The organism is Pseudomonas sp. LSJ-87 (genome assembly GCF_032971465.1).
Lineage (GTDB): Bacteria > Pseudomonadota > Gammaproteobacteria > Pseudomonadales > Pseudomonadaceae > Aquipseudomonas > Aquipseudomonas putida_Z.
Genome location: NZ_JAWJYQ010000049.1, coordinates 1 through 48299 on the forward strand (window position 1 = coordinate 1; position 48299 = coordinate 48299).

Sequence of the window (48299 nt, forward strand, 5' to 3'; positions counted from 1 at the left end):
CAACTTTTCGGGGGCAGTCCAACCTGTGGGAGCAACTGTCTTGTCCAAATTCCAAAAGTTGGCGCGATTCCCTGTGGGAGCGGCCTTGTGTCGCGAAAGGGCTGCAAAGCAGCCCCAGCAATTTCAACTATTGCGCATCAATCCTGGGGCCGCGTTGCGGCCCTTTCGCGACACAAGGCCGCTCCCACAGGTACAGCGACAACCTCGAGATCAACGCTGCACCCGTGGGCTTGCCGGCGATGGGCTGCAACGCAGCCCCTGGAAAACTCAGAAACCCCAGGATTGCTAATAGCCAGTCATCTCCAGATACCCACGCCCACCCGCACTCCCGGTCAAGCGCACTGGCCCCTCCCAATACGGGAACCGCGTCTCCATCCAGGCCTGCGACTCCACAGCTTCGACCTGCACATCCACGCCATGCCCCGGCACCTGCACCCGCCATCGCGTCGGCACCTGCTTGCCGTTCTTCTGCCGGGCCCAGGCCAGCGCCTGCAGCTGGATCTGCGCGCCCTGCAGTGCCACCACCTCACCTTGCGGGCCGACCCAGGTCCCGGCGCGATACGCCTCCCCCTGCACCTCGCGCACCTGGAACAGCATCAGCCTGGCGCCACTGTCCAGGTGCAGGGAAAACCAGTCCCAACCCGTCTGCCCGGCAGCCAGCGGCTGGCTGCTCCATTCCCGGTCCAGCCAGGCCTGGCCGGTAACAGCAATGCACTGGCCGTCACGCTGCACTTCCCCACTCACCCGATAGAAAGGCTGACTGTAATAGTACGAAGCCTGCCCCTTGCCGGACTTCTCGCTGTAGCCCTGGTCCCCGTGCAGCACCAAGGGCTGATCGCTGTGCAGTTGCAGGTCGTAGCGAAAGCCGTCACCACCGGCGACCATTTGCAGATGCTCGATGCCACTGTTGCCCTGCAACGACCAGTCATTGATCCACGCCTGGAACGGCTGGGCCTGCACGCCAGCCTGGCCGATACCCCCACGCGCCAAGGTTTCGCCAGACTGATGACCACCGGGACCGGTCAACGCCGCGTGCCCCAACCACAGGTTCGGGCTGTTCCAGCCAGCAGTCTCGGGGCCTGGCCGCAGGGCCGAGCGAAACAGCGTCCACTGCGCACCCCAGTCCCGCCCCTGGAGGTCCTGGAGGTTGGCGGTGACATACCACCATTCGATGCGGAAGCCATCATGTACCCCGTGGTCACGCGGAAATTCCAGGCGATGCAGAAGTTGCGCAGGGAACACGTAGAGCGGCAAACGCCAGCCGAATGCCTGCACGTTCACCACCGCGACCAGGCACCAGGCCAGCAGGATGCCCAGCGGAATCGCCAGCAGCACGGTAAGGCTGCTCAGCAGCAATGTCTGCCCAAGGCTCAGCCACACCAGGTGCGTGCGCCGCACACCCAGAGCCCACAGCGGCGCCAACTGGCCCAGGCGGGTCTGGCCCAGGGTCAGCAGGTTGATGAACAGCGCCACGCCTGCCACGCCAAGGGTAAGGCTGTTGAGCGCGGCGGTGGCGGCGAAGGTGCGGTTGAACACGTCGGTCGACCAGCGTTTGAGCCGCGTCTGCTCGACCACGCGGCTGTCGTCCAGGGCGAAGCGCTGTTGCAATGCAGCCTCGAGCGCCGACACCTGTGCGCCCACCAGATCGACACTCAACCCGGTCAGGGTTGCCTGTGGCCAATGCCCGCGCAGCCAGCCGGCATTGACCAGCATGTGCCCTTTGGGGTTGCCGTAATCGGCATAGATGCCCACAACGCTCAGGGCTGGCGAAGTGTCCGCGAGCAGCCTCAGGCGATCACCCAGCTGCAGCTTCAGTCGCCTGGCCAGCTGTTCACTGAGCATCACGGCCTGCCCAGCGGCCAGTTGTTGCCAGGCCTGCTTTTGCTGCGCCAGCAATGGCCAGCGTGTGCGATAGACGGGATGATCGACGATGCCCTGGACCTGCACCGGCCAGCCCTGCAGCTGTGTTTCCACACGCCAGCCGGGCAATACCACCTCCACCGAAGGTTGCTGCCCGAGCCACTCGGCTATCTGCAAGCCCTGGGCGGTGTCCCTTGGGGTGACATACAAGTCGGCGGACAGGCGCAGGTCAAGCCAGCTGACAAAGGTCTTGCGAAAGCCCTCGGTCATGCTGCCCACCCCGACACTGGCCGCCAGCGCCAGCAACAGAGCCATCAACGCCAGGCTCAGGGCCGGCAATTGCTGGCGGCTGTCGGCGACGAACCATTGCGCCAAAGGCCGCCGGCAATGGCGCGCCAGCCAGGCCAGCACCCGGTCGAGCAAGGCCGGCAGCAGCAGCGCCGCCGCCAGCAGCAAGCCTGCCAGCAGGCCGAACGCGCTGGGCAGGCTGTCGCCCAGCACGCCACAGCCCAGGGCCAGCAAAAGCAACAGGCCGGCCACCAGGGCCTGGCGCCGCAACCAAGGCCCCTGGGCCAACCGCCATGCCTGAGGTTGCGCCAGCGCCAGCAATGGCAACCGCGCCGCACGCAACACACTGCCCAAACCTGCCAGCAGCGCCCCCAGCACGCTCACCAGCACGCCCATCAGCCACCACCCGGCGGGCAGGCTCAGCGCCCCGGCGACCTGGGCGCCATACAGGCCGCGCAAGCTGGCGGCCACATCGGGCAGCAACCACGCGGCCAGCCCGTAACCACTGGCCACGCCGGCCAGGCCGCCCAGCACCGCGAACAGCCCCAGCTCCAGCACCAAGGCGCACAGCAAGGTTTGCAGGCTGATGCCACAGGCGCGCAGGTTGCGAATCAGGCCGCGCCGCTGTTCCAGTGCCAAACCGATTGCGGCATGGGCAATGAACAGGCCGACGACGAACGCCAGCAGGCCAAGGGCGGTCAGGTTGAGGTGGAAACTGTCGGTCAGCCGCTGTAAGCCGCCATCGTCCTGCCGGGGTTGCAGCTCAAGGTAAGGCGAGATATCCGCCGGCAGCGGCCCCGGCGTGGCAGCCACCAGCAAGCGCGACAACTGACCGGGTGCATGCAGCAACGCTTGGGCGTGGCCGATATCGACCACGATCACCCCTGGGGCCAGCGCTGGCTGTAGAACCAACGGCGGCAGCAGCTGCCCTTCGCTGTCGCGTGCTGAGGCCCCGGGGCCGGCATGCAGCTGGCGCAAGGTGTCCGGCCCGACCCAGGCTTGCCCGGGCTTGCCGACAAAGGCCTGCAGATCGAACGTTCCGGGCTGCACACCGGCGATGCTGCTGGCCGGCGGCAGGCTCAACGGCTCGATGCCGATCAACCGCACGCTGCGCGCCGGCTCACCAGCAAAGCGCAAGCGCCCTTCCAGTACCGGCGTCACCGCCCAGCCCAGCCTGCGCAACTGCACGTACAGTGCCTGGTCGAAGCGCTCGCCACGGCGCGGCACCAGTTGCGCCTGCAACGGCCCGGCCAGCACCGCGCTGGCGCGGGCATAGTCGCTGCGTGCCTGGCTGTTCAGCGCCTGCACGCCGGTCCACAGCGCCGTTGCCAGCCACAGGCCGGTGAAGATGCTGAAAAACTGCACGCGATGGCGCCGCCAGTGGCTGAGCAGCGCCAGCAGGGCCAGCGATAGAAGCCTCATCCGCCCTGCTCGGGCCGCACGCGGCCGGCCTGCAGGTAACAACGCTGCTGCAAGCGCGCCGCCAGCCGCGGGCTATGGGTCACCATCAGCACCCCACTGCCAGCCTCGGCGACCAGTTGCAACAACAGGCTCAACACCTCATCGCTGCTGGTTTCATCGAGGCTGCCGGTGGGTTCGTCGGCCAGCAACCAGGCCGGGCGCCCGGCCAGGGCGCGGCCGATGGCAACCCGCTGTTGCTGGCCGCCAGACAATTGCTCCGGGTAACGCGCCAGCAAATCCGCCAAACCCAGGCGCTGCGCCAGGTAGGCCAGCCAATCGGGATCATGCCGACCGGCCAGCCGCGCCTGGAACGCAAGATTGGCCCCCACGTCCAGGCTGCTGATCAGGTTGTACTGCTGGAACACCAGGCCAATGCCCTCCCGCCGCCACAACGCCAGCGACGCATCGGACCGGCTGTCGAGCGGGGTATCGTCGATCAGGATGCGGCCACTGTCGGCACGGTCCAGGCCGGCCACCAGGTGCAGCAAGGTGCTCTTGCCGCTGCCCGACTCGCCCATCAGCGCCAGGCTGCTGCCGCGCGCCAGGCGCAGGTCGACACCCTGCAGCACGGGGAGCGGGCCCTGGGGGGTGGGGAATGATTTGTGCAGTTGCTCGATGACCAGCATCGATGGGCCTTGGTGGGTTCAGGGGTCTTCTTAGGAATAGCAGGTTCATCGCGGCGTGAACGAACACTCGTCGTATTCCTCGATAAAGCAATTCCCGGCTCTATTCGATAAGCGGCTTCCAACTTCAACCCTCGATGAACTTATTAATTCCGCGACTCTGAAAGCCTTACCGAAAAGTCAACATAAACAGCCCCGCACCAATAAAAAAAGACACTTCCTACAGAAAGTTCTTTTTATTGGTCGATATCCACTTTCAGACGAGAAAACAATGACCTGAATCAGAAACCATCGACTACGATCAGCATTCACTTCGCACCAGTTACGGCAAGAGACTCAACCATGGAAAAACCAGTAGTTCTGCACGCCGCTGGCCAGGTCGATATCGCTTTGGAAAGCGCCCACCAGTACGCCTATTTCCAGCTACTGGAATTGCTGTATCACGTACACGACGACGATCTGGAACAACGCCCACTTGCTCGAGAGACGCGACGCCGATTACGGCTGGAAGTGTCGCCCAGCCTGTCTTTCCCTGTTGCCGACGTGTTGCGCGCCGATCGCTTGAAGGACGACCGCTACCGCATCCAGGCAAGTTTTCTGGGCCTGCATGGCACAGACTCGCCACTGCCCACTTACTACCTTGACGAAATCGCCTATGCCCACTCTCCCCGGCAGGGCCCGGCCAGGTCATGCCGATCGGCTCCTTGCCCCGGTCCGCAAACGCATGCAGCTGCCCATCCAGGTCGAAGACACTGCCGCGCAAGCCACCGCTGATCGCCAGAGGCTCCAGGCCGAAGCTCACGTTCAGCTCCCCGCGATTGTCGAAAAACGCGTTGCGTATGGCTTCAGCCTGCTTGAGCTGCACCATGACTTCGGGGCGGACCAGGTAACCTTCATCCGCACGGGAGTACAGCGCATCGAGGTTGTCTTCGAGAAACACCGCAAGGTACTGGTCCTGGAAGCGCTTGAGCTGGCCTTGCGGGCCAAAGAAGGCTTCAAAATCCTTGAGCGACACATCCGGCCCGGCCGGGTCGATGGGATAGCGTGAGGCCAGTCGCTCCTGGTAGACGCTGTAAACCTCGGCATCCCAACGCTGCTCCAGCTCCCGTAACGCCATGACCATCAACACCTGCGAAGTCTGCTCCGCCAGCTGGCGAACATGCCGATTGAGGGGTTCCGGCAGGCCCGTGGCAATGCGCTGAAGGTTGCGAATGGGGTCGGGCGCCGTTTCCGAAAAACGGCTCAACACTAGCGCCAGGGCGGCCTTGCCCCGGTCAGGGCTGTCCTGCACCGCCTTCAGGTAGTCGTGTACAGCGCTGATCGCCTGGAGTGTTTCGTCATGGTAGGACGGTTTGTCACCCCGCACGTCGAGCATCCCCGAAAGCCCCGCGAAAGACCGATAGATGCCCATGGCCTGCATGCGAACCTGCGGATCGGCGTTCGATTCCTTCTCGCTGTCCGCGGCCTGCGGATAGATCAGCGTATTGCTGCGCACGGTTTCCAGCAGCCGGCGTATCGGCGCTGCCGGGCCGCTGACTTGTTCCAGAACACCCAAGGCATGCGCAAGATCGCTGAACTCGGCAACCGAAAACTGGTTCAGCACACGCCGCCAACTGTCGATGTAGTCGGCGCTGTACAGGGCTCGCAGACGCTCCGCCAGGGCCTGGCGGTCCATGTCGGAGTAGTCGAGGCTACGCCGCTCCCCTAGCACCCACTGATCGACCAGGGCGAGGTCGGCCACGTTCTGGCTATGCTGGTCGAAATAGTCGCGAAAGCCCGTCGCCGTCAGTAAAGGTGGCAGGGACAAATTGGCGTCGACGGCCGCCTGGTGATCGCGCTCGGCCAGTGGCCTGTAGACGATATCGAACGCTGGGCCGATCTCGTTGCGCAAATCCAGCTCACCGTGCAATTGCTCCCGAGCCTGCTGCCTCAAGCCGATGTAGACACGCTCGGCCAGCGGTAGCTTGCGCAACTGCTGCTGCGCTTGGGCAACGACCTTCCGATACTCCGGCAGCTCGACATCTGCGTAGGCCAAAGCGTACCTGAGGTGGCGCATCAGCGCGGCCTGCAGCTGGCCCTGGCCCGGATACGCCCTTTGCCACTCGCGAGCCATCCATTGCTCGACCATCTCCGCCCGACGATTACCGCGATCCTCGATCATGCGATACACGCGCAATGCCGCCAACTGCTCGTCGCTACCGGGGGCAGCTTGCTTGACAGACGCTGCCACGCCGCCCGCAATCACCGGTAGAAAGCGCTGGGCCAGGGCATTCAGGTACGCCTGGTCCACTTGCGGGCCAATGGCTTTGCCCTGGTACAGCCCCATATCCGTGAACACACTCCAACCAGAGCGATAATCGCCGTACAGGCTCACGGCATCACGGATCTCATTCAACGGCAGCAGCAGGCCGCGCCCGGTCAAATCATCCTTGGCGTCCGTGCTGGTGTTGCTGAACGCAAGGCTTTTCTCCAGTACCTGCTCCGCCTTGTCACGGTTGACGCTGTAGAAGTACGCCCAACCACCGGCCATGGCCAACCCGCACACACTCGCCGCCACGGCGCCGCCCTTCAACAGGCGGCCCTTGCGCCGGGCGACCTTGCGGTTGTCGCCCGCCAGGCCGGCCTCGGGGTAGACCACGCGTTGCAACAGCCGCTGCGCGAAATACACCACGGAGGTGCCTTGCGGCTTGGTCGACAACGCCGGGGTAGCGAAGGCAAAGGCGCGGGCAGAAGCATCCGCGAGCAGGTTGCGCACTTCGCCTCGCTGGTAGACCGAGGAAAAGTACAGGCCACGCACCAGGGGTGGGGTGCTGTAGCGGTCACTGACCAGTACATCTCCAAGGAAATTCAGCAACATCTCCTGCGCCCCGCTCAGCTCCCGAAGCAGCGAGCAGGCGCTCTTGCCCGTGGTGCCAGGCGCGCCCACGGTAGCGCTCATCAGTTGCCTGCCGAGGCGCCCCAGGAAGCCCTGATAGGCTCCCTCCAGCTCCTGCAGCCAGGCATCGAAGTCCTTTACCGAACCCAACGTGAAGGTAAAGCCCTGCACCTCTTCCCGCTCACGGGCCGGGAGCGCGGCGAACAGTTCCTCGAAACCGTCCAGCAAGTCGAACTTGCTCATCACCACGTACAGCGGCAAACGCGTACCCAACTCACCGCCCAGCTCCGTCAGGCGCGCGCGCAGCATCAAGGCCAGGTCACGTCGCGCCTTCGCCGGTCGCCCGAACAGGTTGACCATATCCACCAGCAAGACCACGCCATTGAGTGGCCGTCGGCTGCGGTTCTGGGCAAGCCAGCCAATCATGTGCCGCCACAGGCGTCGCTCGACGCCCGCCGGCAGGCCTGTGGGCTCGGCCGGTGCTCTCGCCGTCAGTGCCGCCTCCTGCACTGCTGGCAGCGTGTTGTTATCGCCCCCCTCCTCCTTGATGGGCTTAACCACACGCGCCGGGCGCTCAGGCTGGCTGATGAACTCGCCCGGCGGATCGATCAGCACCGCGTCGTCACCTACCCACCAGTCGATGCCAAAAGCCAGGTCCGGATCCGTGCAGGCCCGCTGGGTGGCGCCATCGGTGGGGGCGAGTGCAAAACGCTGATCCGAACGGCTGACGAAGCTCGACTTGCCCGCATTCTGTTCGCCAAGGATGAGGTACCACGGCACATCGTAACGGTGCCCGCGGCCACCTTGGCTGTCGCGCAAGCGGGCCAGGCTGCTGTCGAGGGAGCGCTGCTGGGCCTGCAGATGCACCAGGCACGGGTCTTCCACCTCGCGCCGCTGCCGTTGCTGTTCGCGTACGATCGAGCGGTTGCGCCGATGCACCCACGCGCTCCATGCCAGCAATGGCAGCATCACCAGCAGCACGGTTGCCGCAATCCGCACCGGCAGGTCAACCAACGGTTGCTGCTCACGCCAACGCCATTCAGGCCCCAACCACCATAGCCAGACCACTGCGGCAGCAACGCCGAGCAGTACCACACCAACAACTACCGGCATTGCCTGACGCTGCACCAGCAATACACCGCGCAGCAGACTGTCCTTGTTCACTTTCATAGCGGCAAACCTTACCGACTGCATATCCGAATGATTTAAGGCACCTCACAGTGCACACTGGCAAAAACAGTAGCAGCATTGAAAAACACTATTCAATGATATCAAGCAAGAAATACCAGCTAACACTTTTCTTGCAGACGCCGGTGACTTTCCTGAATTATGAAATAAAAAGAACTTGCCTCAGGAAAGTTAACAACCCAGCAACTTGTGGGAACTTTCCTACAAATACGCCATGCGCACTTTTCATCAACCCCGGCACATGCCACCAGATAGAGCGCCCAACGCGATAAACATGAAGTTCAAAGACTGGTTCATGCAGGAGCAGCAGACCCTACGGGAATTGGGTGACGACTTTGTCGAGGACGACCCGCGTCTGGCGCCTGTCCTTGGTCGCACCGCCTCGGACCCGGCCAGCGAGTACCTGATGGAACACTTCGCCTTCCTGACCGCTCGCCTGGGCTGGTACCAGTGCGACCATCTTGGCACTCCGACGGAAATTACCGGGTGCAGTAAAAAAATAATTTGGGAAGCCATTTATAGCACTCTGGGTAGAGAGGGCACGAATGCCGAAAAAGATAAAATAGAGGCGGCTAACCTACAGATCGCCAGTCAAATACGTTTCCAAGGTCAATATTTTGACATAGAAACCAAACTTCATTACAACAGATATCGCTACTACGACCCCAATGTAGGCCGCTTCATTGGGAAGGATCCGATAGGCTTCTCTGGAGGCCTAAACATTTACAACTACGGCCCTAATCCCACCGAATGGGTAGACCCGCTGGGACTATGGGGCGAAAATCCAAAATTTAGGTATCGCCAAAATGATAACGGCACTTTACGGAGCGTAGTTGCCCAGATAAGAGACAAAGACCTTGATACTGGAACAAATATCAATCGAAGCTCTCGCAGATACGCCCAAGAAATTGGTTGTAGTGGTGACCATGCTGGCCATGCAATCGCCAACCGCCTAGGCGGTCTAGGCGGAAAGGGAAATGTCTTCCCCCAAAACAGCAATGTAAATACAGGAACATTCAGAGTCTTTGAAGAGAACATTTACAACCAAGCCAAAAACCCAAACACCACCGTAGTCGTTCGGATAACCCCAAAATATGAAGCAGGAGAAACAAGACCACACAGTGTTTTATATCAAGCAAGAGTAAATGGCGTCACGCAAAGACAAGAATTCCCTAACCCTTGCGGCTGCCCATGCCGATGAACTCATAGGAAAAACATGACTCCTACTGAAAAATTACAGCAATTTATAACATCCATGCTCGAATGGGAGACCACACTAGACAAGCTAAAAAAAACCAAAGAATACAATGACGACCCAGAAGTGCGCAACAACATACTGCAATCCAAAAGAAGCGAGCTATTTGAAATATTCACTAACTCCCTGACTTCGCGCGCCTTTAAAAACATTGCAAAAGGTCGACTAGACATATTGGCCACAGCACGCCCCCCGGAGTACGCTCAAGAAATACTAGAGAACACATTAGAAACTGATGATCGTACAACTCTAATTTGCACGCACAATAAGAAATCTATCCTACCCTATCGACGATACACACTAATAACAAAAAATGAGGACACAAGGATCGACAAGGTCGAAGGACGGATCAGCGCAAACGAAGAATGGCATAACGTCAAGAGTATATAGCCAAAGTCATGCCGAGCGAATTCCAACGTAAGGATTATTCATATGCAGCTAATCGTTAGACTTGGAGACACAACCGACCATGGTGGAATAGTCATGGAATCTATCCCACACACAAACCTCAACGGCACGCCTATGGCCGGTAAAGGCAACATGGTTTTCTGTCCTTTATGCAAAGGAGAATTCCCAATCATCGAGGGCAGTGATACCTACCGCGTCAACGGAGTTCCTGTCGCACTCGATGGTATGAAAACCGCGTGCGGCGCCAGCTTGATCGCCAGCGCATCACGCGGCAGCGTGCATCGCTGAGTCACCCAGGCCAAGTGGAGCTGGCGAACAAGAGACATCCCAGAAGTATGTCTGTTGCCGCCGCTCCCGACCTAGAATTGAGAGCTGATACCTACAACAGCGACAACCTGCCTATCGCCATCACCGACGCCAACGGCGGTGAGAAGAAGTGGCCTATAACCCTGATGGCGAGCGGATCTTGGCAGGGTCACAAAAAAGCAGCAACCGATATAAAAACAGGCACACTCGAAATCCCATCCAGCCCCGAAAGGCAGCAACAATGAATGCGACTTTTGATGACCTCATTTTAATACTGAGCACTGATAGCTTTTGTGGCGAAATACTTGACACAACGACAAAGCACGAATCTCTAAAAATCAGAGAAATAGCGCGAAAAATCGTCAAAACAATCATTAACGGTGGCGACAATTATTACATGTGCGCGGATTTTTCCTGCCACCGTATAAAGAAAACTGAAAAAGATTTTTTTGAACTCGCCCAAAAAAGCAACATCCCCAAGCAAACGCTAGAAAAGATAGATAACCTTCACAAAGTCCTTAAGAGTAATTCCGACGAGACAAACACCGCCTCATATGTCATCAACTCAATAGCAAGCCGGCTCTACTGGCTTGTGATCGACGAATTCAACACACCGATCACACCAGAGCTTTTGGAGCTAATTCCTGAAATCGAACCACTCGGATTGGACGTAAAACATTCCGCATGTGAATGGCGAGATGTTTGGTTAGAAAGCCAGTCCGATTGGGATAATTATATAATGTCACTAATGGACGGCATAGACGAAGCCCCATACCTTACCTTCACAAAATTGAAAAGAAATTTAGCTCCGCTAGATTTTCTCCGCAAATGGAACACCCATCTCGGCCCGAAGAAATTTTCACACATCAAGAATTTCATTAACACCGAGGCGCATCATGAACTTGACAAAAAAAATGCACGCGCAGCCGAAAAGATAGACACACTAATTAATTCACTCTAAACAAAGGACCGAATCAAACAACACGCCAACAATACATAGACCTCAACCACAATGAAGAAAATAGTTCGACTTTACGACAAAACCGACCATAGAGGTATCGTGATTGGCTCCATAGACAGTACAGGCCTTAACGGCAAACCGATGGCCGGCAAACGTAACATGGTTTTTTTCCTCAATGCGAAGGCGAGTTGCCAATCATCGAGGGCAGCGACTCCTACCGCGTCAATAGCACTCCTGTCGCGCTTGACGGAATGAAGACCGGCCAGCGCATCACACGGTAGCGTCCATCGCTGAGTCAGCCAGGCTAAGTGGAGCAGGCGAATAAGGGACATTCCAGGAGTGTGCCTGCTGTCGCCGCTCCCGACCTAAAATTGAGAGCTGATCAGGCCCCCAAACATACGCCTGATCCGCATCGTGAATACCAACGGTATTGGGACCAGAAACAATAATCTAATTCGAGGCAAATCAAAAACCGCCAGGGACTATTAAGGAGATTTAACCGATGAATTTCACACCAGAGTGTCGGACCTATATCAACACCCATCTCTTTGAAAGACAAGATGAAGTTTTGAAAAAAATTGGAGAACTACTACCAGCAGGCCCTTCGAAAATCCACTGGGAGAACATTCCCAACAGAATTGAAATAGGCCACACCCAAAGGGACAGATTGATAGTCGAAATATTGGGCGCAGCATCAACCATAGAATTAAAAAATTCAGAAACCATAATAATTATCAACATAGATGATGCCTTTCCAGCAATCAGCACAACACTAGAAGAATGGCAGAAATTTGCAAAGGAACTCGATTACGCAAACACCATCTACGTAGACGAAAATAACTTAAAAATAATCCACTGGGATTTTTACAAAAATCTGTACGCGCTTAAATTACCCCGCAGAAGCGACCATTAAGTTTCGCAGTAGAACCAGCAAGAAAAAATAGATACCCCATAAACCGAATAGCTCACAAGCACGGAATACATACTTCAGCAGTACAGGAACTTAATCACAATGAACCAAATAGTTCGACTGGGCGACACAACCGACCACGGCGGAATAGTACTTGATGCCATTCCCCACACAAACCTCAACGGAAAACCATTGGCTGGCAAAGGCAGCATGGTATTTTGCCCACTCTGTAAAGGAGAATTCCCAATCATCGAGGGTAGCGACACCTACCGCGTCAACGGAGTTCCTGTCGCGCTCGACGGCATGAAAACCGCGTGCGGCGCCAGCTTGATCGCCAGCGCATCACACGGCAGCGTCCAGCGCTGAGTCAGCCAGGCCAAGTGGAGCAGGCGAACAAGAGATATCCCAGCAGTATGTCTGTTGCCGCCGCCCCCCACCAACGCACTGCCGCCATGAACAAATCTTCATTTTGCTGGCGAGCGCCCTGATTGCGGGCGTGGCAGCCCTCTTCGCTTCTGCAGCCGCAGGCCTTCACCTTGAGGGGGCTCACTACCTTGCGTAGCATCACCGCCCCCCGGGGCCGCTGCGCGGCCCATTCGCGGGCACGCCCGCTCCCACAGGCGCGTGCCCAAAGCGCTCACACCTCACCCAGCCACACCATCAGCAGACAGAACCCCGATGCCGCAACCCATACCCCTCAAGGACCACGAAAAGGAAAAGCACCTGGTCAACCGCCGGCTTCTGGCCTGCGCCGCCCTGGTCTTCAGCCTGGTCGCCGTCCTGGTGGGCCGGCTCTATGTGCTGCAGGTGCTGCAACACGACCAGCAGACCGCCGTATCGGAAAACAACCGCGTGCACGTGCTGCCCATCGCCCCCGAGCGCGGGCTGATCTACGACCGCAACGGCGTGGTGCTGGCCGACAACAAGCCCAGCTTCGACCTGACCATGACCCGCGAGCGGGCCGGCGGCGACACGGCCAAGGTGCTCGATACCCTGGCCCAGGTGCTGAGCCTGACCGACGACGACCGCAAGCAGTTCGACAAGGACCTGCGCCGTGGCCGCAAGCCGTTCGAACCGGTGACCCTGATGGTCGGCCTGAGCGAAGAGCAGATAGCCCTGGTGGCGGTGAACCAGTTCCGCCTGCCAGGCCTGGAGGTGGAACCACAGTTCATCCGCGAGTACCCGCTGGCCGAGCATTTCGCCCACTCGGTGGGCTATGTGGGGCGCATCAACGAGAAAGAGGCCAAGACCCTCGACAGCACCGAATACCGGGGCACCCAGTCGATCGGCAAGACCGGCATCGAGCACTTCTACGAAAGCCAGCTGCACGGTCATGTGGGCTACGAGGAGGTCGAGACCAACGCCCAGGGCCGGGTGATGCGTGTGCTCAACCACAAGGCCCCGACCCCGGGCCAGGACATCGTCCTGACCTTGGACGCCCACCTGCAACTGGCCGCGGAAAAGGCCCTGGGCGACCGCCGTGGCTCGGTGGTGGTGCTCGACCCGGCCAATGGCGACGTGCTGGCGATGGTCAGCAACCCCAGCTTCGACCCCAACCTGTTCGTCAAGGGCATCAGCTTCAAACAGTACGCCGCCCTGCGCGATTCCATCGACCGCCCGCTGTTCAACCGCGTGCTGCGCGGCCTGTATGCCCCCGGTTCGACGGTGAAGCCGGAGGTGGCCATCGCCGGCCTCGACAGCGGCGTGATCACCCCGGGCAGCCGGGTGTTCGACCCGGGCTACTACGAGCTGCCCAACTACGACCACAAGTACCGCAACTGGAACCGCAGCGGCGATGGCTGGGTGGATATGTACACCGCCATCATGCGTTCCAACGACACCTACTTCTATGACCTGGCGCACAAGCTGGGCATCGACCGCCTGCACGACTACATGGCCGAGTTCGGCCTGGGCCAGAAGGTCTCGCTGGACATGTTCGAGGAGGCGTCCGGGCTGATGCCGTCGGCCGAGTGGAAGCGCGCCACCCGGCGCCAGGCCTGGTTCCCGGGCGAGACGCTGATCCTGGGCATCGGCCAGGGCTACATGCAGGTCACCCCGCTGCAGCTGGCCCAGGCCACCAGCCTGCTGGCGAGCAAGGGCGTGTGGCACCGCCCGCACCTGGCCATGACCGTGGGCGGCGATGCGCCGGTAGACCCCAACCCGATGCCCAATATCGTGCTGCACGACAGGCACGCCTGGGACCAGGTCAGCCAGGGCATGCAGATGGTCATGCACGACCCGCGCGGCATCGCCCGCGCTGCCGCGGCCGGTGCGCAATACCGGATTGCCGGCAAGAGCGGCACCGCGCAGGTAGTGGCGATCAAGCAGGGCGAACGCTACAACCGCGACAAGACCCTGGAGCGGCACCGCGACAATGCCCTGTTCGTCGGCTTTGCCCCGGCTGATCACCCGAGTGTGGTGGTGGCGGTGATGATCGAGAATGGTGAAGCTGGCGGGCGGGTGGCAGGGCCGGTGGTGCGGGAGGTGATGGATGCCTATCTGCTGGATGAGCAGGGGCATCTGAAGCCGGAGTATGCGGGTGGGGTAGTGCCTCGGAGCGTGCCGCACACTTGAGACTTCTGGGGCCGCTTCGCAGCCCTTTCGCGACGCAAGGCCGCTCCCACAGGTTCAGTGTTGCGTCACAGGCAGCGCAAATCCTGTGGGAGCGGCCTTGTGTCGCGATGGGGCGCGAAGCGGCCCCAGCACATGAAAATCAAAATAGGGAATAAGAATATAAAATCTTATTCCTTTTTCATCATTCCGTAATCCTCTATAAATCCCCCAACTGCACAGCCGCCAACACCTGGCCAACTGTCTGCAGCGCAACACACGATCAACAGGCAACGCCCACACGGCAACAGCGCCGCAACTATCATAAAAGCGCTAACCAGTTGAAATAAAAGCACATTCAAACTCGGCACGACGATTGCTCAAGCAAAGTCCCCCGCTCAACCCGAAACGGAGACCTGCCCATGAGCACCCCACTGAACGTCGTAGCCCTGTCCGGCGGCACTGCCCGCCCTTCGCGCACCCTGGCCCTGACCGAGGCGATCCTCGCCGAACTGGCCCAGCACCTGCACATCAAGCCGCACCTGATCGAACTGGGCGAGATCGCCCGCCCGCTGGGCAGCGCCCTGTGGCGCAGCGAACTGCCCGAGGCCGTTGAACAGCAACTGCGCCTGGTGGAAAAAGCCGACCTGCTGGTGGTGACCACGCCGGTGTACCGCGGCAGCTTCACTGGCCACTTCAAGCACCTGTTCGACCTGATCGGCCAGGACGCCCTGGTCGACACCCCGGTGCTGCTCGCCGCCACCGGCGGCAGCGAGCGCCACGCGCTGGTGCTCGACCACCAGCTGCGCCCACTGTTCAGCTTCCTGCAAGCCCTGACCCTGCCCATCGGCGTGTTCGCCAGCCAGGCGGAAATGGCCGACTACCGGGTGTCCAGCGCAGCCCTGGCCGCCCGTATCCGCCTGGCCGCCGAGCGCGCCGTGCCGCTGTTCGGCGCCCATCATGCGCTGCGCAAGAGCGCCTGAGGAGCGGCCATGAATGCACCTGTGAACACCCCCCGGCGCCCTGCCCTGGCCATCGCCCGCGAACTGGCCGGGCAGTTTGCCCAGACCGCCGTCGAGCGCGACGAGCGTGGCGGCACGCCAAAAGCCGAGCGCGACGCCCTGCGTGACAGCGGCCTGCTGTCGCTGGTGATCCCTCAGGCCTTCGGCGGCCAGGGCGCCAACTGGCACGACACCTTCGCGGTGGTGCGCGAGTTCGCCCGGGTCGACAGCTCCATCGCCCACGTGTTCGGCTTCCATCACCTGATGCTGGCCACCGTGCGCCTGTTCTCGCGCCCGGACCAATGGCAACCGTGGTTCGAGCAGACCGCCCGCAAGCAGTGGTTCTGGGGCAATGCCTTGAACCCGCTGGACACCCGCACCGTGGTCAAGCACTTCGATGGCTGGTGCGAGTTTTCCGGCAAGAAAAGCTTCTGCTCCGGCGCCAGCGATTCGGAAATGCTCATCGCCTCGGCGGTGGACGAACGTGCCGGCGGCAAGCTGCTGATCGCCGCCATCCCCAGTGGCCGCACCGGCATCAGCCTGCACAGTGACTGGGACAACATCGGCCAGCGCCAGACCGACAGCGGCAGCGCCACCTTCGAGCGGGTACGGGTGGAGCACAACGAACTGCTGCTCGACCCAGGCCCCCTGAGCACGCCGTTCGCCGCCCTGCGCCCGCTGATTGCCCAGTTGCACTTCGCCAACCTGTTCCTCGGCATCGCCGAGGGGGCGTTCGAGGAGGCCCGCCAGTACACGCTCAAGGAAAGCCGGCCGTGGTTCCGCTCCAGCGCCGCCAGCAGCGCCGAAGACCCATACGTGTTGCGCCATTACGGCGAGTTCTGGGTCGGCCTGGAGAGCGTGCGCCTGCTGATCGAACGGGCCGCGCGCCAGCTCGATGCCGCCTGGGCCAGGGAGCACGCCCTCACGGCGCAAGAGCGCGGCGACCTGGCCCTGGCCATCGGCACCGCCAAGGTTGCCGCCAGCCGCCATGGCCTGGACATCTGCAACCGCCTGTTCGAGGTCACCGGCGCCCGCGCCACCCATGCTTCGCTACGCTTTGACCGGCATTGGCGCAACCTGCGCACGCAAACCCTGCACGACCCGGTGGACTACCGCATCCACGAACTCGGCGAGTGGGCCCTCAACGACAAGCGCCCTGCCCCATCCTTCTATTCCTGAGGATTGCCCATGCAACTGCTGACCCTCCCCCCGTCCCCGACACTGGCCACCTCGATCCGGGCCACCGCACAGGTTTTCGAAGACCCCAGGTCGCAGGCGCTGCTCGCCCACCTGCAACAGGTCGCCCCCAGCGAGGCCAGCGTGCTGATCATCGGTGAAACCGGCACGGGCAAGGAGCTGGTCGCACGCCACATCCACAACCTCAGCGGCCGGCGCAACGGCCCGTTCGTCGCGGTCAACTGCGGTGCCTTTTCCGAATCGCTGGTCGAGGCGGAGCTGTTCGGCCATGAAAAAGGCGCCTTCACCGGTGCCCTGGCGGCCAAGCCCGGCTGGTTCGAGGAGGCCAACGGCGGCACGCTGTTCCTCGACGAAATCGGCGACCTGCCGTTGCCGATCCAGGTCAAGCTTCTGCGCGTGCTGCAGGAGCGCGAAGTGGTACGGCTGGGGTCGCGCAAGAGCATCCCGATCAATGTGCGGGTACTGGCGGCGACCAACGTGCAGCTGGAAAAGGCCATCAACGCCGGGCATTTTCGTGAAGACCTGTACTACCGGCTGAACGTGGTGACCTTGCAGTTGCACCCGTTGCGCGACCGCCCGGGTGACATCCTGCCGCTGGCCCGGCACTTCATCCGCAGCTACAGCGACCGGCTGGGCTACGGGCCGGTGGAGTTGAGCGCCAAGGCCCAGGCCAAGCTGGTGGAATACAGTTGGCCGGGCAACATCCGCGAGCTGGAGAACGTGATTCACCACAGCTTGCTGACCTGTGGCGACGGTACGGTGCAGGCGCAAGACCTGCGCTTGTCCAACCTGCGTATCGAACGGCAGGAGGAAGAGCCTGCGGGCAATGGCGTTGAGGATCTGCTCCAGCGGGCGTTCAGCCGCTTGTTCGAAGAGCAGTCGGGTGACCTGTACGAGAAGGTGGAAAATGCCCTGCTGCGGTCGGCGTATCGGTTCTGCCATTACAACCAGGTGCATACCGCGCAGTTGCTGGGGTTGTCGCGCAACATCACCCGTACCCGGCTGATTGCGATCGGCGAGTTGGTGGTGAACAAAAGGCGGGGGCAGGAGCAGCAGGTGCTGGATAACCGGGTGGTGCGGTTGTCGATCTGAATGCTTGTAAACCTGTGCCGGCCCCTTCGCGGGTAAACCCGCTCCCACAGGGGCCGCGCCAAGCTTGAGATCGGCACAGTACCTGTGGGAGCGGGTTTACCCGCGAAAGGGCCGGCACAGACACCCAAATTGCTAGTTCCGGTCGCCTCCGCGATCATCCCCAACATCATGGTCAGCCCCATCATCAGCGCCATGCCCTACACCGTGGGGCTCGCCCACGTCGTGATTCGCTTCGTGATTCGCCTCATGGTTGGCTTCGTGGTTGGCTTCGTGGTTGGCCTCGTGGTCGGCGCCATCATCAGCACCATTGCGCCCGCGGCCATCATGGCCTGGGCCGCCATGTCCACCACCATCGCCACTATGCCCGCTGCCACTGCCGCCGTGGCCACCACCCGAGCCACCGCCGCCGCCACTACCACCACCGCCGCCACCATGGCCGCCACCGCTACCACCACCTCCGCCGCCATGGCCACCACCACCACCGCTGCCTCCGCCACCACCACCGTGACCACCACCGCCTCCGCCTCCGCCACCACCGCCACCATCCTTCGCATATGCGCTGGAGGTACCGCCAATGGAGTCCGGCACCAACACGGCCGAAGCCGACAACACTGCACCGATAGCCAAAGCCAACAAACATTTCCTGAGCATCATGAGCCTCCGCTTGGAGTAGCACCGGGTTGCACTACGCACCCTGTGATTTCCGGCCCCCCATGGGGCGACCTGCTAACCAGCGCGGCCATCCATCTGCAGCGGTTGAACGAGATCCATCTGGGCCTGCTGGCCATATATTTCAGAATGTTTCTTGATTTTTTGAGCGTAGCCACACCGCTTCGCTTGTCACCGACCGGTCATCAGAATGGCTGGCTCGCCAAAGGCCGCTGCACCATGGCCTGGCGAGCCGGGTTGCTCAGGAGGCCGCGCGGGGCATCAGATCATACGGGTGCTTCCACCCTGGCAACGCCTGGATTCGCGCCTTCCATGCCTCGATGTGGGTGAACTGCGCCAACGCAATGCCAGTGTCCTCCGGCATGAACACATACCCAGCCAGCGACAGGTCAGCGATCGTCAGCCGGCCACCGACCATGAATGGCGTCTTCGCCAAGTGCGCGTCAACAATACGGTAGGCCGCCATGGCACGTTCACGCAGGAACCGGGTCACGTCCGTTTCGCCGGTTTTCTTCAGGCAGAAAAGAAAGCGCAGCGCCGCGTAGTAACTGGTGAACTTGTGGTTGTCGAACAGCATCCAGCGCCAGATCTCGCGCTTTTCGTCTTCGTCGCGAGGGCCGAACTGCCCGGTTTTCTCCGCAAGGTAGTCAAGGATCAGCGCAGACTGGGTGAAGGATTTGCCGGCGTGCTCCAGCACCGGCACCTCGCCCTGCTCGTTCACTTCGTCGCGCCAGGCTTGTTCGCGAGTCTGGCCATTGAAGAAATCGACGAACACCGGCTGCCAGTCCTGGCCTGTGAGCTCAAGCATCAGGGCGGCCTTGTAGGCATTACCGGATTCAGCGAAACAATGCAGCTTGTAGTCGGGCATGGGTGAGAACCTTCAGTATCCATTGAATGATTGGGCCATCAGACCGAGCAGATCACGCCTGGCCCGACAGGGTCAATGCGCGCAGCCAGAACATCTTATTCCCCGTCCCTCCCACTACTTACCAACTCGCCTGACAGGGCCCTATCGCCGGCAAGCCAGCTCCCACAGGTACTGCACAGGCCTCAAGGGCAGCGCGGTCGATGTGGGAGCTGGCTCGCCGGCGATGGGCTGCGCAGCAGCCCCGGCAATCTCCAGCGTTGAACAAGGGAACTACCACCCCACCTGCGCTTTCTTAAACACTGAGTGGTTCAATTACTTGGGCTTCATGCTATTGGAGATCACACCATGCGCCACCTACTCCTCGCCCCTGCGCTGCTGCTCCTGCTGCCTGCCGGTGCTGCCCTGGCTGACGTCGACGCAGGCGACGTCGCAACCTCGGCCGGTGTTTCCGCCTCGCTTTACTCGACCTTCAAGGACGACAAACGGATCATCCCGGCGCGTGACGAGCTTTCGGCCTACGTCGCCAGCGGTGGTGCAATCCGTGGCGCCTATGTGGAGTCGGCGCTGGAACAAGCCCGCAAGGACAACCCAGGCCTGCAGGCCAATGATGAAGAACTGGCCCGGGCCCTACTCTCGCAGGATGACCGCATAGCCGATCATTGATTGAGGTAATCCTGCACCGGCCTCTTCGCGGGTAAACCCGCTCCCACAGGAACCGCACCCACTTCAAACCCAGTGCGGTCCCTGTGGGAGCGGGTTTACCCGCGAAAGGGCCGGCACAGGCAAAACCTCAACCCCAGCCATCCATGCGCATGGTAGCCCTTACCAGCCGCTGCTCTTCCTGCTCGATCTCCCGCAAACTGTCGCGGATCCCGTTGATATGTTCGCGCGCCGCGCGCTGCGCCTGCTCGGGCAGCTGCTCCATCACCGCGTGATACAACCGCGCATGCTGGCGGTCGATCTGGCGCTTCTGCGCTGGCCGGCAATACAGGTTGTTGACCGAGGCGAACACCGTGCTCAAGGTCAGGTCACTGAGCGATTGCAAGGTATGCACCAGCACCGGGTTGTGCGACGCCTCGCTGATCGCCCGGTGAAAGGCATGGTCGCGGCGGGCATGTTCACGGGCATCGATCGCTTCGGGGGCTTCGTGCGCAGCCAGCATTTCTTCATAGCGCCGACGGATCAGCAGACGGTCGACCTCGGTGGCCCGCAGCGCCGCCAGGCGCGCCGATTCGGCCTCCAGCAACGCCCGCACTTCCAGCAGGTCGAACAGCGTGCGCGGCTGCGAGCCGAACAGGTGCATCAACGGCGTGGCACCCGCATGGCCCGTCAGGTCGGCAACGAACGAGCCCCGCCCTTGCTCGGTGTCGATGATGCCGCGCCCGCGCAGGATGCGCAGGCCTTCACGCAGCGCCGAGCGCGAACAGCCCAGCTTGTCCACCAGGCGCCGCTCCGACGGCAGGGCCTGGCCCACCTTGAGCACGCCTTCGACGATCAGCCGCTCGACCCGTTCGGCCACCTGGTCGGCGACCTTGGCCTTGCCTTCAGTACCCACTGCGTACCCTCCTGCTGGTAGGACCACTTCGACCACCTGCCTCAATCTAGCCAGGCAAAGCCGTCAATAACCAGTACCCGTCGCAAAAACTGGTAGGACCAGTTCACCCCGTACTCGACCCGGGCGGCGGCCACGCGCAGGCTGCAAGGGTGAGCGCTTTGCCAACAACAACAAAAACCGTTGCCGAGTGAGCCGATGAATATCCTGTACGACGAACGCGTCGATGGCGCGCTGCCCGACGTGGACCAGGCGGCGCTGCTGCAGGCGCTGCGCGCTGCCCTGCCGGACCTCGAGATCCTGCACCGCGAGGAAGACCTCAAGCCCTATGAATGCGACGGCCTCTCGGCCTACCGCACGGTGCCGCTGCTGGTGGTGCTGCCCGAGCGCCTGGAGCAGGTGCAGGCGCTGCTCAGGCTTTGCCACCAGCGTGGCGTGCCGGTGGTGGCACGCGGCGCCGGTACCGGCCTGTCGGGCGGCGCCCTGCCACTGGCCAAAGGCATCCTGCTGGTGATGGCGCGGTTCAACCGCATTCTCGAAGTCAACCTGCAGGGCCGCTTCGCCCGTGTGCAGCCCGGCGTGCGCAACCTGGCCATCTCCCAGGCGGCCGCGCCCCATGGCCTGTACTACGCGCCGGACCCGTCCTCGCAGATTGCCTGCTCCATCGGCGGCAATGTCGCCGAGAACGCCGGTGGCGTGCACTGCCTCAAGTACGGCCTGACCGTGCACAACCTGCTCAAGGTGGAAATCCTCACGGTCGAGGGCGAACGCCTGACCCTCGGCAGCGATGCCCTGGACAGCCCCGGTTTCGACCTGCTGGCACTGTTCACCGGCTCCGAAGGCATGCTCGGCATCGTCACCGAAGTCACCGTCAAGCTGCTGCCCAAGCCCCAGGTGGCGCGGGTGCTGCTGGCCAGCTTCGACAGCGTCGAGGACGCCGGCCGGGCAGTGGCCGAGATCATCGCTGCCGGGATCATCCCCGGCGGCCTGGAGATGATGGACAACCTGGCGATCCGCGCCGCCGAGGACTTCATCCATGCCGGTTACCCGGTGGACGCGGCGGCCATCCTGCTGTGCGAGCTGGATGGCGTCGAGGCCGATGTGCATGACGACTGCGAACGGGTCGCCGCCGTGCTGGCCCAGGCTGGCGCGCGTGAAGTGCGGCTGGCCTGCGACGAGGCCGAGCGCGTGCGCTTCTGGGCCGGGCGCAAGAACGCCTTCCCGGCGGTGGGGCGAATCTCCCCGGATTACTACTGCATGGACGGCACCATTCCGCGCCGCGAACTGCCACGGGTGCTCAAGGGCATCAGCGAACTGTCCGACGAATACGGCCTGCGCGTCGCCAACGTGTTCCACGCCGGCGACGGCAACATGCACCCGCTGATCCTGTTCGATGCCAACCTGCCAGGCGAGCTGGAACGTGCCGAAGCCATCGGCGGCAAGATCCTCGAACTGTGCGTGGCCGTGGGCGGCAGCATCACCGGCGAGCACGGTGTGGGGCGCGAGAAAATCAACCAGATGTGCGCACAGTTCAACAGCGACGAAATCAACCTGTTCCATGCGGTCAAGGCCGCCTTCGACCCACAGGGCCTGCTCAACCCCGGCAAGAACATCCCCACCCTGCACCGCTGCGCCGAATTCGGCGCCATGCATGTGCACCATGGGCAATTGCCCTTCCCCGAACTGGAGCGTTTCTGATGAGCATGGACCGCGACATCAGCCAGGCCCTGCTGGAGCAGGTCAACCAGGCGCTGAACCAGGCCACGCCGCTGCGTATCCAGGGCGGCAACAGCAAGGCCATGCTCGGCTGCCCGGTGACCGGCGATGTGCTGGACACCCGCAGCCACCGCGGCATCGTCAGCTACGACCCGACCGAACTGGTGCTGACTGCCCGCGCCGGCACGCCGCTGCGCGAGATCGAGGCGGCGCTGCACGAGGCTGGCCAGATGCTGCCCTGTGAACCACCACACCTGGGCCCCGACGCCACCCTGGGTGGCATGGTAGCGGCCGGGCTGTCGGGCCCCAGGCGGCCGTGGGCCGGGTCGGTGCGTGACTATGTGCTGGGCACGCGGGTGATCACCGGCCACGGCAAGCTGTTGCGCTTTGGTGGCGAAGTGATGAAGAACGTTGCCGGCTACGACGTGTCGCGGCTGATGGCGGGCAGCTTCGGCTGCCTCGGGTTGCTGACCGAGGTGTCGCTGAAAGTGCTGCCACGCCCGCGCCAGTGCCTCAGCCTGCGCCTGCCGATGGGCCGCCACCAGGCGCTGGCGGAGCTGGCTGAATGGGGCCAGCAGCCGCTGCCGATCAGCGCGGCCTGCCATGACGGCGACGCGCTGTACCTGCGCCTGGAAGGCGGCGAAGGCTCGGTGCAGTCGGCACGCCAGCGCCTGGGCGGCGAGGCACTGGACAGCAGCTTCTGGAGCGACCTGCGCGAGCAGCGCCTGGCGTTCTTTGCCGGCCCCGCGCCGCTGTGGCGCCTGTCCGTGCCCAACGCCACCGGCGAGCTGGAGCTGCCCGGCCAGCAGCTGATCGACTGGGGTGGCGCGCAGCGCTGGCTCAAGTCCACGGCACCGGCGCAAGAGATCCGCGAGCAGGTCGCCAAGGTTGGCGGCCACGCCACCTGCCATGCCCCTGGCGCTGCCAGCAGCCCACCGCTGCCCGCCGCGCTGATGCGCTACCACCGTGCGCTCAAGCAGCAACTCGACCCCCAGGGGGTGTTCAACCCTGGCCGTCTGTACCCGGACCTGTGAGGCCAGACCATGCAAACCAACCTGAGCGAAACCGCCCGGCAACTGGCCCGCGCCGACGAAGCCGAAAGCATCCTGCGCTCCTGCGTGCACTGTGGTTTCTGCACCGCCACGTGCCCCACCTACCAGCTGCTGGGCGATGAACTGGACGGCCCACGCGGGCGCATCTACCTGATCAAGCAGATGCTCGAAGGCGCGCCGATCACCGCCAGCACCCAGTTGCACCTGGATCGCTGCCTGACCTGCCGCAACTGTGAAACCACCTGCCCTTCCGGGGTGAAGTACCACGACCTGCTGGACATCGGCCGCGCCGTGGTCGAACAGCAGGTGCCACGCCCGCTCGGCCAGCGCCTGCTGCGCCAGGGCCTGCGTGCAGTGGTGCCACGCCCGGCGCTGTTCAAGGCCCTGACCCGCAGCGGCCAGGCCCTGCGCCCGCTGCTGCCGGCCACGCTAAAGCGCAAGCTGCCGGCGCGGGTCACCGCCCCCGGCCAACGCCCCGCACCGCGCCATGCGCGGCGGGTGCTGATGCTGGAAGGCTGCGTGCAACCGGCCCTGTCGCCCAACACCAATGCCGCCGCCGCACGCCTGCTGGACCGCCTGGGCATCAGCGTGGTGCCGATCCAGCAGGCCGGCTGCTGTGGCGCGGTGGACTATCACCTCAATGCCCAGGAACAAGGCCTGCAACGGGCGCGGCGCAATATCGATGCCTGGTGGCCAGCCATCGAAGCCGGCGCCGAGGCCATCGTGCAAACGGCCAGCGGCTGCGGCGCGTTCGTGCGTGACTACGGCCACCTGCTGGAAAAGGACCCGCGCTACGCCGCCAAGGCCGCACGGGTCAGCGCCCTGTCCCGCGACCTGGTGGAGGTGCTGCGCGACGAGCCGGTCGAGCAACTGGGCCTGTGCGCCGAACAGCGCCTGGCCTTCCATTGCCCATGCACCCTGCAGCACGCGCTGAAGCTGGGGGGTGCGGTGGAGGCGTTGCTGACACGCCTGGGCTTTACCTTGACCCCGGTACCGGACGGCCACCTGTGCTGCGGCTCGGCCGGCACCTATTCGCTGACCCAGCCCGAGCTGTCGCTACAGCTGCGCGACAACCGCCTCAACGCCCTGGAAAGCGGCAAACCGCAAGTCATCGCCACCGCCAACATCGGCTGCCAGGCCCACCTCGACGGGGCCGGGCGCACACCGGTGCGGCACTGGATCGAAATCGTCGAAGCAGCCTTGAACCCGGAGAACCACCATGCATAGCAAGTCCGTGATCGGCCAGGCCGAAGTCGCCCGCGTGCTGACCGCCGCCCGCCAGCAAGCCCAGGCGCAACAATGGAACGTGACCATCGCCGTGGTCGACGACGGCGGCCACCCGCTGGCCCTGGAGCGCCTGGACGGCTGCGCGCCGGCCAGCGCCTACATCGCGATGGAAAAGGCCCGCACAGCCGCGCTGGGGCGCAAGGAGACGCGGGATTACGAGGAGATGGTCAATGGTGGCCGTACCGCTTTCGTCACCGCGCCGCTGCTGACCAGCTTGGAAGGTGGCGTGCCGCTGCGGGTGGATGGGCAGGTGGTGGGGGCGATCGGCGTGTCCGGGGTCAAGGCCGAGCAGGATGCCCAGGTGGCCAAGGCCGGGGCGGCTGCTCTCTGAATCCTGTGCCGGCCTCTTCGCGGGTAAACCCGCTCCCACAGGAGCTGCACAGGCCTCAGGCCTCGTGAAAGCCCTGTGGGAGCGGGTTCACCCGCGAAAGGGCCGGCAAAAGCAACATTTACCCAGAAGCCTGAACATCGAGCGAACAGACAATGCCAAACCATCCACTCCAGATCGCCCCCACCCTGCAGCGCTTCATCGAAGACGAAGCCCTCCCCGGCACCGGCATCGAAGCCCGCACCTTCTGGCAAGGCTTCAGCACCCTGATCCACGACCTCGCCCCACAAAACCGCGCCCTGCTCGCCGAGCGTGAGCGTCTGCAAGCAGAACTGGACAACTGGCACCGCCAGCACCCCGGCCCGATCCGTGACATGGCCGCCTACCAGCACTTCCTGCAAGGCATCGGCTACCTTGTGGAGCCCCCGGCAAGCGTGCAGGTCAGCACCCGCAACGTCGACCGCGAGATCGCCGTGCAGGCCGGCCCGCAACTGGTGGTGCCACTGAGCAACGCCCGCTACGCCCTCAACGCCGCCAACGCCCGCTGGGGCTCGCTGTACGATGCCCTGTACGGCACCGATGCCATCGCCGAAACCGATGGCGCCGAACGTGGCCAGGGCTACAACCCGCGACGCGGCGCCAAGGTGATCGCCTATGCCCGGCAGTTCCTCGACACCGCTGCCCCGCTCGACGGTGCGTCGCACAACGACGCCAAGGCCTACGCGATCAGCCAGGGCACGCTGCAGGTAACCCTGGCCGATGGCCGCCAGGTGGGCCTCATGCACCCCGCGCAACTGCGTGGCTACCAAGGTGAGCCGAACACGCCAACAGCGATCCTGTTGCAGCATCACCAGCTGCATTTCGAAATCCAGGTCGACCCGGCCAACGCCATCGGCCAGCAGGACCCGGCCGGGGTCAAGGACATCCTGCTGGAGGCCGCGCTCACCACCATCATCGACTGCGAAGACTCGGTAGCCGCCGTGGATGCCGACGACAAGGTCAACGTCTACCGCAACTGGCTCGGCCTGATGAAGGGCGGCCTAAGCGAACAGGTCAGCAAGGGCGGCAAAACCTTCGAACGCACCCTGGCCGAAGACCGCCACTACCACGGCGCAGACGGCCAGCCACTGACCCTGCCGGGCCGCTCGCTGCTGTTCATCCGCAACGTCGGCCACCTGATGACCAACCCGGCCATCCACGACCGCGATGGCCGGGAAATCCCGGAAGGCATCCTGGATGCCGTGGTCACCAGCCTGATCGGCCTGCATGACCTCAAGCGCCGCGGCAATTCCCGCGAGGGCAGCCTGTACATCGTCAAGCCGAAGATGCACGGGCCGGCCGAGGTGGCCTTTGCCGACCAGCTGTTCGGCCGCGTCGAAGCCCTGTTGGGCCTGCCCGCACATACGCTGAAGATGGGCATCATGGACGAGGAGCGGCGTACCAGCGTCAACCTCAAGGCCTGCATCGCCAGCGCCGCGTCACGGGTGGTGTTCATCAACACCGGCTTCCTCGACCGCACCGGTGACGAGATGCACACGGCCATGGAAGCCGGCGCCATGCTGCGCAAGGGCGACATGAAAGGCAGTGCCTGGATCCAGGCCTACGAGCGCAGCAACGTACTGGTGGGGCTGGCCTGTGGCCTGCGTGGCAAGGCGCAGATCGGCAAGGGCATGTGGGCCATGCCCGACCTGATGGCGGCCATGCTCGAACAGAAAGTCGCCCAGCCCAGGGCCGGCGCCAACACCGCCTGGGTGCCCTCGCCCACAGCCGCGACACTGCATGCGCTGCACTACCACCAGGTGGATGTGGCGGCCGTGCAGCAAACGCTGGAACAGGTTGACCTGAATGCCCAGCGCGCCGAGTTGCTGCATGACTTGCTCAGTGTTCCGGTCAGCCCCGAGCGGCCCTGGAGCGCAGCCGACATCCAGGCCGAACTGGACAACAACTGCCAGGGTATCCTCGGTTACGTGGTGCGCTGGGTCGAGCAAGGGGTCGGCTGTTCCAAGGTCCCGGATATCCATGATGTGGGCCTGATGGAGGACCGCGCGACCCTGCGGATCTCGGCGCAGCACATTGCCAACTGGCTGCACCACGGGGTGGTCGATTCCGAGCAGGTCGAGGCGACCTTGCAACGCATGGCCGGCGTGGTCGACCAGCAGAATGCCGGGGACCCGGCGTACCGGCCGATGGCCGCCGGTTTCGAGACATCGCATGCCTTCCGCGCTGCGCGGGAGCTGGTGTTCAAGGGCCGGCAGCAGCCCAGTGGCTATACCGAACCGTTGCTGCATGGCTGGCGCTTGCGCTTCAAGCAGGAGGTCGGGCGCTGATGCTGGCAGGGGCCGCCATGCGGCCCTATCGCCGGCAAGCCAGCTCCCACAGGTACTGCACAGGCTTCAGGCCTGGTGTGATACCTGTGGGAGCTGGCTTGCCGGCGATGAGGCCGGGACAGGTGTAATCAACTCTGCGAATCGACCACCACCGGCTCGCCTATCGCATAAAAATGCCCACCCGCCACGTAGTGCAAACTGCGCCACTGCGGGTCGGCATTCTCGTAGGCCCAGTGGCCATCGCGGAACACCCGGTCATCGGCCCAGGCCGCCACCACCTCGCCAATGAACAGGTCGTAAGTGTTCTGGTTGTGCGGCTCGTCGATCACCCGGCACATCAACCAGGCCGAACAGCCCTCCACCAACGGCGCCGCATGCCCCTCGACCCGCGCCAGCTGCACACCAATGCTGGCGAGCTTGTCGGGCTGGTCGAACAGGCTGCGGGTACCCACCTGGTGGGTCAGCTGCGCCTGCGCCGCGGTTGGCACCTGGATCACGAACCAGCCACTGCCCTCCACCAACTGCCGGGTGCGGGCGGTTTTGTCGAGTACTACGGTCACCTTGGGTGGGTCGAAATCCAGCGCACAGGCCCAGGCGGCCGCCATCACATTGTCCAACCCTTCGTGGCTGGCCGACACCAGCACCGTCGGGCCGTGGTTCAGCAGGCGATAGGCCTTTTTCAGGTCGACGGCTTGGAAATGGCTGTTCATGGCAATCCTCGGCAAGGCGGGTAGCGGGCGGCAAATTGTGCCGCAGGCGCCGTCCTCCCGCCAGCTTGGGGTGTCACTCCTGCATCTTCAGAAAACTCCTACGCGCTGCTCGGATGCGTCCTACTTGTTACCCCCTGCCCACTGAAAACATGATCGCCACTGGATGACGCAAGGTCGCGATCCAGAGGAGGTTCCGCATGCACCTGTACGCCCGCCCCACTGCCGAATTGCGCAGCACCCTGCGCGAACTGCTGGCCCATGACATGAACAACCCGGACGAAGACCCCCACCTGTCGGGGGTGATGTTCTTCTGCGCCACCGATGAACGCTCCCGCCAACTGATCGAGCGTATCGAGTTGCTGGCCAGCGAGTTGTTCTTCGACCCGAACGGGCGGGCCGTTACCGAGCATATGAAAGCGGCGGCGGTGGAAGGCGTGCGCATCAAGCGCAACCGCAAGGCGCCGGCGGACGAGACGGTGATACGTATCGCGCTGGCGGACAAGGGTTACATCACGGTGAGTACGGCACGCTTCTGATTACCGGCCGCTTGCCTGGGGCTGCTCTGCAGCCCATCGCCGGCAAGCCAGCTCCCACCTCGACTGCACCGACCTCAAGCATTGTGCAGTACCTGTGGGAGCTGGCTTGCCGGCGATGGGCCGCAAAGCGGCCCCATGCCCTTCCCCGACCAATCCGCTATCCTGAGCACTTCCCCGCTCCGGACCGCTCCATGGAACTGCACATTCGCCTGGAAGGCCGCAAAGGCCTGGCCGACCAGCTTTACCAGCAACTGCGCGCCGGCATCGATAGCGGCCACCTGGCCGCGGGCACCCAACTGCCGCCAAGCCGTCTGCTGGCAGAGCAGCTGGGCGTGTCGCGCAAGACCGTGGCCGAGGCCTATTCCCGGCTGACCTACGACAACCTGCTGAGCGGCGTGGTCGGCCGGGGCACCTTCATCACCCCGCGCCAGCCGCTGCGCAGCAGCGAATCGACGGCCATTCCCCTGGCCGCTGCCGCGTCCCTCGAGCGCTGGCAGCAGCGCGCCACCGTGCTGAGCCAACGCCAGCTGGACGCTCCCTCGCGTTACGACTTCATCGGCGGGGCCTCGAGCAAGGCGCAGTTCCCGTTCGACCAGTGGCGCAGTTGCCTGAACTATGCCCTGCGCCGCAGCCAGCGCCACCCCGAGCGGCAGTTCCCGGCCCAGGGCCTGCCAGAGCTGCGCGAGGCCATTGCCCATCATGTCGCCTACGCCCGCGGCGTGCACTGCAGCGCCGCCGACCTGCTGGTGTGCAACGGCGCCCAGCAGGCACTGGACCTGATCGCCCGGGTATTGGTCGAGCCGGGTTGCCAGGTGGCCATGGAAGACCCGGGCTACCCGCCAGCGCGGCAACTGTTCCTGGCCCTGGGCGCGCGCCTGCAATCGGTACCGGTGGACGATGAAGGCCTGTGCGTGGAACAGATCGCCGACGGCACCCGGCTGATCTACGTGACGCCCTCGCACCAGTTCCCGCTGGGCATGCCGATGAGCGAGGCACGCCGGCACGCCCTGCTGGCACGGGCCGCCGAGCTGGGTGCGTTGATCATCGAAGACGACTACGACTGCGAGTTCCGCTACCACGGCCCAGCTGCGGAGGCGTTGCAGCGCCTCGACCGCCATGGCCTGGTGGCCTATGTGGGGACCTTTTCCAAGACCTTGCTGCCCGAGTTGCGCCTGGGCTACGCCGTACTGCCGCCCGCCGTGTTGAAGGCCGCCTGCGTGGCCAAGCACCTCAGCGACTGGCACAGCCCGACCCTGTTGCAGTGGGCACTGGCGCGGTTTCTCGGCGAAGGCCACCTGAACAAGCACATCCGCCGTTGCCACGAGGTCTACAGCGCCCGACGCGAACGCATCCTCGCGCGGCTGGGCGGCGACCTGGCACCGTGGTTCAGCGCCATCCCCGCCAGCGCCGGGTTCCACCTCAGCGCCCTGGCCAAACCTGGGGTCGATGTCGAGCTGCTGGCCAACCTCGCACGCAAGGTGGAGGTCGGCCTGTACTCGCTGGCGCCGTTCTTCAGCGAAGCGCCAGTGCGCCCGGGGCTGTTGCTGGGCTTCGGCGCCATCGAGCTGCTGGACATCGACCCGGCGCTGGACCGGGTGCGCGACACCCTGCAGCGCCTCAGTTGACCGGTGCGGCCTTGCCCGCCACTACCGGGCGGGCAATGGCCGCGGCATAACCGCGCGGGTTGAAGCAGGCGGTAACCAGCAGCATTGCCACCACGGTCACGGTCAGCAGCGTCCACGAGGCCTGGAAATCACCGCTCATGTCGCGCAACCAGCCGGTGACGTACGGCACGATGCCGGTGATGATGAAGCCGATGCCCTGCACGAACGCCGCCAGGCTGCCAGCCTCGGCAGGCGTTTTCAGGTGCTCCAGGGTCAGCGTCAGGCTCTGGCTGAAGCAGGCGCCCAGGCCGAAACCGATCATCGCCACCCACAGCCCCGAGGCCAGCGTGGGTGCCAGCAGCAGGCCGAGGAAACCCACCAGCTGGATCGCCAAGGCCAGCCACAGGCCCGGGCGCCGGTCTGCCCAGCGCCGCAGCAACAGCGGCAGGCCCAGTGCGCCGGCCACCTGGAAGATGGTCATCAGGCCCACCAGGTCGGCACCGCCCTGGGCGCTGCCGCCATGCTCGATGTGATAGGCCGGCAACCAGGCCACCATGCTGGTGTAGCCGCCGTTGATCAAGCCGAAGTACAGCGCCAGCAACCAGGCCCGGCGCGTGCCGAACCAGTGACCGCCGGTGGCACCGGCCAGCTTCGGCGCCTGCTGGCGTGGCCGCAGCACGGCCCAGGCCAGCACCGCCAGCACAGCCGGGATCGCCCACACGCCCAGGCCGACCTGCCAATGGCCGAAGTAGCCACTGATGTGCGGCCCGAGCACGGCGGCCAGGCCGCCGCCGCTCATCAGCGCTGCCGAATACAGGCCCATCGCCCCCGCCAGGCGGCCGGGGAACCAGCGGTTGACCAGCCCCGGCATCATGCCCTGCACTACCGCCACCCCCAGGCCGGCAACCACCGCACTGGCAATCAGCGCCCAGGCGCTGTCCAGTTGCAGGCGCCACAGGCAGGCCAGGGCGATGGCAGACAGGCCAGCGAGCATGCCGCCATGTTCGCTGATCCAGCGCCGCAACCAGGGTTGCAGCAAGGGCACCAGGCCCATGCACAGCACCGGCAACGCCGTCAGCAAGGCCGCCTGCTGGTAACCCAGGCCAGTGCTGGCGCGCATGGGTTCGAGCAACGGGCCGATGCTGGTCAGGATCGGCCGCAGGTTCAGTGCCAGCAGTATGACCAGCAACAGGTTCAATGCCGCTCTCATTGTGCGTTGGCCTGTTTCCATTCAAGGTACAGACCGGCTTCGCCGCTGGGCTTCAGTGCGCGCAGCGGCAGGCTCTGCTGCTGGGGCGGGCGAGCCATCTGCGCGTATACCGCCGCGGTGGACAAGCCATAGGGTTCGCCCTCGGCGTTGTCGTAGGCAAACCAGGCCCGCTCGATGCCGCACAGGTGCATGGCCGCCAGGCACATCGGGCACGGGTGGCCGCTGGCGTAGATTTCGGCGCCATCCAGGCGCGCCTGGCCCAGGGCGTGGCTGGCCTTGCGGATGGCCTGCATCTCGGCGTGGGCGGTCGGGTCCTGGGTGCTGTGGATCTCGTTGACCGCACGTGCCAGCACCTGCCCCTGGTACACCAGCACGGCGCCGAAGGGCCGGCCACCGGCCTTGATGTTGGCGCGGGCCAGGGCGAGCGCTTCGCGCATGTAGCGTTCTTCGGACATGAATCGGTTCTCCTGTTGCAAGACCTGGTCATTATCCGGGCTTGGGCGGCCTGGCAGAAATGAAGAGATTGGATGCCTGTCAGTGGCCTCCCGAATGGCCGATTGGCCTCCCGCTGATGCGCGCGATTGGCTATCGGGGAGGCCAACGTGCGGCGCTACAGTAGCGCCATCCCCACCCCACACCCTTTGGAGACAGCCATGCACAACCGTATCGAATGGGCCAAGCACGCCCCCGAGGCCTACAAAGCCATGGTCGGCCTGGAGCAGGCCCTGGCCAAGAGCGGCCTGGAAAATTCCCTGCTGGAACTGGTGCGCCTGCGGGCCTCGCAGATCAACGGCTGCGCCTACTGCGTCAACCTGCACGCCAACGATGCGCGCAAGGCCGGTGAGACCGAGGCACGCCTGCAGACCTTGTGCGTCTGGCAGGAAACCGCCTACTTCACCCCGCGCGAGCGTGCTGCGCTGGCCTGGGTGGAGAGCCTGACCCGGCTGCCCGAGCACGGCGCGCCGCAGGGCGAATATGAAGCCTTGCAGGAACACTTCGAGCCGGCCGAGGTGGCCAACCTGACCCTGGCAATTGCCACCATCAATGCCTGGAACCGCTTCGGGGTCGGGTTTGCCATGGTGCCGGCCTGATCATTGATCGGTAGCCTGTACCGGCCTCTTCGCGGGTGAACCCGCTCCCACAGGTACAGCACATTTTTCAGATTCTGTGAGTCCCCTGTGGGAGCGGGTTTACCCGCGAAGAGGCCGGCACAGGCAACATCTCAACGCCCGGCCAACCGCGCCCGGTAGCTGCCGGGGCTCTGCCCGGTCCATTTCTTGAACGCCCGGTGAAACGCACTGGGCTCCTGGAACCCGGTCTGCTCGGCAATCTCGGCAATGCTCAGCTCCCCTTCGCGCAACCGCTCGAAGGCCATTGCCCGGCGCACCTCATCCTTGATCTGCTGGTACGAACGCCCTTCCCGCTCCAGCTGCCGACGGAAAGTACTGGCACTGACCCCCTGCTGCTGCGCCAGCGCCGCCAGCGTCGGCCACTGCCCATAGCGCCGTGCCCGCAGGTGCCGGTACACCTCGGCCACCAGCCCGTTCTGGTTGCGAAAGCGAATCACCAGCCCCTGCGGCGCACTGCGCAGGAAGGTTTTCAGGGCCGCCATATCCTGCACCACCGGCAGGCGCAGGTAGGCGCTGTCGAACTCCACCTCGGTGCGCCCGCTGCCCAGGCGCAGGTCCGGCCCCCACAGCAGCAGGTCGTCCTCCTGGGCCGGGCGCGACACCGCCAGCTCGGTGCGGTCGATGGCGATCCGCCGCCCGGCCAGCCAGCACAGCATGCCGATCATCAGCACCAGGTAGGTTTCCTCGGCATACACCCGGGTCAGCGGGTCGGCGATGCTCGACTGCACGCTGATCAGCGCCCGCCCGCCACGCAGCGTCAGGCTGCCGCGCAAATCGCGCAGGAACAGGCCAAAACCGCCCATGCACTGGCGCAAGGCCTTTTCCAGGTTCGGCTCCAGGATCAGGCCCCGGCAGATCAGGGCGAAACTGCCCGGCGGCATGCCGTGGCTGTCGAGGCGGAAGAACTCGTCGTCCAGGCGCTGGATCAGCGCCAGCCACAACTGGGCGAAGGCCTTGGCCGGTACACGGGCCTGGGGCTGCTCGAGCAGTTGCGGGTCGATGCCCACCGCACGCAGCTGCGCATCGCGTTCGGCGGGGCAGTCGCGCAGGGCGTGGAGCATGGCATTGAGGAAGTACACGGCGACCGAATCGCTATCGCGCATGGCGGTTTTCGCTGTCTATGCTGAGTGGCAAAAAGTGCCAGGTTGTTTGAACAGTTCCGGCATAGGCTGCAACAGAGCCTTTGCCTAGACTCGGTCCCACTCCGGGATCGCCGGCCATTCTCGCAGAGCCTGGCCCGGTCCCGCCATGCCTTCGCAATCGGAGCCCCTATGAGCAGCGCAGAAATCTACGTCGTCAGTGCCGTCCGTTCAGCCATTGGTGGCTTTGGCGGTTCCCTCAAGGACCTGCCGCTGGCCGACCTGGCCAGCGCCATCACCCGCGCCGCCATCGAGCGCTCGGGCGTGGCCGCCGAGCAAGTCGGCCACCTGGTGATGGGCACGGTGATCCCCACCGAACCGCGTGACGCCTACCTGGCCCGCGTAGCGGCAATGAACGCCGGCATCCCCAAGGAAACCCCGGCATTCAACGTCAACCGCCTGTGTGGCTCGGGCCTGCAGGCCATCGTCTCGGCAGCCCAATGCCTGCTGCTCGGCGACACCGATGTGGCCGTGGCGGCCGGTGCCGAATCCATGAGCCGTGGCCCGTACCTGCTGCCGCAGGCACGCTGGGGCGCTCGCATGGGTGACCTGCAAGGCATCGACTACACCGTCGGCGTGCTGCAGGACCCGTTTGAACACTTCCATATGGGCATCACTGCCGAGAACGTTGCGGCCAAGCACGGCATTACCCGCGAAATGCAGGACGAACTGGCCCTGACCAGCCAGCGCCGCGCCGCCCGCGCCATTGCCGAAGGCCGCTTCGCCAGCCAGATCGTCCCGCTGGAACTGAAAGCCCGCAAGGGCAGCGTGCAGTTCAGCACCGACGAGCATGTGCGTGGCGAGGTGACCGCCGAGCAACTGGCGGGGATGAAGACTGTGTTCAAGAAAGACGGCACCGTTACCGCCGGCAACGCCAGTGGCATCAACGACGGCGCTGGCGGCCTGGTGCTGGCCAGTGGTGATGCGGTGCGCCGCCTGGGCCTGAAGCCGCTGGCACGCCTGGTGGGCTACGCCCATGCCGGTGTCGAGCCTGAACTGATGGGCCTGGGCCCGATCCCGGCCACCCGCAAGGTGCTGGAAAAGACCGGCCTGAAGGTGCAGGACCTGGATGTGATCGAGTCCAACGAAGCCTTCGCCGCCCAGGCCTGCGCCGTGGCTCGCGAACTGGGCTTCGACCCGGAAAAGGTCAACCCCAACGGCTCGGGCATTTCCCTGGGTCACCCGGTGGGCGCCACCGGCGCGATCATCGCCACCAAGGCCATCCATGAGCTGCAGCGCATCCAGGGCCGCTACGCCCTGGCCACCATGTGCATCGGCGGTGGCCAAGGCATCGCCGTGGTCTTCGAGCGCGTCTGAGGGAGCCTGACACATGAGCATTGAACAGATTGCCGTGATCGGCGCCGGCACCATGGGCAACGGCATTGCCCAGGTGTGTGCGGTGGCCGGCTACCAGGTACTGCTGGTGGATGTTTCCGACGCTGCGCTGGAGCGCGGCGTGGCCACCTTGAGCAAGAACCTCGAGCGCCAGGTCGGCAAAGGCACCCTCGACGCCGACAAGGCGGCAGCCGCCCGCACGCGCATTCGCACCAGCACCGACTACACCCAGCTGCGCGGCGCGCAGCTGGTGATCGAGGCCGCCACCGAGAACCTGCAGCTCAAGCAGCGCATCCTGCAGCAGGTGGCGGCCAACGTCGCCGCCGACTGCCTGATCGCCACCAACACCTCGTCGCTGTCGGTCACCCAGCTGGCGGCCAGCATCGAGCACCCCGAGCGCTTCATTGGCGTGCACTTCTTCAACCCGGTGCCGATGATGGCGCTGGTCGAGATCATTCGCGGCCTGCAGACCAGCGACAGCACCTACGCCCAGGCGCTGGTGGTGACCGAAAAGGTCGGCAAGACCCCGATCACCGCCGGCAACCGCCCGGGCTTCGTGGTCAACCGCATCCTGGTGCCGATGATCAACGAAGCGATCTTCGTGCGCCAGGAGGGCCTGGCCAGTGCCGAGGACATCGACACCGGCATGCGCCTGGGCTGCAACCAGCCGATCGGCCCGCTGGCCCTGGCCGACCTGATCGGCCTGGACACCCTGCTAGCGATCATGGAGGCCTTCCATGAAGGCTTCAACGACAGCAAGTACCGCCCTGCCCCGTTGCTCAAGGAAATGGTCGCGGCCGGTTGGCTGGGGCGCAAGAGCGGCCGCGGTTTCTTCACCTACTGAGGAGCGAACGCCATGCCCCCGGTCAATGCCGCGATGCGCTGTGCCAACTTTGAAGAGCGACGTGACCGGGCCATGGCGCTGTTTGCCGAAAAGGGCTTTGGCCAGGTCAGCATGCGCGAGCTGGCGGCCCATGTGGGGCTTACCGCAGGCTCGCTGTACCACCACTTTCCCAGCAAGCAGGACTTGTTGTACGACCTGATCGAGGAGTTGTACGAGGAGTTGCAGGCCACCCTGGACCAGGGGCGCCGAGCCATGGCGCGCGGGGCGTCGGCGTTGAGCTGCCTGATTGCCGCGCACTGGCAGCTGCATGCCGAGCGGCCCATGCAGTTTCGCCTGGCAGAGCGCGACTTCTGTTGCCTGAGCGAGGACCAGCAGGCGCGCCTGGCCTTGCTGCGCAAGCGCTATGAGGCGGGGTTGCTGAGGTTGATCGCACCACAGGCGAAGTTGCAGGGGCAAGCCCTGGTGGCCACGGCGCATGTGGTGGCGACGCTGCTGAACCAGTTGCCGGGGTTGTTGAAGGCCTTGCCCGAAGAACAGGGGCTGGGGTTGATGGAAAGCATGCTGGTGGGTGGGCTGGAGCGGACACTTCGCTAGCCTGTTCCGGCCCTTTCGCGGGTAAACCCGCTCCCACAGGAACTGTGCAAACCTTGAGACTTGCACAGCTCCTGTGGGAGCGGGTTTACCCGCGAAAGGGCCAGTGCAGGCTAGCGCAGGAGTGACTGGATCTGCTCGTGCAAGGTATCCAGGTCGAACGGCTTGGCCAGGATCGGTGCCTTGCGGGTGATCGGGCTGCCGGATTCGAGAATCTCCGCCGGGTAGCCGCTGATGAAGATCACCTTCAGGTCCGGCCGCAATTTCACCGCCGGCTCGGCAATGTCCACCCCGGAAATCCCGCCCGGCAAGCGGAAGTCCGTCACCATCAGGTCGAGGTGCGGCTTGCTCGCCAGGATCGCGAACGCCTGCTCGCCATCCTCGGCCACCAGCACGTGGTAGCCCTCGCCTGCCAGGTAATCACGCAGGATCATGCGAATCGCCGGTTCGTCCTCGACCACCAGTACTACATCTTGTGCATCTTCACTCATGTCAACGCCTTGAAATACTTACAGCTGGCCATCAGACCCCAGGCTCAGGCAGAGGTTGCCCGTGCCTGGTCGTTTTGTTGTTCGTAAGTTGCCAGTGGCAACTGCAAGGTAAAGGTGGCGCCTTTGCCCTCTTCACTCTCCACCAGTATGCGCCCACCGTGTGCCTGGACGATCTGCTCCGATATGTACAGCCCCAGGCCCAACCCACCGCTGGCCTGCTGGGTGGCGACCCGCTCGAACTGCTGGAAGATGCGCTGCTGGTTGGCCACGCAGATGCCGATGCCATGGTCCTGCACCTGCACGCAGGCCAGGCCGTCCTGCTCGAACACCCGCACCTGCACCGGTTTGCGCTCACCGTAACGCAAGGCATTGGACAACAGGTTGGCCAGCACCTGCTCGATGCGAAACTCGTCCCACTCACCCTGCAGCGGCTCGCAGCGTTGCAATTCGAAATGGGTATCCAGTGCGCTGGCCTGGGCAGCAAAGTTCTCCACCAGGCCGCGCACCAGCTGGCCCAGGTCGAACGCCTTGGGCCGCAGCGACAGTTTGCCGGTGCGGATGCGCGATACATCGAGCATGTCTTCGACCAGGCGGATCAGGCTGTTGATCTGCCGCTCGTCGCGCTCGACCATGGCCTGCAGCTTGTCGCCGCTGAAGGCGGCAAGGTTGCCGCGTGCCAGGTGCAGCTTGCGCAGCTGGGTTTCCAGGATCAGGCCATTGAGCGGGGTGCGCACCTCGTGGGACACGATCGACATGAAGTCATCGCGCATGCGCACGGCATGCTCCAGTTCACCCCGCGCCGTCTGCAGCTGGGCCAGCAGCAGCTCCTGCTCCTGGCGGCTGCGTTCCAGGGCCTGCAACTGGCGGTCGAGCACTTTGCGCTGGCGGTACAGGTCGACGAACACCGACACCTTGCTCTTCACCGCCAGGGTGTCGAGCGGCTTGTACAGAAAGTCCACCGCACCGCTTTCATAGCCTTTGAACGCGTAGTTCATCTCGCGCCCGGCGGCAGTGACGAACACGATGGGGATGTTGCGGGTCTTTTCCGTGCCGCGCATCAGCTCGGCCAGCTCGAAACCGTTCATGCCCGGCATCTGCACGTCGAGGATGGCCAGGGCGAACTCGTGCTCGAGCAACAGCGACAACGCTGCCTCGGCCGACTGTGCCTGGTGCACCTCGCGGTCTTGGCCCTGGATCAGGGCGTCGAGGGCCAGCAGGTTTTCTGGCAGGTCGTCGACGATCAGCAGTTTGGCGATGGTGTGGCTTAGCATGCGCTGGGTTCCAGGGCGGCGAGCAATCGCTCGATGCCACTCAGAGAAAGAATATGGTCGGGCTGGTGCAGGGCCAATGCGGCCTCCGGCATCAGCGCCACCTGTGCGTCGCAAGGGTCCTGGACCACGGTCCGGCCCCCGTTGCGCTTGATATAGGCAAGGCCTTCTGCGCCATCCTCGTTGGCCCCGGTGAGCAACATACCCAGCAGGCCGGCACCATAAGCATCGGCCGCCGACATGAACAGGTAGTCGATCGCCGGCCGGGAAAAATGCACCGGCGGCTCCTGGCTCAGCGACAGGGTCAGGTCACGCTCCACCGACAGGTGATAACCCGGCCCGGCAACGTAGATCTGCCCGGCGCGCAGCGGTTGTTTGTCACAGGCCTCGCACACTGGCCGCCGCAGGCGACGTTGCAGCACCTCGGCCAGCTGGCTGTGGCGGTCATCTGGCAGGTGCAGCACGCATATCACCGGAATGGCGAAGCCGGCCGGCAACGCGCCCAGCACACTGAACAGCGCTGTAACGCCGCCGGCCGAGGCGCCGATCACCATCGCGCGTACGCCTTTCATGACTTGCGGTAGATCCGTTCGGGCTTGACCAGCGGCTCGAAGCGCTCGCTGTAGGCGGAAAAATCCACCGATTCCTTGCTGCCCAGCACCAGGAAGCCGCGGTGGCACAGGGACTCGTGGAACAGGCCCAGGGCGCGGTCCTGCAGTTCCTTGTTGAAGTAGATGAGCACGTTGCGGCACGACACCAGCTGGGTTTCGGAAAACACGCTGTCGGTGGCCAGGCTGTGGTCGGCAAAGGTCACGTTGTCGCGCAGGGTGCTGTCCATGATGGCGTTGCCGTAGGCTGCCGTGTAGTACTCGGCAAAGTCACGCCGGCCGCCGGCGATGCGATAGTTTTCGGCGTACTCGCGCATGCTCTGCATCGAGTAGATGCCCTGCTTGGCCTTGTCCAGCGAATGCGGGTTGATGTCGGTGGCGTAGATGATGGTGCGCTCCAGCAGGCCCTCCTCGCGCAGCAGGATGGCCATCGAATACACCTCCTCGCCCGTGCTGCAGCCGGCAATCCACACCTTGATCGACGGCCAGGTACGCAGCAGCGGCACCACTTCGTTGCGCAGCGCCAGGTAGTGCCCCGGGTCGCGGAACATCTCGCTGACCGGGATCGTCAGGTACTGCAGCAACTGCATGAACATGCCAGGGTCGTGCAGCACGCGCTCCTGCAGCGCCGACACCGTGAGGCAGTCGAACTGGCGCAGCGCATGCAGGATCCGGCGCTTGATCGACGCGCCGGAATAGTTGCGGAAATCGTAGCTGTACTTGAGGTAGATGGCCTCGATCAGCAAGCGGATTTCGATATCGGTGTTACGTTCGCTAGTCAAATTCGCTCCAGTTGCGGCAGCCACACACGGATCAGCGAGAACAAGCGGTCCAGGTCGATCGGTTTGGCCAGGTAATCGTTGGCGCCGGCCTGCAGGCAACGCTGCTGGTCATCCTTCATCGCCTTGGCGGTCACGGCAATGATCGGCAGCTTGCGCCAGCGCGATTGCTGGCGGATCAGCCGGGTAGCCTCGAAGCCGTCCATTTCCGGCATCATCACGTCCATCAGCACCAGGTCGATGTCGTCATGCTGCTCCAGGCGCTCGATGGCTTCGCGGCCGTTGCGGCCGATTTCGACGATCGCGCCCTTGTGTTCCAGCGCGCTGGTCAGGGCGAAGATGTTGCGCACGTCGTCGTCCACCAGCAGCACCTTGCGGCCTTCGAATACCTTGTCGCGGCTGCGCGCGGTCTTGAGCATGCGCTGGCGTTCGTTGGACAGCTGTGACTCGACCTTGTGCAGGAACAGCGTCACTTCGTCGAGCAGGCGCTCCGGCGAGCGGGCGCCCTTGATGATGATCGAGCGCGAATACTTGAGCAGGTCGGCTTCTTCTTCGCGGGTCAGGTTGCGCCCGGTATACACGATCACCGGCGGGAAGGCACGGATGTCCTCGGCGGTCATGCGCTTGAGCAGCTCGTTGCCGAGCATGTCGGGCAGCTTGAGGTCGATGATCATGCAGTCGTAGATGTTCTCGCGCAGCAACGCCAGGGCATCCTGGGCCATGGCCACGGCGGTGATCTCGACATCGTCGTCGCCGATCAGGCGGGCAATGCTTTCGCGCTGCAGGTCGTCGTCTTCCACCAGCAGGATGTGCTTGAGCTTCTGGGTCAGCTTGGCCTCCAGGCGGGCGAACACTTCCTTGAGTTGTTCGCGGCTGGTGGGCTTGACCGCGTAGCCGACGGCGCCCATGTGCATGGCAGCCTCGACCCGGTCCTCCACGGAAATGATATGCACCGGGATGTGCCGGGTGCTCGCCTGCTCCTTCAGGCGTTGCAGCACGGTCAGGCCGGAATGGTCGGGCAGGCGCATGTCCAGCAGGATGGCATCGGGGATGTACTGCGCGGCCAGTTCGAAGCCCTCGTCGGCGCCCTGCGCCACCAGGCAGCTGTAACCCAGTTCGTGGGCCAGGTCGAAGAGGATGCGGGCGAAGTTCGGTTCGTCCTCGATCACCAGGATGCAGCGGTTGCCGAACGGCGCGCGCTCGCGGTCGTCGGCGAATGCCGGTGCCTGGCGTTTCGGCGCCGCCACCGCCGGTGCCTGCGGCGCGGGTGGCAGGCTGTCGACCGCCGGGCGCAGGCTGAGCGGCTCGATATCCTGCGCCACGCGCTCATAGCGCTCCGGCAGGATCAGGCTGAACACGCTGCCCTGGCCGGGGCTGCTGTCGACGCTGATCTGCCCACCCAGCAGGTGCGCCAGGTCGCGGGAAATGGACAGGCCCAGGCCAGTGCCGCCATAACGGCGGTTGCTGGTGCCATCGACCTGGTGGAAGGCGCCGAAGATCGCCTGCTGCTGGTCGGCGGCGATGCCGATGCCGGTATCGCGCACGGCAAAGACGATGCCGGTGCCGGGCTGGTAACCGATGTTCAGGCTGACCTGGCCGCGCTCGGTGAACTTGATGGCGTTGGACAGCAGGTTCTTGAGAATCTGCTCCAGGCGCTGGCGGTCGGTGAACAGCGTGGCCGGCACCTGCGCCTCGGTGGTCACCTCGAAGGCCAGGCCCTTGTGCCCGGCCAGCGGCTCGAACATGCCACGCAGGCCTTCGACCAGGCGTTCCACCTGGGTGCTTTCGGGGCGCACTTCGAGCTTGCCGGCTTCTACCTTGGCGATGTCGAGAATGTCGTTGATCAGGTTGAGCAGGTCGTTGCCGGCCGAATAGATGGATTCGGCGAACTTGACCTGCTCGTCGCTGAGGTTGCCCTCGCCGTTCTCCGCCAGCAGCTTGGCCAGGATCAGCGAACTGTTCAGTGGCGTGCGCAGCTCGTGGGACATATTGGCGAGGAACTCGGACTTGTACTTGCTCGAACGCTGCAGTTCCTCGGCGCGCGCCTGCAGCTCATCCTGGGCCTGGAGCAGTTCGTCGTTCTTGCGGTCCAGCGCCTCGGTGCGCTCGGACAATTGCTCGTTGGTCTGCTCCAGTTCCGCCTGCTGGGTTTCCAGGTGGGCCTGGGACTCCTTGAGCACGCGGGACTGCTCTTCGAGCTCTTCGTTGGCGGTTTTCAGCTCTTCCTGCTGCACTTGCAGCTCTTCGTTCAGTTGCTGGGTCTCGGCCAGCACTTCCTGCAGGCGCTGCCGGTAGCGGGCGCTTTCGATGGAGATACCGAGGTTGCCACGGACCCGCTGCAGCATCTCTTCGTCACGCTCCTGCAGCGGCCGCAGGAAGCCCAGCTCCAGTACACCGTTGATCTGCCCGTCATCACTGCAGGGCATCAGCATGGCACTGCGCGGCAGGCCCCGACCCAGGCCGGAACTGAGGTGGAAATAGTCGTCGGGCAAGTCGTCCAGGCGCAGCAGCCGCGCTTCGCGCACGGCCTGGGCCAGCAGGCCTTCGTGATCGCCCAGCACCTGCTCGCGGGCCTGCTCCTCGGCATCCAGGCCATAGCTGGCCACACGCACCAGGCGGCCATGCTCGTCACGTACGTACAGTGCGCCGACCACGCTGCCCAGGTAGCTGGCGAAGAAACGCAGGATGTTGTCACCGAGCATGGGCAGGGTCAGCTGGCCGAGCACCTGTTCGGCCAGTTGCGTCTGCCCGTTGCGCAGCCAGGCCTGGTGCTCCAGGCGCTCGGCCGCGCGCTGCTGGGCCTTGAAGTTTTCGTCATAGGTACCCGACAGCGCCAATAGGTCGCGCCGCCCGAGGTAGGCCAGCAAGGCACTTAGGCCGACGATGAACAGCACGAAGGACGACATGACCGTGACGGTCACACTGTTGACCCGCTCGTTGCGCGCCATGCGCAACTGTTGTTCGCTGGCGATCAGGTTGTCGAACTCCTTGCGGATCTCGTCGGTCAGGCGCTTGCCGCGGCCGTTGCCGATCAAGGCGCGGTAATCACCCTGGCTGCGGCGCAAGTTGATCATCTCGCTGCCGAAGGTGTTCCACGCCTGCTGCAGGGCGATCAGCCGGTCGATGCGTTCGACCTGTTGCGGGTTGTCCACGACCATGCCGCGCAGGCTCTGCAGGCTACCGAAGATGCGCGGCTTGGCCACCTCGTAGGGATCGAGGAAACGCTCGTCGCCGGTGATCAGGAAGCCACGCATGCCGGTTTCCATGTCGATCGACAGTTTGACCGTTTCGTTGGCATTGCCGATCACCCGGTCGGTGTGCTCGACCCACTGCAAGGCCGAAAGCAGGTAGTTGATCACCGCGACGAAGGCAACGGCCCCCAGCAGGCCAACCCCCAGGGGTAGGCCGACGTTGCGGCTCAACAGCTTGCGGAAGCTCCGCTGGTCCATCGAGGCTGCTTGAATCATGTGAAAACGCCCGAGCAAGTAAAGTCCATTGAAAGTGTGGCAAAGCGATCGTTGTAGTTGTCTGCCACTGCTCTGTCCCGTAAAGCGAGTCTAACCAGCTTTGGCGGGTCTGGCAGGGCATTTAGCCAGTATTTGAAGGTGATGTGCGCCAATCGTTCCATCTGATTGCACGGACCGGTATCCTCCGGGAACTTCTGCTGCCATCCGGAGCACAGATTAAAGACATTCATTCTGCACAGGATCGCAACCATGCACCTTCTGGTAGTCGAAGACGACGACATCGTACGCATGCTGATGGTCGAAGTGCTCGACGAGTTGGGCTACACCGTCATCGAAGCGGAGCATGCCAACGCGGCGCTGCGCATTCTCGAGGACCCGAGCCAGGCACTGGCGCTGATGATGACCGATGTGGGGCTGCCGGACATGCGTGGCGAAGAGTTGGCGGTCAAGGCGCGCGAGCTGCGGCCGCTGTTGCCGGTGCTGTTCGCCAGTGGCTATGCCGAAAGCGTCGATGTACCGGAGGGCATGCACCTCATCGGCAAGCCGTTCAGCATCGACCAGTTGCGGGAGAAGGTGCAGGCCATTCTGGGTACACCGTGAGCAAGGTGTCGTCTGCTTCGCGGGTGAACCCGCTCCCACAGGGAACGCGCGACCCCCAAGCTGGCGCTGTACCTGTGGGAGCGGGTTCACCCGCGAAGGGGCCGGAGCAGGCAGTACACCTCACAGCTCCCTGCGCAACAGGTAGCTATCCATGATCCACCCCTTGCGCGCCCGCTCCCGCTCACGCACCTCCATTATCTGCGTCTTCACCGCCTGCAACGGCCCGGCAATCAGCACCTCATCCGCGGTCCCCAGGTACGCGCCCCAATAGATCATCAGCGCCGGGTCATCGAGCCGGGCAAACGCGCACTGCCCGTCGAGCATCACCAGCACATTGTCGATCTGCCCCTGCCCGGCCAGGCGCCGCCCCGGCAATACGGTCAATGGCTCACCGATGCGGTTGAGCGGCACCTGATGGCGCGCCGCCAACGCCTGCACGCTGCTGATACCCGGAATGACCTGCAGGCGCAGCGCCACACCACGCTCGCGGACCAGGCCAAGGATGCGCAGGGTGCTGTCGTACAGCGTCGGCTCGCCCCACAGCAGAAAGGCGCCGGTTTCCCCAATGCCTATCTCCCGCTCGATCAGTTGGGCATACAGCGCCGCACGCTGCCGGTGCCAGTCCTGCACCGCGCCCAGGTAGTCATCCGCCTGGCCATCGCGTGCAGGGTCGGCCACCTGCACCAGGCGGTAGCCGCCCTCGGGCCGGTAGCGTTGCAGGATGGCCTTGCGCAGGCGCACCAGTTCGTCCTTGTCGCCGCCCTTGTCGAGCACGAAGAACACGCTGGCCTGGCGCAGCGCATCGACCGCCTCGTAGGTGACCTGGCGCGGGTCACCCGGGCCGATGCCGATCAACAACAGGTCTTTCATTGCCCTGCCCTTTGCGGGAACCAGCAGCCATTGTCAGGTGGCTGCCGGTATTTGGCAAAGCGCCCCGTCAGAAGATGGAGAAGTTGTAGCTGACAATGACCCGTGTCTCGTCCATGTCACGCGCCCACTTTTCATAGTTGCTGCGGTAAGTGGAATTACGCAGGCGCACACTGACGTCCTTGAACGTGCCACTTTGCACCTGGTACTTGAACTCGGTGTCGCGCTCCCATTCTTTGCCTTCGGCCGTGCTGCCCGGCACCTTGATATTGTCACCGTTGATGTAACGGGTGAAGAAGGTCAGGCCGGGCACGCCCAGGGCCTTGAAGTCATAGTCATAACGCACCTGCCAGGAGCGTTCCTGGGCGGCGGCGAAGTCGTTGACCTGGGCATAGTTGACCAGGTACGGGTTGGTGCCATCCAGGTATGGCATGGCACTGTCGCCATACATGCGTTGCCAGCCGGCACTGAGCTTGTGACCACCCAGGCTGTAGCCGAGCATGCCGCTGAACGCGCGATGGTCGATTTCGCCGGCGCGGGCATTGCCGATGTCGTCACTCTTGATCAAGCGCAGGTCTGCCGACAGGTTGCCCACCGCCAATGGCTGGCTGGCCACCAGGCCGAGGAAGTGCTGGCGGTAGATGTTCTCCAGCTTGGCCACCTGGTACTGGGCGCTGAAGCGCTCGTTGAAACGGTAATCGACACCGGCCAGGTCAAAGTGGTCAGCCTCGATATCGCAGGCATAGCGCTTGTTCTTGCAATGCACGCGAATGTCCTGGCGGTCGGTGGAATCCCGTGCGGTGTACTTGTCCAGACGGGCCAGGGTGAACTTCAGGTCGCGCACTTCCTCGGAGGTGAGCATGGCGCCATGGAACATGGTCGGCAGCAGGCGGCCATCGTTGTACTTGAGCAGCGGCACATCCGGCATCATCGAACCGTACTTGAGCACGGTATTGGAAACCTTGACCTTGGCCGCCAGGCCCATCTTCGCGTACTGGTCCGCCGAGTGCCGTGGGTCATGGCCGGAAGACGGCAACAGGCCGCTGTTGCTGTCTGCCGGGCTGGAGTCAAGTTTGAAGCCGAACATGCCCAGCGCATCCACGCCAAAACCTACCGGCCCCTGCGTGTAACCCGACTGCACATTGAGGATGAAACCTTGTGCCCATTCTTCGCGTTTGGACGCACCCTGGCTGGAACTGCTGTGGCCGTCACGGAAATCCCGGTTGAAATAGACATTGCGTGCTTCGACCTTAGCACTGCTGTCTTCAAGAAAACCGGCGGCCTGGGCATTGACGCCGGCACACAACAGGAACAAGCCGGCAACACGACGCCCGGGGGCGATGGGAAAAGGGGCAAACATGGGAGAAAACATCCAGAATCAAGGCGAGTAAACAACCTGTGGCACGTGCTGGCCACGGTACTGCGAGGGGGCCGAACAATAGCCGGCCATCATCTGAAATTATCGCGCGAAGGCTCTGGCACGGGCCATTGGACCATGGTCTAAGCGCACCGCAAGGCAACCGCGGAAAAACCTGACAATACCGCGCGCAAAACTAGGAAAGTTCCCGGCTTACTTACAAAAAGTTTGCAGTTTACCCAGTACCCATGAATGACTACACTCGATATCAGCGAACAGCGGAACCCACCCGCGTGGCCGGCGTTTTTATTCTTCTTCAATGTTCGTCACGCCCTGCCACGACCAACGTACAGGAGTGATTACAGTGTCCAGACTTGCAGAGTTTCGTGCTGCCGAAAAAGCGCTCCAGGAACAGATGGCGCAACTGGAAGCGTTGAAAAAGGATGCCGGCCTCAAACGCGAAATCGAATTCGAGCAGAAACTAGTCGGCCTGATGAAAAGCTACGACAAGAGCCTGCGCGATATCATCGCCATCCTCGACCCGAAAGCAGTGGCCCGGGTTTCCAGTGCAGCGCCCAAGCAACAGCGCCGCGCGCGCGTGGTGAAGGTTTACACCAACCCGCACACCGGCGAGCGGATCGAGACCAAAGGCGGCAACCACCGTGGGCTCAAGGCCTGGAAAGAACAATACGGAGCCGCCACGGTAGAAAGCTGGGTACGCTGATGAAACGTCCACACGTACTTCACACTTTTTTCACAAGGGCTGGCTCAGTATCGAGACAGCTAAAGGACTAGCGACCCCATCACGCGCCCGCACATGCGGGCCTCTAATTCCAGCGCCCTGCCTCGTGCAGGGCGCTTTCATTTGCGCAATCGGCACACTGCCGTATCATGGCCGGCCTGTCTGTTTTGCCGGCGCCCTGCGCCCGGCCCCGTCTCAGGAGTTCCCATGAGCCTGCATGATCTGCAAACCCTGCCTGGCGTCACCGCCCAACCGGACGCCGCCACCGCCCAGTTCGTCTTCAACCACACCATGCTGCGGGTCAAGGACATCGAGAAGTCCCTGGACTTCTATACCCGCGTGCTGGGCTTCCGCCTGGTGGACAAGCGCGACTTCCCCGAAGCCGCCTTCAGCCTGTACTTCCTGGCCCTGGTAGACCCGGCGCAAATCCCGGCCGATGACAGCGAACGCCACCAGTGGATGAAGTCGATCCCGGGCGTGCTGGAGCTGACCCACAACCACGGCACCGAAAACGATGCCGAGTTTGCCTACCACAACGGCAACACCGACCCACGCGGCTTTGGCCACATCTGCATCTCGGTACCGGACGTACGCGCCGCCTGCGCACGCTTCGAGGCACTGGACGTACCGTTCCAGAAGCGCCTGCAAGACGGGCGCATGAACCACCTGGCCTTCGTCAAGGACCCGGACGGTTACTGGGTCGAAGTCATCCAGCCGACCGAGCTCAAAGGCTGAGCGCTAATCGCGGCTCGCTCGTCGGGCCGGGAACTCCCGGCCCCTTGCTGTGGTATATGAAGGTAACTGCTTCACATGCCACAGCGAGGTAAGGACGATGCAATCTCTTCACTGTGAATATCGCAAGCACACCATCACCGCCAGCGTGATGCCCCACCCCGATTCCCCCCTGCCCTACGCCGCCGGGTGCCTGATCACCGACCCCGACGGGCACACCAGCAGGCGCATGTCGATGCCGATGAAGTTCTTCTCCGACCTCGAGAACGCACAGCATGTGTCGCTGGCCCATGGCCGGGCGCTGGTCGACCAGCAGTTGGATGAGGGGCAAAAGGTATTTTGACCTTGTTTATGCTTGTGCCGGCTCTTTCGCGGGCTTGCCCGCTCCCACAGGTACTGCACAGATTTCAGATCCTGTGAGGTCCCTGTGGGAGCGGGCAAGCCCGCGAAAGGGCCGGCACAGGAGTATTCAGATATCCCGGGCGTACGCCACCGCCGCCTCCACCTGCGCCAAG

Annotated in this window: 44 protein-coding genes and 2 pseudogenes; 28 read left to right on the plus strand and 18 right to left on the minus strand. The window is 63.6% G+C overall.

Annotated elements, in window-relative coordinates; translation table 11 throughout:
- Nucleotides 1-285: 285 nt before the first annotated feature.
- From RYH74_RS23090 to RYH74_RS23100, 3 genes and pseudogenes are all read right to left on the minus strand, one after another.
- Entirely contained in the window at nucleotides 286-1242 is a 957-nt protein-coding gene (locus RYH74_RS23090) for a lipocalin-like domain-containing protein (protein ID WP_317410257.1), read from the minus strand.
- Nucleotides 1222-3570: pseudogene (locus RYH74_RS23095) on the minus strand (ABC transporter permease); the annotation flags it as partial. The pseudogene RYH74_RS23095 and the gene RYH74_RS23090, both read right to left, overlap by 21 nt.
- The gene (locus tag RYH74_RS23100) at nucleotides 3567-4235 is read right to left on the minus strand and encodes an ABC transporter ATP-binding protein (RefSeq protein ID WP_317410225.1); all 669 of its coding nucleotides are present in this window, start codon (nucleotides 4233-4235) and stop codon (nucleotides 3567-3569) included. The gene RYH74_RS23100 and the pseudogene RYH74_RS23095, both read right to left, overlap by 4 nt.
- A gap of 339 nt (nucleotides 4236-4574) precedes the next feature.
- On the opposite strand from RYH74_RS23100, the gene RYH74_RS23105 reads away from it, so the two are divergent.
- A complete protein-coding gene (locus tag RYH74_RS23105; RefSeq protein ID WP_317410258.1) occupies nucleotides 4575-5006 on the plus strand; it encodes a type VI secretion system baseplate subunit TssG in 432 nt (143 codons plus the stop codon).
- On the opposite strand, the pseudogene tssM reads toward RYH74_RS23105, so the two are convergent.
- Nucleotides 4957-8301 (minus strand): annotated as a pseudogene (gene tssM / locus RYH74_RS23110) (type VI secretion system membrane subunit TssM); the annotation flags it as partial. The gene RYH74_RS23105 and the pseudogene tssM sit on opposite strands and share 50 nt — an antisense overlap.
- A 268-nt stretch (nucleotides 8302-8569) precedes the next feature.
- On the opposite strand from tssM, the gene RYH74_RS23115 reads away from it, so the two are divergent.
- The 11 genes from RYH74_RS23115 (at nucleotide 8570) to sfnR (ending at nucleotide 17975) form a co-directional block, all read left to right on the plus strand.
- Nucleotides 8570-9496 carry an RHS repeat-associated core domain-containing protein gene (locus RYH74_RS23115; protein ID WP_317410226.1) on the plus strand — a complete coding sequence of 309 codons (927 nt, stop codon included), beginning with the start codon at nucleotides 8570-8572 and terminating at the stop codon, nucleotides 9494-9496.
- A gap of 15 nt (nucleotides 9497-9511) precedes the next feature.
- Nucleotides 9512-9940, plus strand: a complete 429-nt coding sequence (locus RYH74_RS26615) for an NTF2 fold immunity protein (protein ID WP_367393595.1) — start codon at nucleotides 9512-9514, stop codon at nucleotides 9938-9940.
- Between the two features lie 42 nt (nucleotides 9941-9982).
- Entirely contained in the window at nucleotides 9983-10246 is a 264-nt protein-coding gene (locus RYH74_RS23120) for a PAAR domain-containing protein (protein ID WP_317410227.1), read from the plus strand.
- A gap of 47 nt (nucleotides 10247-10293) precedes the next feature.
- Nucleotides 10294-10509 (plus strand): hypothetical protein, encoded by a 216-nt coding sequence (locus RYH74_RS23125; protein ID WP_317410228.1) that lies wholly within the window; start codon nucleotides 10294-10296, stop codon nucleotides 10507-10509.
- Nucleotides 10506-11225, plus strand: coding sequence for a hypothetical protein (locus RYH74_RS23130; RefSeq protein ID WP_317410229.1), 720 nt, complete (start codon nucleotides 10506-10508; stop codon nucleotides 11223-11225). The genes RYH74_RS23125 and RYH74_RS23130 overlap by 4 nt, the downstream gene beginning before the upstream one ends.
- A 502-nt stretch (nucleotides 11226-11727) precedes the next feature.
- A complete protein-coding gene (locus tag RYH74_RS23140; RefSeq protein WP_157896953.1) occupies nucleotides 11728-12138 on the plus strand; it encodes a hypothetical protein in 411 nt (136 codons plus the stop codon).
- 99 nt (nucleotides 12139-12237) lie between these two features.
- The gene (locus RYH74_RS23145) at nucleotides 12238-12501 is read left to right on the plus strand and encodes a PAAR domain-containing protein (protein WP_075044906.1); all 264 of its coding nucleotides are present in this window, start codon (nucleotides 12238-12240) and stop codon (nucleotides 12499-12501) included.
- 312 nt (nucleotides 12502-12813) lie between these two features.
- Nucleotides 12814-14709, plus strand: a complete 1896-nt coding sequence (mrdA, locus tag RYH74_RS23150) for a penicillin-binding protein 2 (RefSeq protein ID WP_025338725.1) — start codon at nucleotides 12814-12816, stop codon at nucleotides 14707-14709.
- 398 nt (nucleotides 14710-15107) lie between these two features.
- Nucleotides 15108-15668 carry an FMN reductase gene (gene msuE / locus RYH74_RS23155; RefSeq protein ID WP_025338724.1) on the plus strand — a complete coding sequence of 187 codons (561 nt, stop codon included), beginning with the start codon at nucleotides 15108-15110 and terminating at the stop codon, nucleotides 15666-15668.
- A 9-nt stretch (nucleotides 15669-15677) separates the two neighbouring features.
- Complete coding sequence (locus RYH74_RS23160; protein WP_137163644.1) at nucleotides 15678-16865, plus strand: acyl-CoA dehydrogenase family protein; 1188 nt, start codon at nucleotides 15678-15680, stop codon at nucleotides 16863-16865.
- 9 nt (nucleotides 16866-16874) lie between these two features.
- The gene (gene sfnR, locus RYH74_RS23165; protein ID WP_317410232.1) at nucleotides 16875-17975 is read left to right on the plus strand and encodes a sigma54-dependent transcriptional activator SfnR; all 1101 of its coding nucleotides are present in this window, start codon (nucleotides 16875-16877) and stop codon (nucleotides 17973-17975) included.
- Nucleotides 17976-18107: 132 nt separating this feature from the next.
- Here the strand turns inward: sfnR and RYH74_RS23170 are convergent, their stop codons facing one another.
- Both RYH74_RS23170 and RYH74_RS23175 read right to left on the minus strand, forming a co-directional pair.
- Entirely contained in the window at nucleotides 18108-18608 is a 501-nt protein-coding gene (locus RYH74_RS23170; RefSeq protein WP_410903215.1) for a hypothetical protein, read from the minus strand.
- A gap of 277 nt (nucleotides 18609-18885) precedes the next feature.
- The gene (locus RYH74_RS23175) at nucleotides 18886-19512 is read right to left on the minus strand and encodes a glutathione S-transferase (RefSeq protein WP_317410233.1); all 627 of its coding nucleotides are present in this window, start codon (nucleotides 19510-19512) and stop codon (nucleotides 18886-18888) included.
- Between the two features lie 345 nt (nucleotides 19513-19857).
- Here RYH74_RS23175 and RYH74_RS23180 point away from each other — a divergent pair, with 345 nt between their 5' ends.
- Entirely contained in the window at nucleotides 19858-20175 is a 318-nt protein-coding gene (locus RYH74_RS23180) for a DUF2388 domain-containing protein (protein WP_003260922.1), read from the plus strand.
- Between the two features lie 127 nt (nucleotides 20176-20302).
- Here the strand turns inward: RYH74_RS23180 and glcC are convergent, their stop codons facing one another.
- Nucleotides 20303-21067, minus strand: a complete 765-nt coding sequence (gene glcC, locus RYH74_RS23185; RefSeq protein WP_084785154.1) for a transcriptional regulator GlcC — start codon at nucleotides 21065-21067, stop codon at nucleotides 20303-20305.
- Nucleotides 21068-21262: 195 nt separating this feature from the next.
- Between glcC and glcD the strand changes: the two genes are divergently transcribed.
- The 5 genes from glcD to RYH74_RS23210 all read left to right on the plus strand — a co-directional run bounded on the left by glcD (nucleotide 21263) and on the right by RYH74_RS23210 (nucleotide 27774).
- Nucleotides 21263-22762: a glycolate oxidase subunit GlcD gene (glcD, locus tag RYH74_RS23190; RefSeq protein WP_317410236.1), complete on the plus strand. Its 1500-nt coding sequence runs from the start codon at nucleotides 21263-21265 to the stop codon at nucleotides 22760-22762.
- Nucleotides 22762-23814, plus strand: coding sequence for a glycolate oxidase subunit GlcE (glcE, locus tag RYH74_RS23195; protein ID WP_317410237.1), 1053 nt, complete (start codon nucleotides 22762-22764; stop codon nucleotides 23812-23814). The genes glcD and glcE overlap by 1 nt, the downstream gene beginning before the upstream one ends.
- Nucleotides 23815-23823: 9 nt before the next feature.
- On the plus strand, nucleotides 23824-25059 hold the full coding sequence (glcF, locus tag RYH74_RS23200; RefSeq protein WP_075044902.1) for a glycolate oxidase subunit GlcF: 1236 nt from the start codon (nucleotides 23824-23826) through the stop codon (nucleotides 25057-25059).
- Nucleotides 25052-25450 carry a heme-binding protein gene (locus RYH74_RS23205; RefSeq protein ID WP_075044901.1) on the plus strand — a complete coding sequence of 133 codons (399 nt, stop codon included), beginning with the start codon at nucleotides 25052-25054 and terminating at the stop codon, nucleotides 25448-25450. The genes glcF and RYH74_RS23205 overlap by 8 nt, the downstream gene beginning before the upstream one ends.
- Before the next feature lie 152 nt (nucleotides 25451-25602).
- Nucleotides 25603-27774 carry a malate synthase G gene (locus RYH74_RS23210; protein WP_317410238.1) on the plus strand — a complete coding sequence of 724 codons (2172 nt, stop codon included), beginning with the start codon at nucleotides 25603-25605 and terminating at the stop codon, nucleotides 27772-27774.
- A 128-nt stretch (nucleotides 27775-27902) separates the two neighbouring features.
- Here RYH74_RS23210 and RYH74_RS23215 read toward each other — a convergent pair whose 3' ends face one another.
- Nucleotides 27903-28484, minus strand: coding sequence for a flavin reductase family protein (locus RYH74_RS23215; protein WP_317410239.1), 582 nt, complete (start codon nucleotides 28482-28484; stop codon nucleotides 27903-27905).
- A 197-nt stretch (nucleotides 28485-28681) separates the two neighbouring features.
- Here RYH74_RS23215 and RYH74_RS23220 point away from each other — a divergent pair, with 197 nt between their 5' ends.
- The gene (locus tag RYH74_RS23220; protein WP_317410240.1) at nucleotides 28682-29020 is read left to right on the plus strand and encodes a hypothetical protein; all 339 of its coding nucleotides are present in this window, start codon (nucleotides 28682-28684) and stop codon (nucleotides 29018-29020) included.
- A gap of 191 nt (nucleotides 29021-29211) precedes the next feature.
- Nucleotides 29212-30645 carry a PLP-dependent aminotransferase family protein gene (locus RYH74_RS23225; RefSeq protein WP_286919432.1) on the plus strand — a complete coding sequence of 478 codons (1434 nt, stop codon included), beginning with the start codon at nucleotides 29212-29214 and terminating at the stop codon, nucleotides 30643-30645.
- Here the strand turns inward: RYH74_RS23225 and RYH74_RS23230 are convergent.
- Nucleotides 30638-31834 (minus strand): CynX/NimT family MFS transporter, encoded by a 1197-nt coding sequence (locus RYH74_RS23230; RefSeq protein WP_191472509.1) that lies wholly within the window; start codon nucleotides 31832-31834, stop codon nucleotides 30638-30640. The two genes, RYH74_RS23225 and RYH74_RS23230, sit on opposite strands and share 8 nt — an antisense overlap.
- Nucleotides 31831-32289: a nucleoside deaminase gene (locus tag RYH74_RS23235; RefSeq protein WP_317410244.1), complete on the minus strand. Its 459-nt coding sequence runs from the start codon at nucleotides 32287-32289 to the stop codon at nucleotides 31831-31833. The genes RYH74_RS23230 and RYH74_RS23235 overlap by 4 nt, the downstream gene beginning before the upstream one ends.
- Nucleotides 32290-32487: 198 nt before the next feature.
- Between RYH74_RS23235 and RYH74_RS23240 the strand changes: the two genes are divergently transcribed.
- Nucleotides 32488-32925, plus strand: a complete 438-nt coding sequence (locus tag RYH74_RS23240) for a carboxymuconolactone decarboxylase family protein (protein ID WP_025338700.1) — start codon at nucleotides 32488-32490, stop codon at nucleotides 32923-32925.
- A gap of 131 nt (nucleotides 32926-33056) precedes the next feature.
- Here the strand turns inward: RYH74_RS23240 and RYH74_RS23245 are convergent, their stop codons facing one another.
- On the minus strand, nucleotides 33057-34067 hold the full coding sequence (locus tag RYH74_RS23245) for an AraC family transcriptional regulator (RefSeq protein WP_286919436.1): 1011 nt from the start codon (nucleotides 34065-34067) through the stop codon (nucleotides 33057-33059).
- A gap of 168 nt (nucleotides 34068-34235) precedes the next feature.
- Between RYH74_RS23245 and RYH74_RS23250 the strand changes: the two genes are divergently transcribed.
- Genes RYH74_RS23250 through RYH74_RS23260 form a run of 3 tightly spaced genes read left to right on the plus strand, consistent with a single transcriptional unit; the run spans nucleotide 34236 to nucleotide 36876 of the window.
- Complete coding sequence (locus RYH74_RS23250) at nucleotides 34236-35420, plus strand: acetyl-CoA C-acyltransferase family protein (protein WP_286919437.1); 1185 nt, start codon at nucleotides 34236-34238, stop codon at nucleotides 35418-35420.
- Nucleotides 35421-35433: 13 nt separating this feature from the next.
- Nucleotides 35434-36282, plus strand: coding sequence for a 3-hydroxybutyryl-CoA dehydrogenase (locus tag RYH74_RS23255; protein WP_085615207.1), 849 nt, complete (start codon nucleotides 35434-35436; stop codon nucleotides 36280-36282).
- Nucleotides 36283-36294: 12 nt separating this feature from the next.
- Nucleotides 36295-36876, plus strand: coding sequence for a TetR/AcrR family transcriptional regulator (locus tag RYH74_RS23260; protein WP_075044895.1), 582 nt, complete (start codon nucleotides 36295-36297; stop codon nucleotides 36874-36876).
- A gap of 110 nt (nucleotides 36877-36986) precedes the next feature.
- On the opposite strand, the gene RYH74_RS23265 is transcribed toward RYH74_RS23260, so the two are convergent.
- Genes RYH74_RS23265 through RYH74_RS23285 form a run of 5 tightly spaced genes read right to left on the minus strand, consistent with a single transcriptional unit; the run spans nucleotide 36987 to nucleotide 43486 of the window.
- A complete protein-coding gene (locus tag RYH74_RS23265) occupies nucleotides 36987-37364 on the minus strand; it encodes a response regulator (protein WP_003256176.1) in 378 nt (125 codons plus the stop codon).
- 44 nt (nucleotides 37365-37408) lie between these two features.
- On the minus strand, nucleotides 37409-38635 hold the full coding sequence (locus RYH74_RS23270) for a hybrid sensor histidine kinase/response regulator (protein WP_075044892.1): 1227 nt from the start codon (nucleotides 38633-38635) through the stop codon (nucleotides 37409-37411).
- Nucleotides 38629-39204: a chemotaxis protein CheB gene (locus RYH74_RS23275; protein WP_286919438.1), complete on the minus strand. Its 576-nt coding sequence runs from the start codon at nucleotides 39202-39204 to the stop codon at nucleotides 38629-38631. Before RYH74_RS23275 ends, RYH74_RS23270 begins: the two co-directional genes overlap by 7 nt.
- Complete coding sequence (locus tag RYH74_RS23280) at nucleotides 39201-40022, minus strand: CheR family methyltransferase (RefSeq protein ID WP_003259474.1); 822 nt, start codon at nucleotides 40020-40022, stop codon at nucleotides 39201-39203. The genes RYH74_RS23275 and RYH74_RS23280 overlap by 4 nt, the downstream gene beginning before the upstream one ends.
- Nucleotides 40019-43486: a response regulator gene (locus RYH74_RS23285; protein WP_317410251.1), complete on the minus strand. Its 3468-nt coding sequence runs from the start codon at nucleotides 43484-43486 to the stop codon at nucleotides 40019-40021. Before RYH74_RS23285 ends, RYH74_RS23280 begins: the two co-directional genes overlap by 4 nt.
- 249 nt (nucleotides 43487-43735) lie before the next feature.
- Between RYH74_RS23285 and RYH74_RS23290 the strand changes: the two genes are divergently transcribed.
- The gene (locus RYH74_RS23290) at nucleotides 43736-44086 is read left to right on the plus strand and encodes a response regulator (protein WP_317410253.1); all 351 of its coding nucleotides are present in this window, start codon (nucleotides 43736-43738) and stop codon (nucleotides 44084-44086) included.
- Nucleotides 44087-44206: 120 nt separating this feature from the next.
- Here RYH74_RS23290 and cobF read toward each other — a convergent pair whose 3' ends face one another.
- On the minus strand, nucleotides 44207-44956 hold the full coding sequence (cobF, locus tag RYH74_RS23295) for a precorrin-6A synthase (deacetylating) (RefSeq protein ID WP_317410254.1): 750 nt from the start codon (nucleotides 44954-44956) through the stop codon (nucleotides 44207-44209).
- Nucleotides 44957-45023: 67 nt separating this feature from the next.
- Nucleotides 45024-46313, minus strand: a complete 1290-nt coding sequence (locus RYH74_RS23300) for an OprD family porin (protein ID WP_317410255.1) — start codon at nucleotides 46311-46313, stop codon at nucleotides 45024-45026.
- Nucleotides 46314-46674: 361 nt separating this feature from the next.
- Between RYH74_RS23300 and RYH74_RS23305 the strand changes: the two genes are divergently transcribed.
- The 3 genes from RYH74_RS23305 to RYH74_RS23315 all read left to right on the plus strand — a co-directional run bounded on the left by RYH74_RS23305 (nucleotide 46675) and on the right by RYH74_RS23315 (nucleotide 48127).
- On the plus strand, nucleotides 46675-47034 hold the full coding sequence (locus RYH74_RS23305) for a histone-like nucleoid-structuring protein, MvaT/MvaU family (protein ID WP_015270810.1): 360 nt from the start codon (nucleotides 46675-46677) through the stop codon (nucleotides 47032-47034).
- A gap of 225 nt (nucleotides 47035-47259) precedes the next feature.
- Nucleotides 47260-47787, plus strand: coding sequence for a lactoylglutathione lyase (gene gloA / locus RYH74_RS23310; protein ID WP_025338689.1), 528 nt, complete (start codon nucleotides 47260-47262; stop codon nucleotides 47785-47787).
- A gap of 97 nt (nucleotides 47788-47884) precedes the next feature.
- On the plus strand, nucleotides 47885-48127 hold the full coding sequence (locus tag RYH74_RS23315; RefSeq protein WP_286919443.1) for a hypothetical protein: 243 nt from the start codon (nucleotides 47885-47887) through the stop codon (nucleotides 48125-48127).
- The last annotated feature ends 172 nt before the right edge of the window (nucleotides 48128-48299 follow it).

Bases quoted from the DNA above. Each gene is read 5' to 3' on its own strand.
- RYH74_RS23100 (WP_317410225.1), bottom strand. From the start codon at position 4,235: ATGCTGGTCATCGAGCAACTGCACAAATCATTCCCCACCCCCCAGGGC.
- RYH74_RS23105 (WP_317410258.1), top strand. From the start codon at position 4,575: ATGGAAAAACCAGTAGTTCTGCACGCCGCTGGCCAGGTCGATATCGCT.
- RYH74_RS23115 (WP_317410226.1), top strand. From the start codon at position 8,570: ATGAAGTTCAAAGACTGGTTCATGCAGGAGCAGCAGACCCTACGGGAA.
- RYH74_RS26615 (WP_367393595.1), top strand. From the start codon at position 9,512: ATGACTCCTACTGAAAAATTACAGCAATTTATAACATCCATGCTCGAA.
- RYH74_RS23120 (WP_317410227.1), top strand. From the start codon at position 9,983: ATGCAGCTAATCGTTAGACTTGGAGACACAACCGACCATGGTGGAATA.
- RYH74_RS23125 (WP_317410228.1), top strand. From the start codon at position 10,294: ATGTCTGTTGCCGCCGCTCCCGACCTAGAATTGAGAGCTGATACCTAC.
- RYH74_RS23130 (WP_317410229.1), top strand. From the start codon at position 10,506: ATGAATGCGACTTTTGATGACCTCATTTTAATACTGAGCACTGATAGC.
- RYH74_RS23140 (WP_157896953.1), top strand. From the start codon at position 11,728: ATGAATTTCACACCAGAGTGTCGGACCTATATCAACACCCATCTCTTT.
- RYH74_RS23145 (WP_075044906.1), top strand. From the start codon at position 12,238: ATGAACCAAATAGTTCGACTGGGCGACACAACCGACCACGGCGGAATA.
- mrdA (WP_025338725.1), top strand. From the start codon at position 12,814: ATGCCGCAACCCATACCCCTCAAGGACCACGAAAAGGAAAAGCACCTG.
- msuE (WP_025338724.1), top strand. From the start codon at position 15,108: ATGAGCACCCCACTGAACGTCGTAGCCCTGTCCGGCGGCACTGCCCGC.
- RYH74_RS23160 (WP_137163644.1), top strand. From the start codon at position 15,678: ATGAATGCACCTGTGAACACCCCCCGGCGCCCTGCCCTGGCCATCGCC.
- sfnR (WP_317410232.1), top strand. From the start codon at position 16,875: ATGCAACTGCTGACCCTCCCCCCGTCCCCGACACTGGCCACCTCGATC.
- RYH74_RS23175 (WP_317410233.1), bottom strand. From the start codon at position 19,512: ATGCCCGACTACAAGCTGCATTGTTTCGCTGAATCCGGTAATGCCTAC.
- RYH74_RS23180 (WP_003260922.1), top strand. From the start codon at position 19,858: ATGCGCCACCTACTCCTCGCCCCTGCGCTGCTGCTCCTGCTGCCTGCC.
- glcD (WP_317410236.1), top strand. From the start codon at position 21,263: ATGAATATCCTGTACGACGAACGCGTCGATGGCGCGCTGCCCGACGTG.
- glcE (WP_317410237.1), top strand. From the start codon at position 22,762: ATGAGCATGGACCGCGACATCAGCCAGGCCCTGCTGGAGCAGGTCAAC.
- glcF (WP_075044902.1), top strand. From the start codon at position 23,824: ATGCAAACCAACCTGAGCGAAACCGCCCGGCAACTGGCCCGCGCCGAC.
- RYH74_RS23205 (WP_075044901.1), top strand. From the start codon at position 25,052: ATGCATAGCAAGTCCGTGATCGGCCAGGCCGAAGTCGCCCGCGTGCTG.
- RYH74_RS23210 (WP_317410238.1), top strand. From the start codon at position 25,603: ATGCCAAACCATCCACTCCAGATCGCCCCCACCCTGCAGCGCTTCATC.
- RYH74_RS23215 (WP_317410239.1), bottom strand. From the start codon at position 28,484: ATGAACAGCCATTTCCAAGCCGTCGACCTGAAAAAGGCCTATCGCCTG.
- RYH74_RS23220 (WP_317410240.1), top strand. From the start codon at position 28,682: ATGCACCTGTACGCCCGCCCCACTGCCGAATTGCGCAGCACCCTGCGC.
- RYH74_RS23225 (WP_286919432.1), top strand. From the start codon at position 29,212: ATGGAACTGCACATTCGCCTGGAAGGCCGCAAAGGCCTGGCCGACCAG.
- RYH74_RS23230 (WP_191472509.1), bottom strand. From the start codon at position 31,834: ATGAGAGCGGCATTGAACCTGTTGCTGGTCATACTGCTGGCACTGAAC.
- RYH74_RS23235 (WP_317410244.1), bottom strand. From the start codon at position 32,289: ATGTCCGAAGAACGCTACATGCGCGAAGCGCTCGCCCTGGCCCGCGCC.
- RYH74_RS23240 (WP_025338700.1), top strand. From the start codon at position 32,488: ATGCACAACCGTATCGAATGGGCCAAGCACGCCCCCGAGGCCTACAAA.
- RYH74_RS23245 (WP_286919436.1), bottom strand. From the start codon at position 34,067: ATGCGCGATAGCGATTCGGTCGCCGTGTACTTCCTCAATGCCATGCTC.
- RYH74_RS23250 (WP_286919437.1), top strand. From the start codon at position 34,236: ATGAGCAGCGCAGAAATCTACGTCGTCAGTGCCGTCCGTTCAGCCATT.
- RYH74_RS23255 (WP_085615207.1), top strand. From the start codon at position 35,434: ATGAGCATTGAACAGATTGCCGTGATCGGCGCCGGCACCATGGGCAAC.
- RYH74_RS23260 (WP_075044895.1), top strand. From the start codon at position 36,295: ATGCCCCCGGTCAATGCCGCGATGCGCTGTGCCAACTTTGAAGAGCGA.
- RYH74_RS23265 (WP_003256176.1), bottom strand. From the start codon at position 37,364: ATGAGTGAAGATGCACAAGATGTAGTACTGGTGGTCGAGGACGAACCG.
- RYH74_RS23270 (WP_075044892.1), bottom strand. From the start codon at position 38,635: ATGCTAAGCCACACCATCGCCAAACTGCTGATCGTCGACGACCTGCCA.
- RYH74_RS23275 (WP_286919438.1), bottom strand. From the start codon at position 39,204: ATGAAAGGCGTACGCGCGATGGTGATCGGCGCCTCGGCCGGCGGCGTT.
- RYH74_RS23285 (WP_317410251.1), bottom strand. From the start codon at position 43,486: ATGATTCAAGCAGCCTCGATGGACCAGCGGAGCTTCCGCAAGCTGTTG.
- RYH74_RS23290 (WP_317410253.1), top strand. From the start codon at position 43,736: ATGCACCTTCTGGTAGTCGAAGACGACGACATCGTACGCATGCTGATG.
- cobF (WP_317410254.1), bottom strand. From the start codon at position 44,956: ATGAAAGACCTGTTGTTGATCGGCATCGGCCCGGGTGACCCGCGCCAG.
- RYH74_RS23300 (WP_317410255.1), bottom strand. From the start codon at position 46,313: ATGTTTGCCCCTTTTCCCATCGCCCCCGGGCGTCGTGTTGCCGGCTTG.
- gloA (WP_025338689.1), top strand. From the start codon at position 47,260: ATGAGCCTGCATGATCTGCAAACCCTGCCTGGCGTCACCGCCCAACCG.
- RYH74_RS23315 (WP_286919443.1), top strand. From the start codon at position 47,885: ATGCAATCTCTTCACTGTGAATATCGCAAGCACACCATCACCGCCAGC.